The organism is Pseudomonas sp. Pseusp11 (assembly GCF_047304405.1).
In the GTDB taxonomy this organism is placed as follows: Bacteria; Pseudomonadota; Gammaproteobacteria; order Pseudomonadales; family Pseudomonadaceae; genus Aquipseudomonas.
Genome location: NZ_JBGLZF010000011.1, coordinates 111,816 through 168,133, shown reverse-complemented (window position 1 = coordinate 168,133; position 56,318 = coordinate 111,816). Strand labels below are relative to the sequence as shown.

The window sequence follows — 56,318 nt, the reverse complement described above, 5'->3', positions numbered from 1 at the left end:
GTCATTGAAGTCTCCTGCAGGGCAGCGGGCATTGTACGCAGAGCGCAGAGATGATCCATACCCCGTGGTGAGGGGGCTTGCCCCCGTTGGAGTGCGCAGCAGTCCCCAATCCAGCTAACGCGGTTTCCCTGATACAACGAGATTGCCTGTTTTTGGGCTGCTACGCAGCCCAACGGGGGCAAGCCCCCTCGCCACAATGTTTAGTGGTTGGCCATAAAAAAACGCCGCAGGCTGTAAGGCCGGCGGCGTTGTTTTTACGGCAACCGCTTACACGGTATGCAGGTACCAGTTGTACTCGAGGTCGGAGATGGAGTGTTCGAACTCCTCCAGCTCGCTCTCTTTGCAGGCGACGAAGATATCGATGTATTTCGGATCGATGTACTTGGCCATGACTTCGCTGTCGTCCAGCTCGCGCAGTGCATCGCGCAGGTTGTTCGGCAGGCTTTGCTCGTTCTGCTCGTAGCTGTTGCCTTCCACGGGCGCGCCCGGCTCGATCTTGTTGACCAGACCGTGGTGCACACCGGCCAGGACCGAGGCCATCAGCAGGTACGGGTTGGCATCGGCGCCCGCCACACGGTGTTCGATGCGCACGGCATCGGAGGAGCCGGTCGGTACGCGAATCGCCACGGTGCGGTTGTCCAGGCCCCAGCACGGCGAGTTCGGCACGTAGAACTGCGCGCCGAAACGACGGTAGGAGTTGACGTTCGGGCAGAGGAAAGCCATCTGCGCAGGCAGGGTCTCGAGCACACCGCCGATCGCGTGACGCAGTGCGGCGTTCTGCTCGGGATCCTCGCTGGCAAAAATGTTTTTGCCATCTTTATCAAGAATCGAGATGTGGACGTGCAGACCATTACCCGCCTGGCCTGGATACGGCTTGGCCATGAAGGTGGTGTCCATCTCATGGTCGTAGGCGATGTTTTTGATCAGACGCTTGAGCAGGACCGCGTAGTCGCAGGCCTTGATCGGGTCGGCCACGTGGTGCAGGTTCACTTCGAACTGCGCCGGGGCACTTTCCTTGACGATCGCATCGGCAGGGATGCCTTGCTCTTTCGCACCTTCCAGAATGTCCTGGAGGCAGTCGACGTATTCGTCGAGGTCGTCGATCAGGTAGACCTGGGTCGAATGCGGGCGTTTGCCGGAGATCGGCGAGCGTGGCGGTTGCGGGCGACCGTTCACGTTTTCCTGGTCGATCAGGTAGAACTCCAGTTCGAACGCGGCGCAGATGGTCAGCCCCATCTCATCGAACTTGGTCACCACTTGACGCAGGACTTCGCGCGGGTCGGCGAAGAAAGGTTCACCTTCGAGTTCGTGCATGGTCATTAACAGTTGCGCAGTCGGGCGCTTCTGCCAGGGCTCATTGCACAGGGTGTCGGGGATTGGATAGCAGATTCGGTCAGCATCGCCGATGTCCAGGCCCAGGCCGGTGCTTTCCACCGTCGAGCCATTGATATCCAGAGCAAATAGAGAGGCCGGCAGGTTGATGCCTTTCTCGTAAACCTTGTGGAGGCTGGTGCGTTCGATGCGCTTGCCGCGCACCACACCATTCATATCCGCAATCAGAAGGTCAACGTACAGAACCTCAGGATGTTCCTTAAGGAACGCGTTCGCTTCGTTAAGCTGAACGGCACGCGGGGGTACCGACATGATGCAACACCTTTGTTGTTAAAAATATCAATCATTGATCTTTTCAGATTCCAGTCAACCCGAACGGCATGCCGAAGTCAAGCGAGGCCTTTTTTGCCCTAAAAAAGCGCTCGCAAGGCTTTTTTGAGGCACTTTGGGGCGTATTTTTGTCTTCTGACGTCTTGGCGCCCGCGGGCTTGAGCGGGCCGTGTTGTATTTTTTACGGGGGTGTTGTGTAAAAAAATGAACAAGGCTAAGCTCGATTTAAACCCATAACAGCAATAATACCGGGGTGCTTCATGTCTCGCCTGCCGTTAATCGGCGTCACCGCCTGCTCAAAGCAGATCGGTCTGCATGCTTATCACATCAGTGGCGACAAATACGTACGCGCCGTGGCATCAGCTGCCAAAGGCCTGCCGTTGATTCTTCCATCCCTGGCAGATCAACTGGCGCCGTCCGATATTCTGGACGCTCTGGACGGCATTCTTTTTACAGGCTCTCCTTCTAATATAGAACCGTTTCACTACAACGGCCCGGCCAGCGCGCCAGGCACTGCTCATGATTCTGCACGCGATGCCACCACTCTCCCGCTGATCCGCGCCGCTGTCGAGGCTGGCGTTCCCGTGCTCGGTATCTGCCGCGGCTTCCAGGAAATGAATGTGGCGTTCGGTGGCAGCCTGCATCAGAAGGTCCACGAGGCCGGTCCCTTCATGGATCACCGTGAAGACGACAGCTTGTCGCTCGAAGGGCAGTACGCCCCCAGTCACCCGGTGCACGTCCAACCGGGTGGTGTACTTGCGGGGCTGGGCCTGGCGAGCGAGATTCAAGTCAACTCGATTCATGGTCAGGGCGTCGAGCGGCTGGCGCCGGGACTTCGTGTGGAAGCTGTGGCGCCCGATGGGCTGATCGAAGCGGTCTCTGTGATCGAAGGCAAGGCTTTTGCTTTAGGCGTGCAATGGCATCCCGAATGGCAGGTAAGCTTGAATCCTGACTACCTTGCGATTTTCCAGGCATTTGGCGATGCCTGCCGCAAGCGCGCACTACAACGCGACGCCGATGCGTCAAACAACGCCTGACTTATACAAGTCAGGAAACTCAAGCCTAAGAGGCATTTATGAGTAACAACCTCGACCAGCTCACCGATTGGTTGAAAGACCACAAGATCACAGAAGTCGAATGCATGATTGGCGACCTGACCGGCATCACCCGGGGCAAGATCTCGCCGACCAATAAGTTCATCGCCGAAAAAGGCATGCGCCTGCCCGAAAGCGTTCTGTTACAGACCGTGACCGGCGACTATGTCGAAGACGACATCTATTACGAACTGCTCGACCCGGCCGACATCGACATGGTCTGCCGCCCCGACCAGAACGCCGTGTTCCTGGTGCCCTGGGCCATCGAGCCCACTGCCATCGTGATCCACGACACCTACGACAAGCAGGGCAACCCGATCGAGCTGTCGCCGCGCAACGTGCTCAAGAAGGTACTGAAACTCTACGCCGACCACGGCTGGCAGCCGATCGTGGCGCCGGAGATGGAGTTCTACCTCACCAAGCGCAGCGATGACCCGGACTACCCGTTGCAACCGCCGATTGGCCGTTCCGGTCGTCCGGAAACCGGTCGCCAGTCGTTCTCCATTGAAGCGGCGAACGAATTCGACCCGTTGTTCGAAGACGTCTACGACTGGTGCGAATTGCAGGAGCTGGATCTCGACACGTTGATCCACGAGGACGGCACTGCGCAGATGGAAATCAACTTCCGTCACGGCGATGCCCTGTCCCTGGCCGACCAGATTCTGGTGTTCAAGCGCACCATGCGTGAGGCCGCCCTCAAGCACAACGTGGCGGCGACCTTCATGGCCAAGCCCATGACCGGCGAGCCGGGCAGTGCCATGCATTTGCACCAGAGCATCATCGACATCGAGACCGGCAAAAACGTCTTCTCCAATGAAGACGGGACCATGAGCCAACTGTTCCTCCATCACATCGGCGGTTTGCAGAAATTCATCCCTGAGTTGCTGCCTCTGTTCGCGCCCAACGTCAATTCGTTCCGCCGCTTCCTGCCGGATACCTCGGCACCGGTGAACGTGGAGTGGGGCGAAGAGAACCGCACTGTGGGCCTGCGGGTTCCGGATGCCGGGCCGCAGAACCGTCGGGTGGAAAACCGTCTGCCGGGTGCCGACGCCAACCCTTACCTGGCCATCGCCGCCAGCCTGTTGTGCGGCCTGATCGGCATGCTCGAAGGGCATAACCCGAGTGCCCCGGTGGTGGGGCGTGGTTACGAGCGGCGCAATCTGCGCCTGCCGTTAACCATCGAAGACGCGCTGGATCGCATGGAAAACAGCAAGACCATCGAAAAGTATCTGGGCAAGAAATTCATCACAGGCTACGTCGCGGTCAAGCGGGCCGAGCATGAAAACTTCAAGCGCGTGATCAGTTCGTGGGAGCGGGAGTTCCTGCTCTTCGCCGTCTGATGCGCCGGGCGCGACAAGGGGCGTGATTGCCCTCTGACGTCGCGCCGTCACTGCAATCCAAGGAGAATTCGCATGACCAGCAACAACCCGCAAACCCGTGCATGGCAAACCCTGAGCAATGATCACCACCTGGCCCCGTTCAGCGACTTCAAGCAGTTGAAGGAGAAAGGCCCGCGGATCATCACCAATGCCAAGGGTGTTTACCTCTGGGACAGCGAAGGCAACAAGATCCTCGACGGCATGGCCGGTCTGTGGTGCGTCGCGATCGGCTATGGTCGCGATGAACTGGCCGATGCCGCCGCCAAGCAAATGCGCGAACTGCCTTATTACAACCTGTTCTTCCAGACCGCTCACCCGCCGGTGCTGGAGCTGGCCAAGGTCATCGCTGAAATCGCGCCTGAAGGCATGAATCATGTGTTCTTCACCGGTTCCGGTTCCGAAGGCAACGACACCATGCTGCGGATGGTTCGCCACTACTGGGCGATCAAGGGCCAGCCGAAGAAGAAAGTCATCATCAGCCGCAAGAACGGCTATCACGGCTCCACCGTGGCCGGCGCGAGCCTGGGTGGCATGACGTACATGCACGAACAGGGCGATTTGCCGATCCCGGGCATCGTCCACATCGCCCAACCGTATTGGTTCGGTGAAGGCGGTGACATGACGCCACAAGAGTTCGGTATCTGGGCGGCCAATCAGCTGGAAGAGAAGATTCTGGAAATCGGCGTCGACAACGTCGGTGCCTTTATTGCCGAGCCGATCCAGGGTGCCGGCGGCGTGATCATTCCGCCAGACAGCTACTGGCCGCGCATCAAGGAAATCCTCGCCAAGTACGACATCCTGTTCGTGGCCGACGAGGTGATCTGCGGTTTCGGTCGTACCGGTGAGTGGTTCGGTACCGATTTCTACGACCTCAAGCCTCACATGATGACCATCGCCAAAGGCCTGACGTCCGGCTACATCCCGATGGGTGGCCTGATCGTGCACGACGATGTGGTCGAGGTGCTCAACGAAGGTGGTGATTTCAACCACGGTTTCACCTATTCCGGGCACCCGGTGGCCGCGGCGGTGGCGCTGGAAAACATCCGCATCCTGCGCGATGAGAAAATTGTCGAGCATGTGCGAGCAGAGACGGCACCTTATTTGCAGAAGCGTCTACGGGAACTGAACGATCACCCGTTGGTGGGGGAAGTGCGTGGGGTCGGTCTGTTGGGGGCTATCGAGCTGGTTCAGGACAAGGCCACTCGCAAGCGTTACGAAGGCAAGGGCGTCGGCATGATCTGCCGGCAGTTCTGCTTCGACAACGGCCTGATCATGCGTGCGGTCGGCGACACCATGATCATTGCTCCGCCACTGGTGATTACACCGGCTGAAATCGACGAGTTGGTGACCAAGGCGCGCAAGTGCCTGGACCTGACCCTGAGTGCGTTGCAGGGCTAAGTGCTAGGCTCTGAGCGAGGTGCAATGTCTGCACTTCGCTCAGTGCAAACAAAGGATGGGTCTTTCCTTGAAAGCCTGCCTTGGATCTTGCCAGACTAACGGTTGTTCGGATGCCCTGTAACAGGCTGCTGAGCACGTGGTTAAAAAGAAAAACTGGAGCATTACCCATGAAGGCATTAGGTATGAAGATAACTGGCAAGACCCTCCTCGCCATGTCCCTGATGGGCGTGATGGCGGGCGCCGTTCAGGCCGACGATAAAGTGCTGCACGTGTACAACTGGTCCGATTACATCGCACCGGACACCATCGCGAACTTCGAAAAAGAGTCCGGGATCAAGGTGGTGTACGACGTATTCGACAGCAACGAAACCCTGGAAGCCAAGTTGCTGGCAGGCAAGTCCGGTTACGACGTTGTCGTACCGTCGAACAACTTCCTCGCCAAGCAAATCAAGGCCGGTGTTTACCGGGAGCTGGACAAGTCCAAGCTGTCCAACTACGGCAACCTGAACAAATCACTGCTTAAAGCGGTTTCCGTCAGTGACCCGGACAACAAACACGCCTTCCCTTACATGTGGGGCTCGATCGGGATCGGTTACAACCCCGAGAAGGTCAAGGCAGCACTGGGCGTCGACACGATCGATTCCTGGGACACCCTGCTCAAGCCTGAAAACATTGCCAAGCTCAAGGGCTGCGGTGTGAGCTTCCTGGATTCGCCTACCGAAATGCTGCCGGTCGCCCTGCATTACCTGGGTCTGCCAACCGACAGCCAGAAGAAAGAAGACATCAAGAAAGCCGAGGAACTGTTCCTCAAGATTCGTCCTTCGATCACCTACTTCCACTCGTCCAAGTACATCTCGGACCTGGCCAACGGCAACATCTGCGTAGCCGTCGGCTATTCGGGTGACGTCCAGCAAGCCAAGTCCCGTGCTGCCGAAGCCGGTGACAAGGTGAAAGTCAGCTACGCCATTCCAAAAGAAGGCGCTGGCAGCTTCTACGACATGGTCGCAATCCCCAAGGATGCGGAAAACGTCGAGGGGGCCTACAAGTTCATGAACTACCTGCTGCAACCGAAAGTAATGGCTGACATCACTAACGCCGTGCGTTTCCCTAACGGTAATGCTGAAGCCACCCAGTATGTGAGCAAGGACATCACTTCGGATCCGGGCATCTATCCGACTCCTGAAGTACAAGCCAAGCTGTATGCGATCGCTGATTTGCCAGCCGCAACCCAGCGTGAACTGACCCGCAGCTGGACCAAGATCAAATCCGGTAAATAAGTAATAAACCTTGTAGCAGCTGCCGAAGGCTGCGTTGAGGTCCGAAGGACCTCCGCTTTTCGACAGCACAACTGCTTCGCAGTTGAACGCAGCCTGCGGCAGCTGCTACAGGATCTTCATAAAGTTTGCTGGAACGGTTTTTCGAGGGTAAGTTGCGCGCCGGTTTTGTTGTCAGGCAGCCATGGCTGTCATGTAACGCGGGGCAACTTGGGCCCAACTAATTTTAGAGGACCTCCACTTGCCTGTTTTTTCTTTTTTGCGCAATGCCCTGCTGGTCGGCGCCGGGCTGACGCTTGCCGTCAGTGCCCAGGCCACCGGCACGGTGCATATTTATAACTGGTCGGACTACATCGGTGAGACCACCCTGGCCGACTTTCAGAAAGACGCCGGTATCAAGCCGATTTACGACGTATTCGATTCCAACGAAACCCTGGAAGGCAAATTGCTGGCCGGGCGTACCGGTTACGACGTGGTCGTGCCGTCCAACCATTTCCTTGGCAAGCAGATCAAGGCCGGCGCTTTCCAGAAGCTCGACAAGTCTAAGCTAGGCAACTATTCCAACCTCGACCCGGTATTGCTCAAGCGCCTGGAGCAGAACGATCCGGGTAACCAATATGCCGTGCCGTATCTGTGGGGCACCAACGGCATCGGTTACAACGTCGACAAGATCAAGGCTGTGCTGGGCCTCGACAAGATCGATTCCTGGGATGTGGTGTTCGAGCCGCAGAACCTCAAGAAGCTGCACAGCTGCGGCGTCGCGTTCCTCGATTCCGCCGATGAAATGATGCCCACGGTCCTTAACTACATGGGCCTGAACGCCAACAGCACCAACCCCGAAGACTACAAGAAGGCCGAGGCCAAGTTGCTGGCGGTGCGGCCTTATGTGACGTACTTCCACTCATCAAAATACATCGCGGACCTGGCCAACGGCGATATCTGCATCGCGATCGGTTTTTCCGGCGACATGTTCCAGGCCAAAGCCCGCGCGGCTGAAGCCGGCAAAGGCATGAACATCGCCTACTCGATTCCAAAAGAGGGCGGCGCGCTCTGGTTCGACATGCTGGCGATCCCCAAGGATGCGGCCAACGTCAAGGAAGCCCACGCCTTCATCAACTATTTGCTCAAGCCTGAGGTGATCGCCAAGGTCAGCGATGCCGTGGGCTACGCCAACCCAAACCCCGGGTCGGACAAACTGATGGAACAATCCATACGCACTGACGCGTCGGTTTATCCGCCGCAAGCGGTCCTCGACAAGATGTACGTGTCCATCGAGTTACCGCCGAACATTCAACGTTTGATGACGCGCAGCTGGACCAAGGTCAAGTCGGGCAAATAGCGTCAAACTATCCAGGTTCGCCACATTGAGCGAACTGCAAATTCTGTTGGGAGTTTCGTAAATGGCAGTTGCCTCCGGCGCCTATAAGAAAGCCCTCGAGGGCGACCAATCACCTAAACAGGTGTTGGTCAAAATCGACCGGGTCACCAAAAAGTTCGACGAGACGATTGCCGTGGACGACGTGTCCCTGGAAATCAAGAAAGGCGAAATCTTCGCCTTGCTCGGCGGCTCGGGTTCGGGCAAATCCACCTTGCTGCGCATGCTCGCAGGTTTCGAACGGCCCACGGAGGGGCGCATTTTCCTCGATGGCGTAGACATCACTGACATGCCGCCGTACGAGCGGCCGATCAACATGATGTTCCAGTCCTACGCCTTGTTCCCGCACATGACCGTGGCGCAGAACATCGCTTTCGGCCTCAAGCAGGACAAGATCCCGACGGCCGAGGTCGATGCCCGCGTGGCCGAGATGCTCAAGCTGGTGCAGATGAGCGAGTACGCCAAGCGCAAACCGCATCAGTTGTCCGGTGGTCAGCGTCAGCGCGTGGCCCTGGCGCGTTCGTTGGCCAAGCGGCCGAAGCTGTTGTTGCTCGACGAACCGATGGGCGCGCTGGACAAGAAGCTGCGTTCGCAAATGCAGCTGGAACTGGTCGAGATCATCGAGCGCGTCGGCGTAACCTGCGTCATGGTGACCCACGACCAGGAAGAGGCCATGACCATGGCCGAGCGCATCGCGATCATGCACCTGGGCTGGATCGCCCAGATCGGCAGCCCGATCGACATCTACGAAACCCCGACCAGCCGCCTGGTCTGCGAATTCATCGGCAACGTCAACATCTTCGAAGGTGAAGTGGTGGACGACGCCGAGGGCCATGCACTGATCACCTGCAAGGATCTGGACCGCAACATTTACGTGGGTCACGGCATCAGCACCTCGGTGCAGGACAAGTCCGTTACCTATGCGATCCGTCCGGAAAAACTGCTGGTGACGGCCGAAATGCCGACCTGCGAACACAACTGGTCCAGCGGCAAGGTGCACGACATCGCCTACCTCGGCGGCCATTCGGTGTTCTACGTCGAACTGCCGAGCGGCAAGCTGGTGCAGTCCTTCGTCGCCAACGCCGAGCGCCGTGGCCAGCGCCCGACCTGGGGTGACCAGGTTTACGTGTGGTGGGAAGACGACAGCGGCGTGGTACTTCGCTCATGAACATGCGCAAACTCAAACGCCGGCTCAATCGAATACTTCCCGGTGGCCGTCAGCTGGTCATCGGGGTTCCGTTCATCTGGCTGTTCATGTTCTTCATGCTGCCGTTCTTCATCGTCCTGAAGATCAGCTTCGCTGAAGCCGACGTGGCCATTCCGCCGTACACCGAGATCTACACCTTCGTTGACCAGAAACTGCAGGTGCTGCTCAACCTGGCCAACTACGCGATGCTGGGCGATGACGAGTTGTACATCGCCGCTTACCTAGGCTCGCTGAAGATGGCGCTGTTCAGCACCATCCTCTGCCTGCTGATCGGCTACCCGATGGCCTATGGCATTGCCACCGCCCGCAAAGAGCTGCAAACGGTGCTGGTGCTGCTGATCATGATGCCGACCTGGACCGCGATCCTGATCCGCGTGTACGCGTGGATGGGCATCCTCAGCAACAACGGGCTGCTCAATGGTTTTCTGATGAGCATGGGCTGGATCGACGAACCGCTGCAGATCCTCAATACCAACCTGGCGGTTTACATCGGGGTGGTTTACTCCTATCTGCCGTTCATGATCCTGCCGCTCTACGCCAACCTGGTGAAACACGATCACAGCCTGCTGGAAGCCGCATCGGACCTCGGTTCGAGCAACTTCAACAGCTTCTGGAAGATCACCGTGCCGCTGTCGAAAAACGGCATTATCGCAGGCTGCATGCTGGTGTTCATCCCGGTGGTGGGGGAGTTCGTGATCCCGGAACTGCTCGGCGGTCCGGAAACCCTGATGATCGGTAAAGTGCTCTGGCAAGAGTTCTTCAACAACCGCGACTGGCCGGTGGCGTCTGCCCTGGCGGTGGTGATGCTGGCAATCCTGATTGTGCCGATCATCCTGTTCAACCGTAGTCAGGCCAAGGAAATGGAGGGTAAAGAATGAAGCGCTTCCGTTTCTCGAACCTGATGCTGGTGCTGGGTCTGCTGTTCATCTACGCGCCGATGCTGATCCTGGTGATCTACTCGTTCAACGCCTCGAAACTGGTGACGGTGTGGGGCGGCTGGTCGGTCAAGTGGTACGTCGGCCTGCTCGACAACACGCAACTGATGGGCTCGGTGGTGCGCTCGCTGGAAATCGCTTGCTACACGGCGATAGCGGCGGTGGCATTGGGGACGCTGGCGGCGTTCGTGCTGACCCGCATCACCCGCTTCAAGGGCCGCACACTGTTTGGCGGCCTGGTCACCGCACCGCTGGTGATGCCGGAAGTGATCACCGGTCTGTCGCTGTTGCTGCTGTTCGTGGCCATGGCACAGATGATCGGCTGGCCGCAGGAGCGCGGCATCGTCACCATCTGGATCGCTCACACCACATTCTGTGCAGCGTATGTGGCGGTGGTGGTGTCGGCGCGCTTGCGAGAATTGGATTTGTCGATCGAAGAAGCCGCCATGGACCTCGGTGCGCGGCCATGGAAGGTGTTCTTCCTGATCACCATCCCGATGATCGCGCCGTCACTGGCGGCCGGCGGCATGATGTCGTTTGCCTTGTCGCTGGATGATTTGGTGTTGGCGAGCTTCGTGTCCGGGCCAGGCTCCACGACCCTGCCGATGGAAGTGTTCTCGGCGGTGCGCCTGGGCGTGAAGCCTGAGATCAATGCTGTGGCCAGCCTGATTCTGCTGGCGGTGTCGCTGGTGACCTTCCTGGTCTGGTTCTTCAGCCGTCGCGCCGAAGAAAGCCGCAAGCGTGCGATCCAGCAAGCCATCGAGGAAGCCGCTGCCGACTCCTGGAAACAACCGGACGTACGTCGGGCGCAGGCACCGGAAGCGGCGTAGGCTTTGCCCGGTTGGCTACGGAGTCATGGCCAACCGGGATTTAATGTGGGGGCGGGCTTGCTCGCGAAGACGGATTGACATTCAACATCCTTGTTGATTGTGATACCGCTTCGCGAGCAAGCCCGCTCCCACAGTTGTTTTAGGCAACCCAAGGTGATTGGCGGATGACCTCGACGAAATTCATTGGTTTGAACCCTGGTTGCTGATCCGCCAGGACATCGGTCTTCACGTTGCCGAACGTGGTCTGAGGGCGATGACGCAAGCCATCGGCAAAGGCGCAGATGATGCACTCCTTGAATCCTTCCCCCCGTGGATGCGCATGCACCACCGCTTCACGCTGCGCCGTCGAAAACGCCGCATAGTCGATGCCCAACACATCCATCTCAACCCCAGCGGTCACCAGCGCCACGGTCGGGCGCAGGTGTTGCGGTACACCCGGTGTGGTGTGCAGGGCAATCGACAACCACACTTGTTCGACATCGTCGTCAGACAAACCATAGGGTTTGAGGAAGGCTCTGGCAGCGTTGGCACTGTCGACTTCGAAACGTTCGTCATCGCTGCGATGTCCTTCCACCAGGCCCAAATCATGAAACATCGCACCGACGTACAGCAGCTCCGGGTCGTAGGCCAACTGCTTGCGCTCACCACTCAGGGCACCGAACAGAAATACCCGGCGTGAGTGGTGATACAGCAGGTCGGACTCTGTGTCGCGAATATATTCAGTGGTGGTCTTGGCTAACGCGCTGTCGGGGATCTTGATGCCGGCGATGCTGCTGCTCATGGTGCTGTCCTCATGGCGAACGCCGTGGCGGCGCTGATGGGTTTAGTCTGTCTGCGCACCAGACACCGGACAATCGATCCATGGCCGCGATCCCGGCCAATCAGCCTACATATCGTGCCAAGCCTCGCTTGTCGGGCACGAATTGGCTAGGGTTGGCGCAGGTTCCCCGAAAGAATGCAGTCCTGTAGCAGCTGACATCCAGCCCAGTGCCATAAAAGGCGTTTCATGCCATGCACAAAACCGTCGCCATTGTCGTATTCCCAGGCGTCCAGTCGCTGGACGTCACTGGTCCCATGGATGTGTTTTCCGAGGCCAATCGTTTCCTGGCACAGGAAGATCACTATCGGCTGGAGGTGATCGGTGTCGAGCGCGGTGTGATGGCGTGCTCCAACGGGTTGTCGCTCAATGCCCATCGGCATTTCAGTGAAGCGCTGGAAGCGTATGACCTGCTATTGGTGGCGGGCGGCCCGCAGTTGCCGTTCCTGAATTTTGGCGCGGTGTTCGATGCCTGGTTGCGCGATGCGTGTGCGCGTGCGCAACGTTTCGGCTCGATTTGCAACGGTGCCTTCATGCTCGCCCGGGCCGGGTTGCTTGATGGGCGAACAGTCACCACCCATTGGAGCGACGCCGCGGCGCTGGCGCAGTTGTGTCCGTCGACTCGGGTCGAGGCTGATCGCTTGTACGTGCAGGACGGCGAGCTTTACACCTCGGCCGGGGTCACCGCGGGGATTGATCTGTCGCTGTATCTGCTGGCTCGGGATCATGGAGCGGACGTGGCACTCAGCGTGGCCAAGCGGTTGGTGGTGTTCACTCAGCGTTCGGGTGGGCAATCGCAGTTCAGCCCGTTCCTCACCCCCCACGTCGAACCGACTTCGGCGGTGGCGCTGGTCCAGTTCTACGTGTTGGCCAACCTCAATGGCGACCTGACCATTGCTGACCTGGCCAACGCCGCCAACATGAGCACACGCAACTTTTCCAGAGTGTTTGCCAGGGAGGCCAAAATCACCCCGGCGGAATTCGTCGAACAGGCGAGGGTGGACGCGGCGCGAGTGATGCTCGAAAGCACCAGTGCGCCGCTGAAAACCGTGGCGTACCAGTGCGGCTTTCGCGATGCCCAGCACATGCGCAGCGTGTTCAACCGCAGGCTGGGGGTGACGCCGCAGCAGTTCAGGTTGAATTTTTCGGTGATGGTTTAGCGGCAATTTGTGTTGCCTGTGAGGGCCTCTTCGCGAGCAAGCCCGCTCCCACATTGGACCGTGGCTGTTTGGGCAACTCGATCAACTGTGGGAGCGGGCTTGCTCGCGAAGAGGTCAGCCCGGCCAACAAATATTCCGACCTATTGTGCAGCCCGCGCCGGCAACAGCCTCAACGTGCTGCGAGTGTTGGCCGTCACTTCTTCCTCATTGAAATTCGCCTGGTAATAAACCCCTTCGATGTACGACTCGGCCTGGTCGGCATAGTGGCTGTCGAACGGCACGCCGCTCTGACCCACCGGGTTGATGGTCAGGCTGTGGGCCGGGTCGGCGAAGTCGATCAGTCGCCGGGTCGACGGGCCGTAGGTCACGGGCCACGGCGCCGGGCCGATCTTGGCCGAAAGGTTGTTCGGCACTTCGTGGGTGCCGGGTGCCGCGAACGGGCCAACGTTGAAAATCTGGTCCAGGGGCTTTTGCATCCCCAGCGGATGGCCATGGGTCAGGGTGTGCGCCTTGCCCCACTGCCATTGCGCGAAATCGGCGCCAAGGGTGGTTTTGAGGTGGGCCATGCTCGCTTGCCAGGCCACCTTGACCGTATCGGCGCGGGTTTCCTTGCCGGGAGTGTTGCGGTTGTCCCACCACGGCGAATCGGCGGAGGCCGCCAGACGCGGTAGCGCGGCATCGATCACCCGGGTCGGGAGCAGCGTTTCGAAGAAGTCATTGCCCAGTTCATCGCGCAGCGCCGCGTCGGCGAGGTTGAACAGGAACTGGTTGAACAGGGTGGCGCTGATGGAGTCGAGTGGGTAATCGCCGCACCACTGCGCCAGTTGCTCCACCAGTTTGAGTTCGGCCGGATCGCTCACCACTTCACGCAGTACCGGCAGCAAAGGCGCCAGCAAGCGTGGGCCGTAGGCCGTGGTGGTGCCCAGTTGCAGCTTCTGGTTGGCCGCGTTGTCCCACTTCACGTTCTTGTCGCTGAGCTGGCGATTGAGCTGCTGCCCGCGATCGGCCAGGTTGTAGTAGCCGGGAATCTCCATGCCGGTCGGCGACACGGGTTGGAAGTTGGCCGAGACGATGTAGCCCCGCGCCGGGTTCTCTTCCTGCGGGTTGGCACTGAACGGGTAAAAACCGTCCTTGTCCGCCTGAGGGGTGCTGCCATCGAGGATGAAACCGGGCTTCACCCCGGCCGGACGCTTGGGCAGCAGCGCCGAGGCCCACCAGCCGATGTCGCCCTTGGCGTTGGCGTAGACGATGTTCAACCCTGGAGCCTGAACCTTGGCTGCTGCGGCGCGGGCCTTGGCCAGGGTGTCAGCCCGGTTGAGCTGGTAGAAGCCGTCAAGGATCGGATTCGGGGTTTCGAGGAACGCCCACCACATGGCAACCGGCGTCTTGCCGGCGGCAGTGCCGAGCGCATCGTTGACGATCGGGCCATGGGGCGACTGGCGCAGCGTCAATGTGACCGGTGACTGACCTTTCACTGCGATCTGTTGTTCGGTGGTGACCATGTCCACCCACTTGCCGCGATACCAGACCTGGTTCGGGTTGTCCGGGTTGACCTTCTCGGCGATCAGGTCCAGATCGTCGTTCTGGAACATCGTCAGGCTCCAGCCGAAGTCCAGGTTGTGGCCGAGAAATGCAAACGGCACCAGCGCCTGATGGTAGCCATACAGCTCGAAGCCTGGCGCCGACAGGTGCGCCTCGTACCACACTGACGGCACCGAGAAGCGTATGTGCGGGTCACCGGCAAGCAGCGGCTTGCCGCTTTTGCTGCGGTTGCCGGAAATCACCCAGGCGTTGCTGCCTTCGAATTGCGGCAGGCCGTGGTCGGCCAGCGCCTGTTCACTCAGGCGGGCGAGGGCGTTCAGATCCTTCCAGTCACTGGCGGCGAGTGTCGGCGCAGGGTTGGCGTGACCTTTGACCAGCACGCCCTTGGGCTGCCAGTCGAGATCGAAGATGTTCAGGTACTCGCTGCCCAGTTGGTCGCGCACGTAAGTCAGCAGGGGTTCGGTGCGAAACGCTGCGGCAAAGCTGTAGGCCATGTAGCCGGCGATGCTGATGCTGTCTTCGGCGGTGAAAGGGCGCTTGGGGATCCCCAGTACATCGAACTCTACTGGCGCGGCGTGGCTGTCCTGATATTGATTGATACCGTCGAGATAGGCTTGCAGGGCCTTCCACGCCGGCGACTGACGATCCAGCGCGGCTACGTAACTGTCAGCACGTTCGCGGATGCGCAGGCTGCGAAACAGTTTGTCGGTGTCGAGCAGTTTCGGGCCGAGGACTTCGGCCAGCTCACCACGGGCCAGGCGCCGCATCGCTTCCATCTGGAACAGCCGGTCCTGGGCGTGCACGTAGCCGAGGGCGCGGTAGAGGTCGGTTTCGTTTTCGGCGCGGATATGCGGCACGCCGCGCTCGTCGTAGCGCACGGTCACCGAACCTTGCAGGTGTTGCAACGCCACCTGGCCCTGGCGCGTCGGTTGTTTGCTGTACACATACCAGCCGCCCCCGGCGACGAGTACGACGATCAGCAAGGCAAGTACGGTCAGGACGCGTTTCATGGTGACTCCTTGTTCTTTCGGGGGTTGCCACCCGTGCGGGCTGCAAACGTGTAGCACAGACCTCCTGTGCCGGGCATCGCGGTCCTGGAAAAGTCAGGAATGCCTTACTTCGCCTCTGCGGGCCACGGGCAGTAGCAACCCACCGCCAGCGTGTGGGTGGCGTTCACCGCCCTGCCTGCGTTCAGTGCTTGCAGAATGGGCTCGATAAAACTGTTGCTCGAATTGCAGGTCAGGCCTTCGCTGTACGGACCGAAATACGCCAACTGGCCGTTGCGGTCCCAGATCGCTACCGCCGGGCTGGCAGGGATCTGTTCGGAGCCAGGCAGGACCGTGAGGGTTTTCAGGCGGCTCAAGGTGCCGGGCAACTGACCGTGGCTGCCGGGCTTTTGTACCGTATAGAACTCGACGCCCTGCGGTACATATTGCTCAACCAGTTCGCTCAGGTGTTGTTGGTTGCCGACATTGCACGGGCAGGCCGGGTCCCAGAAGTGCACCAGGCGAATGGCCCCGGGGCCGGCGAGTTCGTCGGGCAGGCGCAACGGGTCGCCGGAGAACACGGCGGTGTGCGAACTGAAGGCTCGCAGGTAGCGTCCCTGAAACCAGTCGTAAGCGGCCCACATTACACTGGCACACACAAGGGCGAGCAGGCTGGCAAGCAGTGTGGTGCGATAGGCCGGGCGCATGGGTTTCAATCCTCGAAGGTCGGCTAGCTTGCCATGCTTGCCGCGACAGATGAATATCACAGGCCCATAAAGTCTGTTTCGCGCTCTGGAATAGCCCATGTCTGCCACTTTCGACCCCGATCATTTGCGTGCCAGCCTGCGGCCATTGGCCGAGTGGCAGCCGCTGTCGACGGAGGCCATGGCCTATCAGCGTTTTTACGGGCTGGATTTTCCACAGCGGCCCCTGCGCCGTGGCTTGGGGCGTTTCGAGATCGATGGCTATGAAGTGGTCAGCCAGCTCTGGTGGCCCGAGCGGGCGAAGGCGACGCTGTTTCTATTTCACGGCTTCTACGATCACACCGGGCTCTACCGGCATGTGATCGAGTGGGCGCTGGACCAGGGGTTTGCGGTAATCGCCTGTGACCTGCCGGGGCATGGCTTGTCCAGTGGCGAACGGGCGAGTATCAAGGACTTCGCCGAGTACCAGAACGCCCTGCAAGGCCTGCTGGCCGAGGCGCAGTCGTTGGGCCTTCCGCAGCCCTGGCACTTGTGCGGACAAAGCACCGGCGGGGCGATTGTGATCGACCATGTACTCAATCAAGGTGCGAGCAGCCCGGCCCAGGGGCAAGTGATTCTGCTGTCGCCCTTGGTGCGGCCGCGAGCCTGGGGTTGGTCGCGGCTCAGTTATTACCTGCTCAAGCCGTTTGTCAAAGGCATCGCCCGGCGCTTCAGCGAGAATTCCAACGACCCTGACTTCCTCGCGTTCCTGCAAGCCGATCCGCTGCAGCCGCTACGCCTGCCGACGGCCTGGGTCGGTGCGCTGGGACGGTGGATCAAGCGTATCGAAGCGGCACCGAGCAGCCCGCGGCGGCCGCTGATCGTGCAGGGGCAGGCGGACATGACCGTGGATTGGGAGCACAACCTTGAAGTGTTACGAGGCAAGTTCGATCGGCCCCAGGTGTTGATGCTGCCTGAGGCGCGGCATCATCTGGCGAATGAGTCGCCGGGGTTGCGGCAGGAGTATTTCGGGTTTTTGACCAAGCGGATGAGTCGTCAGAATCGATAAGGCTGCGATCTTTTTCGGCGCGATACTTATTTCAAGGCTGCAGGCTCGACGTGCTTTGCCCCACCGCCAACCCCGCCCGAATCGCCGCCAATGCCGCTTGGTAATAAGCCTTGCCTTCAGAGGACTCGGCAAAGGTCGAAAACTCTTCCAGTTCGTCATCCGACAGGTCGCGATAGACATACAGCAGCGTGTTGTTCAGGTCGGCGCCGATCTGCTCCATCAGGCGCTGGCGCTGACCGTTCAACATGCCCTGAGCCTGGCCGCCGCCGAGCAGGCCGGGGATCATCGAACTCAGGCTGTCGGCCGCCACGCCTGCGATCGCCAGGCTGACTTCAGCGCCGGCCTCGCGGGCGGGCAGGGCCTGGGCCAGGTGGCCGATGATCAACTGACGGGTATCGCTGGCCTGCATTTTCGGCAAACCCTTGGCGTTTTTCGCCAATTGATCGCGACGGGTCGCCATCAGTTCGGCGGCGACGATTTTCTTGCCTAAGGGAGATTGAAAGAAAGTCAGCGCAGGTTTCGGATCGGCGAGTTTTTTGCGCAGTTGCGCTTCGGCGCGCTGGTCCACGGCCTTGGGGGCGAACCGCTGATTGCTGTTGTTGACCAGGGCCTGGAACACCGCCGGCGGCAAGCTGTTCTGATAACGCTGCTGAGCGGCCGAGAGGGCATCGTTGAAATGCGCGCGTTGTTCTGGCCAACCGGCGACCTTGTACAACTGGTCGTGGCCGTCCGCCCAGGCGGGCAAAACGCAGAACATCAACAGTGAGAAAAGCAAGCGACGCATAGGGACTCCTGTCAGCAGGCGACTATTCTCCGTGCGGCATTCGTACTTGTCGAGAATTCGTATCAGGTTGAGTACCTTATCCGACCAATCCTCCGCTGCGTGGCTCTGTCGGATTTGCGGGCACAGGAATACTATGCGCGCCATGCACATACCCTCTGATCACCCACTGCTGTTACGTATCGTCGACGACCTGGCCGAACACGGCTGGTCGCAGCAGAATATTTTCCTGCCCCTGGACCTGACCCGGGCGCTGGCGGCCGAGTGTCGCCAACGTGCCGCCGAGGGTGAGCTCGCCCCGGCCGCCGTGGGGCGCGGGGCGTTTTCGGAGATTCGCGAGGGCATTCGCGGCGACCATATCCAGTGGCTCGAACCCGGCCAGGCCGAGGCCTGCGACAGCTACCTGGGGTTGATGGACAGCCTGCGTGAAGCAATGAATCGCGGTTTGTTCCTGGGCCTGGAAGATTTCGAAAGCCATTTCGCCCTGTACCCGCCCGGTGCTTTCTACCTCAAGCATGTCGACCGTTTCCGAGACGACGACCGGCGCATGGTCTCGGCGGTGATCTACCTCAATGACGCCTGGCTGCCCGAGCATGGTGGTCAGTTGCGCATGTATCTGGACAAAGGCGTCGAACACGATGTGGTGCCCACCGGCGGATGCCTGGTGGTGTTTCTGTCGGGCGACGTTCCCCACGAAGTCCTGCCCGCAACCCGGGAACGTCTGTCGTTGACAGGCTGGTTCCGCCGTCGTGGTAACGAGCCGTTCTAATCATGCAAAAAATTCTGGTAAGCCGCTGCTTACTCGGTCACCGCGTCCGTTACGACGGCGGGGCCAGCGGGCCGTTCGATCTGCTGGAGCAGTGGATTGCCGAAGGCCGGGTGGTACCGTTGTGCCCGGAAGTCGCCGGCGGGTTGCCGACACCCAGGGCTGCAGCGGAAATTCCCGGCGGGCAGGGCGGTGAGGTGCTTGATGGCCTTGCATCGGTCATCACCACCGAGGGCGAGGACGTCAGTGCCGAGTTTCTTTCGGGTGCTTGGCAGGCGCTGGAACTGGTGCAACAGCACGGCATCCGGGTTGCCGTGCTCAAGGCCAACAGCCCGTCTTGCGGGAATCTGCTGACCTATGACGGGACATTCAGTGGCGTGAAGGTCAGCGGTGAGGGCGTGACCGCCGCGCTGCTCAAGCGCCATGGCGTGCAAGTCTTCAGCGAGCTGGAGTTGCCGCAAGCCGCACAGGCCCTGGCAACCCTGAAGTAACGGCCCACAGGGTGACTCATTCGCCCGAAATCAAGGTTTCGGCGCCACACCCGCATCCGCCCCAAACCACTTCTGCTCCAGCGCCTCCAGCCGGCCATCGGCCTTGATTCGCTGCAAGGCGTTTTCCAGGCTGGCATGGAACGCCGGGTTACCCTTCTGAAACGGAATCGCCAGGCTCACCGCCGGGGCGGCTTTCGGCTTTTCCTCGGTCAGCGACTGCACCAACAGGATTGATCGCGGTTGCTCTTCTTTCTGCGCGATCAATTGCGCGTTGGTGTGAATGTAAGGTTCGCTGAAGTCGAAACGATCCTTCAGGTCCGGGGTCAGTGCTATGTGATTGATGGCAACGTCGTATTTGCCGCTTTCGACGCCGGTCAACAGGTCGTCGGAATCGGTGACGACGAAGTCGGCCCGTACATCCAGCTCATTGGCCAGCAATTGACCCAGCTCGACCTCGAACCCAGTCAATTTGCCGTCGTCCTTGAAATTGAAGGGCGGTGTATTAGCCTCAAGGGCAATGCGCAATTCGCCGCGGTCGTTTACATCGTCAATCAGTTCGGCATGAGCCAAAGGGCTCAAAAGGGGTAGCAGGCAGATCAGGCCAGGCAAAAAGCGCATGGTCACTCCTTTGAATTCATTTATCGCGACGCGCTGTTCAGGCTCGCTTTGCTATGGTTATGAGTGCCTTCGACAACGAATGGCCGTTAAGTTGTTCACGGCTGAGCGAATTTTACGGAAAAACTGGAGAAGAGAATGAAAAGCTTTATGTCACGAGCAGCATTGGCTGGTGTGCTGATGGGTGTTTCGGTGCTGGCCAGTGCCGCCACCCCGGCTCCGAAGGGGGCAGAAGTGTTCATCGTATCTCCTGAGGACGGAGCCACGGTCGCGCAAACCTTTACCGTGAATTTCGGCGTCAAGGAAATCGCGCTGGCACCAGCAGGCGATGTCACCAAAAATACTGGCCATCACCATTTGCTGATCGATGTCGACAAACTACCAGCCGCCGGTGCTCCGATTCCAAACGATGCCAATCATATGCACTTCGGCAAAGCTCAGACTCACGCTGAAATCAAACTGGCTCCGGGTAAGCACACCTTGCAGCTCGAACTGGGCGACAGCGGTCACATGCCGTTCGATCCGCCGATCGTGTCGAAGAAAATCACCGTGACGGTGAAGTAACTTTTCCGCAGCCATGAAAAAGCGGCCATGAAAAAGCCGCTATGAAAAAGGGAGCTCCGAGGAGCTCCCTTTTTTGTCGCTCAAGTCGCGATCAGAACAGCACGCGGCAACGAATGGTGCCGTTGATGTGCTGCAGCTTCTCTTGCGCCATTTCCGAGTAATCGGCATCGACGTCGATCACGACGTAGCCGACTTTCTCGTTGGTCTGCAGGAACTGACCGGAAATGTTGATGCCGTTTTCGGCGAAGACCTTGTTGATCTCGCTCATCACACCCGGAATGTTCTCGTGGATGTGCAGCAGACGGTGCTTGCCAGGGTGAGCCGGCAGGGCCACTTCCGGGAAGTTCACGGACGATACCGACGTACCGTTGTCGCTGTACTTGACCAGTTTTTCTGCTACTTCCAGACCGATGTTGGCCTGTGCTTCAGCGGTAGAACCACCGATGTGCGGGGTCAGGATCACGTTGTCCAGGCCACGCAGCGGGCTTTCGAACTCTTCTTCGTTGGAGCGTGGCTCCACCGGGAATACGTCGATGGCCGCGCCGATCAGGTGCTTGTCCTTGATCGCGTCCGCCAGGGCGTCCAATTCGACCACGGTGCCGCGCGCGGCATTGATCAGGATGCCGCCCTTCTTGATGGCGCGGATTTCCTTCTCGCCGATCATCCACTGGGTGGCAGCGGTTTCCGGAACGTGCAGGGTGACGATGTCGGACATGCCCAACAGCTCGTGCAGGTTGCCGACCTGGGTGGCGTTGCCCAGTGGCAGCTTGGTCACGGTGTCGTAGAAGTAAACCTGCATGCCCAGACCTTCAGCCAGGACCGACAGTTGAGTACCGATCGAGCCGTAACCGACGATACCCAGCTTTTTGCCACGGATTTCGAAGGAGTTGGCTGCGCTTTTGATCCAGCCGCCACGGTGGCAGGAAGCGTTCTTCTCAGGGATGCCGCGCAGCAACAGGATCGCCTCGGCCAGCACCAGTTCCGCAACGGAGCGAGTGTTGGAGTACGGCGCGTTGAATACTGCGATACCGCGTTCGCGAGCCGCGTTGAGGTCGACCTGGTTGGTACCGATGCAGAAACAGCCGACAGCCACCAGTTTCTTCGCGTGATCGAAGATCTCTTCGGTCAATTGAGTGCGGGAGCGAATGCCGATGAAGTGAGCATCAGCGATCTTTTCCTTCAGCTGGGCGTCCGGCAGAGAACCTGTGAGGTACTCGATGCTGGTGTAGCCCGCCGCCTTGAGGACGTCGACAGCCGATTGGTGGACGCCTTCGAGAAGAAGGAACTTGATCTTGCTCTTATCGAGAGAAGTCTTGCTCATCTGCGTAAACCTGTGTCCCGGAGAAAAAATGGCAGGGAAGGGAGCAGCCAGAGCTGACCCGGACGGCAGGAAAGCCGTCGCCGCAGAACAGCCTTTGGGCACTATCCTGCGGGGTCGGTATGCTAGCATATGCGACCTGCTAACACTCATTCTGCGACGTGAAGCGTACTCAGGATGACCATGAATTGTTCGAGAGTTCTGTCGATGACCAATCCTGCGCTGATTGATGAGCTGAAGACCCTGGTTGAGCCTGGCAAGGTCCTGACCGACGCCGACTCCCTGAACGCTTACGGCAAGGATTGGACCAAACATTTCGCCCCGGCCCCGACGGCCATTGTGTTTCCCAAGACTATTGAGCAGGTCCAGGCCATTGTCCGTTGGGCCAATGAACACAGGGTTGCGCTGGTGCCATCCGGCGGTCGTACCGGGCTTTCTGCCGCAGCAGTGGCGGCCAATGGCGAAGTGGTCGTGTCCTTCGACTACATGAACCAGATCCTCGATGTGAACCTGACCGATCGCACGGCCGTTTGTCAGCCGGGCGTGGTTACCGAACAATTACAGAACAAGGCTGAAGAGCACGGTTTGTACTATCCGGTGGACTTCGCTTCGGCAGGTTCCAGCCAGATTGGCGGCAATATCGGCACCAATGCCGGCGGGATCAAGGTGATTCGCTACGGCATGACCCGCAACTGGGTGGCCGGCATGAAAGTCGTCACCGGCAAGGGCGATCTGCTGGAGCTGAACAAAGACCTGATCAAGAACGCCACCGGCTACGACCTGCGTCAGCTGTTCATCGGCGCCGAAGGCACGCTGGGCTTTGTCGTCGAAGCCACCATGCGTCTGGACCGTGCGCCGAAAAACCTCACCGCGATGGTCCTCGGCACTGCCGATTTCGATTCGATCATGCCGGTATTGCACGCGTTCCAGGGCAAACTTGACCTGACAGCGTTCGAATTCTTCTCCGACAAAGCCCTGGCCAAGGTCATGGCGCGCGGCGATGTGCCGGCGCCGTTCGAATCCGACTGCCCGTTTTATGCGCTGCTGGAATTCGAAGCGACCACCGTCGATGTGGCCAACCACGCCCTGGAAACCTTCGAGCACTGCGTCGAGCAGGGCTGGGTGCTGGACGGCGTGATGAGCCAGAGCGATACCCAGTTGCAGAACCTCTGGAAGCTGCGCGAGTACATCTCCGAAACCATTTCCCACTGGACGCCGTACAAAAACGACATTTCGGTCACTGTGTCGAAAGTCCCAGCGTTCCTGAAGGAAATCGACGCGATCGTCGGCGAACACTACCCAGACTTCGAAATTGTCTGGTTCGGCCACATCGGCGACGGCAACCTGCACTTGAACATCCTCAAGCCGGATAACCTGAGCAAGGACGAGTTCTTCGCCAAATGCGCCACCGTCAACAAGTGGGTGTTCGAAACCGTCGAGAAGTACAACGGTTCGATTTCCGCCGAACATGGCGTGGGCATGACCAAGCGTGATTACTTGACCTACAGCCGCTCACCGGTTGAGATCGAGTACATGAAAGCCGTCAAAGCGGTGTTCGACCCGAATGGCATCATGAACCCGGGCAAGATTTTCGCTGTTTGATTCTTCGAACTTTAAGAGCACGAAGCAGGAGTCGGTCAATGAGCTATCAGCACCAGTATGTCGACGGAACGCGTATTCATTTCCCGCTGGGGAAAGTGGTGTGCATCGGCCGTAACTACGCCGAACACGCCAAGGAACTGGACAACCCGGTGCCCACCGAACCACTGCTGTTCATCAAGCCCGGCAGCTGCGTGGTGCCACTGGAAGGCAGCTTCAGCATTCCGACCGAGCGCGGTTCGGTGCATTACGAAGCAGAAATAGCGGTGCTGATCGGCAAGCCATTGTCGACCAAGCCGAGCCGCGAAGAAGTGCTGGATGCCATCTCCGGCTTCGCCCCGGCCCTGGACCTGACCCTGCGCGACAAGCAGGCCGAGCTTAAAGCCAAGGGCCTGCCGTGGGAAATCGCCAAGTGCTTCGACGGTGCGGCGGTGATTGCGCCATTCGTGGCCGGCAGCACGTTTGCTGATCTGACCGACATAGGCATCCGCCTGACCATCAATGACGAAGTCCGTCAGGATGGCAACAGCAAGGACATGCTCAATCCGATCGTGCCGATGATCCAGTACATGGCCGGCTGCTTCTCGCTGCAGGCCGGTGACGTGATCCTCACTGGCACGCCGGTGGGCGTTGGCCCGCTGAATGTCGGTGACGAACTGGTGCTCGAATTGCCGGGTGTCAGCCGCTTTACCAGTAGCGTTCTCTAAAAAGCAAAAGATCGCAGCCTGCCGCAGGCTGCGATCTTTTGATCTTGACTGCCCACACAGGGCAATCCGGCCATTTCCCGTTTTTTTCACATTTTGTCTGGATAATTCCGGGGCTTATGGCATCTGAGCCTGTCCCAATGTGCTATTACCCATAGCCTGAATTTCTGGAACGCATCCCTGAATGGCCATCGAATCGCTGCCCAAGCTGAAAACTGCCCGCCGCTCGCGCTTTGTCATGCGTTGGTATTCCTGGCTTTTACTGGTGGCGGTCGCTGCTTATGGCCTTGCGTTTGCGATGCATTGGGATGATCGCGGTGTGCTCTGGGTGAAGGAACGCTTCGAAAGCCCTGCCGAACGCAAAGAGAGTGTTTGGCTACCGGACTATCGGGCGGTGATCGACGCCAAACTGCTGCCGGGCATGGAGAAGGACGAAGCGTCGGACGTGTCTTACGACCCGCAGACCAAAACCCTGTTCTCCGTGATGGGCAAGAACCCGTTCCTGGTCGAGCTGACGTTGCAGGGCGACGTGTTGCGCAAAATGCCGCTGGTGGGTTGGAGCAACCCGGAAGGGGTGACGGTAATGGGCAATGGTTTGCTGGCGATTACCGATGAGCGCCAACACCTGCTCTCGATCGTCAAGGTCGATGCCGATACGCGCGAGCTGAACATCGCCAATTTCCCGAAATACGATCTTGGTCCCTCGAAAAACCAGAATAAAGGCTTCGAAGCCGTCGTCTGGGATGCCCGTCGCCAGCAACTGCTGCTGGGTGAAGAGCGTCCACCAGCGCTGTTCAGCTGGAAAAGCGATGGCAGCCAGATCCTCAAGGGTGACAAGCAAAAACTTTCCAGCGACGCACTGGATGTCCGTAACCTGTCGGCCCTGGCCATCGATCCGCGCACCGGCCACACCCTGGTGCTGTCCGCCGACTCTCACTTGTTGCTGGAACTGGACGAGAAGGGTGAGCAAGTCAGTTTCATGACCTTGCTCGGAGGGTTCAATGGTCTGAAGAAAACCATTCCCCGTGCCGAAGGCGTCACCATGGACGAAGCAGGCACGCTGTACATGGTGAGCGAGCCGAACCTGTTCTACCGCTTCGAAAAGCAACAGGTTCGGTAGTTGCGGTAGAAGGTCGCGGGCCATTAGGGTTTTAATTCAGGCAGCCGTGGTGTTTCATCCGCCCGTCCTGTTTCCGAGTTTGCCTGAATGCGTCGACTTGTCCGCCCCAAACCCCTGATGCTGATCCTGTCGGTCATTGCGCTGATCGTGCTGATTGCTGTCGGTCAGTACCAGCGCCTGTTCGAGCGCAGCTGGTTCAATGTGCAGGCGCTATGGCAGCCGATGAATGCCCAATCCATTGGCCTGGACCAGTATCAGGTGGCGATCGAGGCGCGAGTCATTGACGGTCTGGACGACGATGTTTCAGCGCTGACCTTCGATCCCGTGCGCAAAAGTCTGTTCACGGTCTCTCACAAAAACGCCGAGCTGATCGAGTTGTCCCTGGAAGGCAAAATCCTGCGGCGTGTGGCGCTGGTCGGGTTCGGCGACCCGGAGGCAGTGGAGTTCATCAGCGCCGACACTTACGTGATCACCGATGAGCGCGAGCAACGGCTGATCAAGATTCATCTGCGCAAGGGCACGACGTTCCTCGATGCCGCGGACGCCGAGCAGATGACCCTCGGCGTGCACATGAGTGGCAACAAGGGTTTTGAAGGGTTGGCCTATGACTCGGTGGGCAAGCGCTTGTTCGTCGCCAAGGAGCGCGACCCGATGCTGATCTACGAAGTGCAGGGCTTTCCCCATTACAACCCGGAGAAATTCTACGCAGTGCATGTGGTGAACAATCCCAAGCGCGATGCCGGAATGTTCGTGCGAGACCTGTCGAGCCTGCAGTACAACGAGCGCAGCGGCCATTTGCTGGCGCTGTCCGATGAGTCGCGGTTGATTCTCGAGCTGGATGTGGACGGGCGACCGCTGAGCACCCTGTCACTGAGTAAGGGTCGTCAGGGATTGCACAAGCCAGAAGGCATTGCCATGGATGACGACGGCACCCTGTACCTCGTCAGCGAGCCGAACCTGTTCTATGTCTTCAAAAAACCGTCGCAACCCTGACCAACATCCCAAAACTAAATTGTAGGAGCGAGCAAGCTTCGCTCCTACAAATGGGTGTGGCATCAGGCCTTGAGGGTTTTCACGCCTTCGCTCGTGCCCAGCAGCAGCAAGTCCGCCGGGCGGGCCGCGAACAAACCGTTGGTGACCACGCCGACGATGGCGTTGATCTGTGCTTCCAGCTCCACCGGGTTGGTGATCTGCATGTTGTGCACGTCAAGGATGATGTTGCCGTTATCGGTCAGCACGCCTTCACGGTAAACCGGGTCGCCGCCCAGCTTCACCAGTTCGCGGGCCACGTGGCTGCGAGCCATCGGGATCACTTCCACCGGCAATGGGAACGCACCGAGCACCGGCACCAGCTTGCTGGCGTCGGCGATGCAGATGAAGGTCTTGGCCACGGCCGCCACGATCTTCTCGCGGGTCAGGGCTGCACCGCCGCCTTTGATCAGGTGCAGGTGCTCGTCGCTTTCATCGGCGCCGTCGACGTAGAACTCCAGATCGCTGACGGTATTGAGCTCATACACCGGAATGCCATGGCCCTTGAGGCGCGCGGCGGTGGCTTCGGAACTGGCCACTGCGCCGTCAAATGCGCCTTTGTGCTTGGCCAGGGCGTCGATGAAGCAATTGGCGGTAGAGCCGGTGCCGACCCCGACGATGCTCTTGTCATCGAGTTTCGGGAGGATGAAGTCGACGGCGGCCTGAGCCACTGCCTGTTTGAGTTGATCCTGGGTCATGCGGGCTCCGAGGTGCCGAAGAGGGGGACGAAAGGCCGGCATTATAGGCCTCGCGATGTGGAAGGTCATTGCCAGTGTGTCGAATGGAGACGAGGGGGGGGCTTGTCTGTGGCGAGGGAGCTTGCTCCCGCTCGGCTGCGCAGCAGTCGTAAAGCCTGCCAATGCAATGTGTTTGAAGAAACGGGTCGCTTGTTTTGGGGAGCGCTTCGCACTCCAGCGGGAGCAAGCTCCCTCGCCACAATGGCTAAAACCACCTGTTTAGTGTGGTCGCACGCCCAAAAGCCGGGTTAGACTCCTTGGCCCTGCCCAACCCGTTCAGTGATGCTTTCCGATGCTCGAACAGTACGTCAAAAAGATCCTCACCTCGCGCGTTTATGACGTTGCCGTAGAAACCCCATTGCAGACTGCTCGCCAGCTCTCCGAGCGGCTGGGCAACGAGATTTGGCTCAAGCGTGAAGACTTGCAGCCGGTGTTCTCGTTCAAGATTCGCGGCGCTTACAACAAGCTGACGCAACTGAGCGATGAAGAGCGAGCGCGTGGCGTGGTCACCGCTTCGGCGGGCAACCATGCGCAAGGCCTGGCCCTGGCAGCCAAAGTGCTGGGCGTGAAAGCGACCATCGTGATGCCCAAGACCACCCCGGAGATCAAGGTCGAAGGCGTGCGTTCGCGCGGCGGCAAAGTGGTACTGCACGGCGATTCGTTCCCGGAAGCCCTGGCCTACTCGCTGAAACTGGTCGACGAAAAAGGCTACGTCTACATTCACCCCTACGACGATCCCCACACCATTGCCGGGCAGGGCACGGTGGCCATGGAGATTCTGCGCCAGCACCCGGGGCGCCTGGATGCGATCTTCGTTCCGGTGGGCGGCGGCGGATTGATCGCCGGGATTGCGGCGTACGTGAAATACCTGCGTCCGGACATCAAGATCATCGGTGTCGAACCGGATGATTCCAACTGCCTGCAAGCCGCCATGGCGGCCGGCGAGCGCGTGGTGTTGCCGACCGTGGGCCTGTTTGCCGATGGCGTCGCGGTGGCGCAGATCGGCCAGCACACCTTCGATATCTGCAAAGACTACGTTGATGAAGTGATCACCGTCAGCACCGATGAAATCTGTGCGGCGATCAAGGATATCTACGACGATACCCGCTCGATCACTGAACCTGCCGGCGCCTTGGGCGTCGCCGGGATCAAGAAGTACGTCGAGCAACGTGGCGTCACCGGCCACACCTTCGTGGCCATTGATTCCGGCGCCAACGTCAATTTCGACCGCCTGCGACACGTCGCCGAGCGTGCCGAACTGGGCGAGGGCCGCGAAGCCATCATCGCCGTGACCATCCCCGAGAAACCGGGCAGTTTCAAGGCGTTCTGCGAAGCCATCGGCAAGCGCCAGATCACCGAATTCAACTACCGCTACAACACCGGCAGCGAAGCGCACATTTTTGTCGGCGTGCAGACCCATCCGGAAAACGACCCGCGCAGTGCGCTGCTCGCCAGCCTGACCGAGCAGGGTTTCCCGGTGCTCGACCTGACCGATAACGAACTGGCCAAGTTGCACATTCGCCACATGGTTGGCGGGCGTGCCGCCCAGGTGGTCGATGAGGTGGTGCTGCGCTTCGAGTTCCCGGAGCGTCCGGGTGCGTTGTTCAACTTCCTCAACAAGCTCGGTGGGCGCTGGAATATTTCGATGTTCCACTACCGCAACCACGGCGCGGCGGATGGCCGTGTGGTCGCGGGCCTGCAAGTGCCCCACGACGAGCGTCATCTGGTACCGGCGGCGCTGGAAGAAATCGGCTACCCGTACTGGGACGAAAGCGACAACCCGGCCTATCAGCTGTTTCTTGGCTGAGCGGCTACGCTGATGGGCAGCCTATAAGGAAATCGAACAATGGAAACGTTAATCGCCCTCAAAGTCGCGCATGGCGTGGCGACGGTGCTGCTGTTGATCAGCGCACTGGGGCTGGCAATCTGGGTCTGGCGCACTCGTCGTAACGGTGATACGACGGCGCCTGCGCGTACCTTGCAGCGACCGCAGGTGTTCATCTGGCTGTTGATGGGCCTGGCGCTGTTGAGCATGCCGTTCACCGGCTGGTGGATGGTGCATCTGGTGGGCTGGCCGTTGGGGCAGACCTGGTTGCTGGCGTCCAGTGTGCTGTACACCGTGGCGGTGCTGGGCTGGTTCTGGCTGCTGGTGCGGCTCAATCGGCTGCGCAAGGCGCCTTCGGCGGGCAATGGGAAGTTTACGTTGGCGTTGGCGTTGTTCAGTTTTGTCTGCTTGATCGCCATTGCGGGGTTGATGGGGGCCAAGCCGGTTTAAGGCTTGAAACCAGGGATGCCCCGAAAAGATCGCAGCCTTCGGCAGCTCCAGAGTTTGGCGTACACCTGTAGGAGCTGCCGAAGGCTGCGATCTTTTGATGTTCAATCGCGCAACGAAATTACCGGCCAGCCACGTTTCTCGGCCTCGGCCCGCAAGTTAGGGTCCGGATCGACCGCGATCGGATTCGTCACTTGCTCCAGCAACGCCAAGTCGTTCATCGAGTCGCTGTAGAAATAACTGTCTTCCAGGCTGTGGCCGGTTTCTTCCAGCCAACGATTCAACCGGGTCACCTTGCCTTCACGGAAGCACGGGATATCGGTGCTGCGCCCGCTGTAGCGGCCGTCGATCATTTCGCATTCGGTGGCGATCAGGGTTTCAACGCCTAAACGCGTGGCGATCGGCCCGGTCACAAAGCGGTTGGTGGCGGTGATGATGACCAGCTTGTCGCCGGCCTCACGGTGTTGGGCCAGCAGTTCGAGGCCTTTGGGCAGCACGAGCGGTTCGATGCAGTCGCGCATGTAATCCAGGTGCCATTGATCCAGTGTCGCCATTTCGGTGCGACCAAGGACTTCCAGGCAGAAGTTCAGGTAGGCGGCCTGATCCAGCTTGCCGGCCAGGTAGTCCTGATAGAACTCGTCGTTGCGTGCCTTGTAGGCGACGGCGTCGAGGAAACCGCGTTCGCACAGATAATCGCCCCAGGCGTGGTCACTGTCGCCGCCCAGAAGCGTGTTGTCCAAGTCGAATAAAGCCAGCCGCATTGCAGTTACTCGCTGAAAAGTCTGTAGAAAGGTCTCCAGAATACGGACTTTTCACAAGAGTGCACATAAGGTAGGTCGGCTCGTTGCTGCTTTCACAACCTTTGTGGAACAATGCGGCGACATGCGTTTGCGAGGTTGTTGCCGTGATCGACCCCGATGGTTTCCGCCCCAATGTCGGGATCATTCTGACGAATGATGCTGGCCAGGTGCTATGGGCTCGCCGAATCAATCAAGATGCCTGGCAGTTTCCACAGGGCGGGATCAACCCCCAGGAGACGCCGGAAGACGCCTTGTACCGCGAGTTGAACGAAGAAGTGGGCCTGGAGCGCGAAGATGTTGAAATTCTCGCCTGCACCCGGGGCTGGTTGCGTTATCGTTTGCCGCAACGTCTGGTCAGAACGCACAGCCAACCGCTGTGCATCGGCCAGAAACAGAAATGGTTTCTCCTGCGCCTGATCTCCAACGAGCAGCGGGTGCGGATGGATTTGACCGGTAAACCGGAGTTCGATGGCTGGCGCTGGGTCAGCTATTGGTATCCGTTGGGCCAGGTGGTGACATTCAAGCGCGAAGTGTATCGACGCGCTCTCAAAGAGCTTGCCCCGCGCCTTTTAGCGCGCGACTGACGACGGAGTTCGACCCCGAGCCATGCTCAATACGCTGCGCAAGATCGTCCAGGAAGTTAACTCCGCCAAGGATCTCAAGGCGGCGTTGGGGATTATTGTGTTGCGCGTCAAAGAGGCCATGGGCAGCCAGGTCTGCTCGGTCTACCTGCTTGATCCAGAGACCAACCGCTTCGTGCTGATGGCCACCGAGGGCTTGAACAAGCGCTCGATCGGCAAAGTCAGCATGGCACCCAACGAAGGTCTGGTCGGCCTGGTCGGCACGCGTGAAGAACCCCTGAACCTCGAAAACGCCGCGGATCACCCGCGCTACCGTTACTTCGCCGAGACCGGTGAAGAACGCTACGCGTCGTTCCTCGGGGCGCCGATCATTCACCACCGCCGCGTCGTCGGCGTGTTGGTCATTCAACAAAAGGAACGCCGCCAGTTCGATGAGGGTGAAGAAGCCTTCCTCGTGACCATGAGCGCGCAGCTCGCCGGCGTTATCGCCCACGCCGAGGCCACCGGTTCGATCCGTGGCCTGGGCCGTCAGGGCAAAGGCATTCAGGAAGCAAAGTTCGTCGGCGTACCGGGTTCGCCGGGCGCGGCGGTAGGCACCGCGGTCGTCATGCTGCCACCGGCCGATCTGGATGTGGTGCCGGACAAGACCATCACCGACATCGATGCAGAACTTGGGTTGTTCAAGACGGCCATCGAAGGCGTGCGCGCCGACATGCGTGCCTTGTCCGCCAAGCTGGCGACCCAGCTGCGGCCTGAAGAGCGGGCGCTGTTCGACGTCTACCTGATGATGCTCGATGATGCCTCGCTCGGCAGCGAAGTCACCACCGTGATCAAGACCGGTCAGTGGGCCCAGGGCGCATTGCGTCAGGTGGTTACCGATCACGTCAACCGTTTCGAACTAATGGACGACGCCTACCTGCGTGAGCGCGCCTCGGACGTCAAAGACCTCGGTCGCCGTTTGCTCGCCTACTTGCAGGAAGAGCGGCAGCAGACGCTGGTCTACCCCGACAACACCATTCTGGTCAGCGAAGAACTGACGCCGGCGATGCTCGGCGAGGTGCCGGAAGGCAAGCTGGTGGGCCTGGTGTCGGTACTTGGTTCCGGCAACTCCCACGTGGCGATCCTGGCGCGCGCCATGGGTATTCCGACGGTGATGGGCCTGGTCGACCTGCCGTACTCCAAGGTCGACGGCATCCAGATGATCGTCGACGGCTACCACGGCGAGGTCTACACCAACCCGAGTGACGTGCTGCGCAAGCAGTTCGCCGACGTGGTCGAGGAAGAGAAACAACTGGCCCTCGGGCTGGATGCATTGCGCGACCTGCCGTGCGTAACGGTCGATGGCCACCGCATGCCGCTGTGGGTCAACACCGGCCTGCTGGCGGACGTGGCGCGGGCGCAGAAGCGCGGTGCCGAGGGCGTGGGTCTGTACCGGACCGAAGTGCCGTTCATGATCAACCAGCGTTTCCCGAGTGAAAAGGAACAACTGGCGATCTATCGCGAGCAACTCGCCGCGTTCCATCCGCAACCAGTGACCATGCGCAGCCTGGACATTGGCGGTGACAAGGCGCTGTCGTACTTTCCGATCAAGGAAGACAACCCGTTCCTCGGCTGGCGCGGCATTCGCGTGACCCTCGACCACCCGGAAATCTTCCTGGTGCAGACCCGCGCAATGCTCAAGGCCAGCGAAGGCCTGAACAACCTACGCATTCTGTTGCCGATGATTTCCGGCACCCATGAACTGGAAGAAGCCTTGCACCTGATCCACCGGGCCTGGGGCGAAGTCCGCGACGAAGGCACCGACGTGCCGATGCCGCCGGTTGGCGTGATGATCGAGATTCCGGCGGCGGTGTACCAGACCAAGGAACTGGCGCGGCAAGTGGACTTCCTGTCGGTCGGCTCCAACGACCTGACCCAGTACCTGTTGGCCGTGGACCGAAACAACCCACGGGTGGCCGACCTCTACGACTACCTGCACCCGGCGGTGCTGCAAGCCCTGCAGAGCGTGGTGCGCGATGCGCATGCCGAAGGCAAACCGGTGAGTATCTGCGGCGAAATGGCCGGTGACCCGGCGGCGGCGGTGCTGTTGATGGCAATGGGCTTCGACAGCCTGTCGATGAACGCCACCAACTTGCCGAAAGTGAAGTGGATGCTGCGTCAGATCAACCTGAGTAAGGCCAAGGAGCTGCTGGCGGAGCTGATGACCATCGACAACCCGCAAGTTATCCACAGCTCACTGCAACTGGCGCTGAAGAACCTTGGGTTGGCGCGGATGATCAATCCGGCTTCGGTCAAGACCCTCTAGGTCCGCGGCGGCCCTTGTGGCGAGGGAGCTTGCTCCCGTTCGGCTGCGAAGCAGTCGTGATTCAGCCGATGCGATCTTTATGAAAGAACGCATCGGCCGGATCGGGAGCGCTTCGCGCTCCAGCGGGACGGTGCGGCGATCCGACAAGCTCCCTCGCCACAATTAATCGCCCGACTTCAAATCCTGATCTCTACCTCCCCCAAATGCCCCCCATACGGCCCGAAACTCCGCTCGACCATATGCCGCATCCCATTTGCCTGAACAATCAACGCCGTGCTCGCCCGCGTCCCATAAGCTTGGCTCTTGATAAACACGCTCGACAACAACGTCTCGGTGGCTTGCCCCACGCCAGTGTCCGGCAGCTCGGCAAGCGGCGCCGTCTGCGGATCGCTGAGCAAGGCCAATAGCGCCTGCGGCTGTGGATCGTCCAGTACTTCGCTCAGTGCTGCCTTGGCTTTGAGCACTTTTGGCCACGGTGTATCCAGCCCCGCGTTCGATAGCCCATAAACCCCAGGCTTGAGCCTGACCGCCTCGGTCTTCCGGGCATTGAAGTGCCACAACTCGTTGGCATTGCCGATTAGCAGGTTAAACCCGGCATATTCAGGCGAGCGTCGGACAACGTCGTTTAAATAGTCTTCAATCGGCATGTCGCCGATAAGAAATTGCGCCACCAGTTCGCCTCGAGACCTGGCGGCCGGCGGCTGAAGTGGATCGCGGATGTTGGTCAGCGCGGCGAAGCGCCCATGGGCGCCGACACCGAGCCACGTACCGCCGGCCTCAAGGTCACGACCGGCGTACACGTGCGCAGCTTGCGGCCATTGCGCCAAAGGCAGGCTGGGCCGGGCATAGAATTCGTCGCGGTTGGCCGCCACGATCAGCGGTTGGGCATGACCCGGCCGCCAGGCAAAGACAATCAGGCACATAAGGTGGTCCTTGTGTGTTTTTTGCTCACTCTACGCAGACATCGCTCATCGATCCATCGCCATCCGCAGTGGAGCCCGAGGCCATGCATCCGTTACCATGCCGCTCCTGTTTCGGGATGCTTGGGGATGTGGCCATGGAATTTCTGCTCTATCTGGCGCTGGGCGCCTGTGCGGGCGTGCTGGCCGGGCTGTTTGGGGTAGGCGGCGGGATTATCATCGTCCCGGTGCTGGTGTTCAGCTTCACCTTGCAGGGATTTGATGCGTCGATCCTGACGCATCTTGCAGTCGGCACTTCCCTGGCGACGATCATTTTTACGTCGGTCAATGCGGTTCGCGAGCATCATCGCCGTGGCGCCGTGCGTTGGCCGATTTTTGCCTGGATGACCCTCGGCATTCTGATCGGTGCCGGTTTCGGCGCGCTGACCGCCGAAGCGATCTCCGGGCCGAATCTGCAGAAGATCATCGGCGTATTCGCGTTGATCATCGCGGTTCAACTCGCTTTGGACTTCAAACCCAAGGCCAGCCGAGCGGTGCCTGGTAAAGTCGGCCTGACCGTGGCCGGCAGTGTGATTGGCTGGGCCTCGGCGATTTTCGGGATTGGCGGCGGTTCGTTGACCGTGCCATTCCTCACTTGGCGCAGCGTGCCGATGCAGCAAGCGGTGGCCACGTCGTCGGCCTGTGGCCTGCCCATCGCTTTGGCAAGTGCATTAAGTTTCATGATTCTGGGCTGGCACGATCCACTGCTGCCGGCCCATAGTCTCGGTTTTGTTTATTTGCCGGCGCTGCTGGGGATCGCTCTGACCAGCATGGTCTTCGCCCGTCTCGGTGCGCGATTGGCTCACAGGCTGTCGGCGCGTTTGCTGAAAAGACTGTTTGCCGCTTTGCTGTTTTGCGTCGGTTTGAGCTTCTTGCTCTGAGGCGTAACGCAATCCTGGCTTAATCCTGGCGTGACAGCGTCGCCCGGGAATTTTAAAGGTTTCAACTCTAACGAGGAGTCGCAATGCTGCCTTACCCGCAGATCGACCCGGTGGCCCTGGCCATCGGTCCGCTGAAAATCCACTGGTACGGCCTGATGTACCTGGTCGGCATCGGCGGCGCGTGGCTGCTGGCGTCCCGTCGGCTGAACCGCTTCGACCCGACCTGGACCAAGGAGAAACTCTCCGACATGGTGTTCTGGATGTCGATGGGCGTCATCGTCGGCGGCCGCCTGGGTTATGTGCTGTTTTATGATCTGAGCGCTTACCTGGCCAACCCGATGTTGATCTTCGAGGTGTGGAAGGGCGGCATGTCGTTCCACGGTGGCTTCATCGGTGTGATGCTCGCAGCGTTGTGGTTTGGTAAAAAGAACAACAAGTCGTTCTTCCAGCTGATGGACTTCGTCGCGCCGATGGTGCCGATCGGTCTGGGTGCCGGGCGCATCGGTAACTTCATCAACGCCGAGTTGTGGGGCAAGCCGACCGACGTGCCGTGGGCGATGATCTTCCCGCCGTTCAGCGACCCGGCGCAGTTGCCGCGTCATCCGTCGCAGCTGTACCAGTTTGCGCTGGAAGGTGTGGCGCTGTTCCTGATCCTCTGGCTGTTCTCGCGCAAGCCACGGCCGACCATGGCGGTGTCCGGGATGTTCGCGCTGTTCTACGGCATCTTCCGGTTCATCGTCGAATTCGTTCGCGTACCGGATGCGCAGCTGGGCTATCTGGCCTGGAACTGGCTGACCATGGGCCAGGTGCTGTGCGTACCGATGATCGTCGGCGGTCTATTCCTGATCTGGCTGGCTTATCGACGCGCCCCGGCGGCCCCCGCAGCTGCATAAGAAGCCGGCGCAAAAAATTCGAACCCCGGGGCGACGGCTCCGGGTTCAAGGACACAGGTAATTCATGAAGCAATATCTCGAACTGGTCGCCCATGTCATTAAGAACGGCACCAAACAGGCCAACCGCACCGGCGTGAACACCATCAGCTTTCCGGGTGCGATGCTGCGCTTCGATTTGCAGGAAGGTTTCCCGGCGATCACCACCCGCAAGATGGCGTTCAAGTCGGCCATCGGCGAGATGTGCGGTTTTCTGCGCGGGGTGAACAACGCCGCTGAATTCCGTGCACTGGGTTGCAAGGTCTGGGACCAGAACGCCAACGAAAACGCCCAGTGGCTGGCCAACCCGTTCCGTCAGGGCGAAGACGACCTCGGCGAGATCTACGGCGTGCAATGGCGCAAATGGCCGGCGTACAAGCAGATCCCGGTCAGCAACCAGGCCGCCATCGAGCAGACCCTGAGCCAGGGTTATCGGCAGATCGCCGAAGGCGAAGAAGACGGCCAGGCGTATGTGGTGCTGTACAAGGCGATCGACCAGATCCGCCAGTGCGTCGACACCATCATCAAGGACCCGGGCAGCCGTCGCATTCTGTTCCACGGCTGGAACGTTGCGCAGCTCGATGAGATGGCCCTGCCGCCGTGCCACTTGCTGTACCAGTTCCACCCGAATGTCGAGACCAGGGAAATCTCCCTGACCCTCTACATCCGCTCCAACGACTTGGGCCTGGGCACGCCGTTCAACCTCACCGAAGGCGCCGCGCTGCTGAGCCTGATCGGTCGCCTGACCGGTTACACGCCGCGCTGGTTCACCTATTTCATCGGTGATGCCCACGTCTACGAAAACCACCTGGACATGCTCAACGAACAGCTCAAGCGCGAGCCGTTCGCCATGCCGAAGCTGAAGATATCCGACCGTGTGCCAGAGTTTGCCAAGACCGGCATGTACCAGCCGGAATGGCTGGAGCTGATCGAACCGAGTGATTTCTCGCTCGAAGGCTACGAGCATCACGCGCCGATGACCGCGCCGATGGCGGTCTAAAGCGTCACGCCGATTCCCCTGTGGGAGCTGCCGAAGGCTGCGATCTTTTGATCTTGATCTTTAAGGATCAAAAGATCGCAGCCTTCGGCAGCTCCTACGGGGGGTGTGGTGTTTTTAGTGGCCGTGACTGCGGCCAACATGGGAATGCTCAACCTCCGTCGCCACAACCCCGCCACTCACCTCCAGCCGCTGCAAAATCCCGCACTGATCAATCTCCGGCCCTTCACCACAACGTTGGCGCAGGTCGAGCAGTTGTGTCTGCAAGGCCAGCAAGCCGTCGATTCGTGCCTTCACATGGTGGATATGTTCGTCGATCAACGCGTTGACGTTTTCGCATTGATCCTGCGGGCTGTCGCGCAGGGCCAGCAGGCTACGGATTTCCTCCAGGGTCATGTCGAGGGTGCGGCAGTTGCGGATGAAGGTCAGGCGCTCGGCGTGGGCCTGGGTGTAGACGCGGTAATTGCCGTCGCTGCGGGCCGGTTCCGGCAGCAGGTTTTCGCGCTCGTAGTAGCGGATGGTTTCCACGGCGCAGTCGGTGAGTTTCGCCAGTTCTCCTATTTTCATCGCGTCAATCTCCAAAAGGGTGCTTGACCCTATAGTGGCTACAGGGTCTTTACTTGGCAACAGGCACCTTCATGGACGCGACCAATGAGCGATTCTCTTCACACCCACAAACCCGAGGCTGATCACGATCACGATCACGATCACGATCACGATCACGATCACAGCCACAAGCTGCAGCCTGCGCCCCAGCATGGCCATGGTAGCCATGATCATGGCGGTCACGGCGATTCCTGCTGTTCCTCCAAAGCGGCGCCATCGCTGATCAAGTTGAGCGAGACACCGACCGCCGGCGCGCGGCAGAGCAGCTTCCGCATCGAGGCCATGGACTGCCCGACCGAGCAGACGCTGATCCAGAACAAACTCGGCAAGCTTGCGGGTGTGCAGCAACTGGAGTTCAACCTGATCAACCGGGTGTTGGGCGTAACCCATGACCTGCCGGGCACCGCGCCGATCATCGACGCGATCAAATCCCTCGGCATGCACGCCGAGCCACTGGAACAAGGCGTCGAAGCGCCAATACCTGTGACAGAGAAAAAACCTTGGTGGCCATTGGCGCTGTCCGGCGTTGGTGCGTTGACGGCTGAAGTTATCCACTTCACTAACGCTGCGCCCAATTGGGTGGTGGCGGTGATTGCGCTGATCTCGATCCTTAGCGGTGGCCTGGGTACCTATAAAAAGGGCTGGATCGCCCTGAAAAACCTCAACCTGAACATCAACGCGCTGATGAGCATCGCGGTGACCGGTGCGGTCCTGATCGGCCAATGGCCGGAAGCGGCGATGGTGATGTTCCTGTTCACCGTGGCCGAGCTGATCGAAGCCAGGTCTCTGGACCGGGCGCGCAACGCCATCGGTGGGCTGATGCAGATGACCCCGGAACAAGCCACGGTGCTGCAGGCCGACGGCCGTTGGGTCGCACAACCGGTGAAAAACATCGAGCTGGGTGCGCGGGTGCGAGTGCGTCCCGGCGAGCGGATCGGTCTGGATGGCGAAGTGGTGTCCGGCAGCTCGACCATCGATCAGGCACCGATTACCGGCGAGAGCCTGCCGGTAGAGAAAACCGTTGGCGACAAGGTGTTCGCCGGCACCATCAACCAGTCCGGTTCGCTGGAATATGTGGTGACTGCCGCAGCGAACAATTCGACCCTGGCGCGGATCATTCATGCCGTCGAACAGGCCCAAGGGGCGCGGGCGCCGACCCAGCGTTTCGTCGACAGCTTCTCGAAAATCTACACACCGGCAGTGTTCATCCTGGCCCTCGCCGTGGCGGTGATCCCGCCGCTGTTCATGGACGCGCTGTGGTTCGACTGGATCTACCGGGCGCTGGTGTTGCTGGTGGTCGCTTGCCCATGCGCTTTGGTGATTTCCACTCCGGTGACCATCGTCAGCGGCCTCGCGGCAGCGGCGCGCAAAGGGATTCTGGTCAAGGGCGGCGTCTACCTGGAGCACGGCTACAAACTCGATTACCTGGCCCTCGACAAGACCGGCACCCTCACGCATGGCAAACCGGTGCAGACCGACTATTTGTCCCTCGACCTGACCGCCGATCAAACAGCCCCTGCCATTGCGGCGGCACTGGCCGGTCGCTCGGATCACCCGGTGTCGCTGGCCATCGCCAACGCGGCAGTTGTGGATAACCAGCGCGCGCCGCTGACTGTGGATAACTTCGAAGCCTTGGCGGGGCGTGGAGTACGCGGTGAGATCAATGGTGAGCTCTATCACCTGGGCAACCATCGACTGGTGGAAGATCTGGGCCTGTGTTCTCCAGCGCTGGAAGAAAAACTGTTTGCGCTGGAGAAACAGGGCAAGTCGGTGGTGCTGTTGCTCGACAAGTCAGGTCCCCTGGCGCTGTTCGCCGTGGCAGACACCGTGAAAGCGTCCAGCCGCGAAGCGATCCAGCAATTGCATGAGCTGGGCGTCAAAACCCTGATGCTGACCGGCGACAACGTTCACACCGCCCAGGTCATCGCCGCCCATGTGGGCATTGATCAGGCGCAGGGCGATCTGTTGCCGACCGAGAAGCTGCAAGCCATCGAAACGCTGTATGCCCAGGGTTATCGCGTGGGAATGGTCGGCGACGGCATCAACGACGCCCCGGCGCTGGCGCGGGCCGAGATCGGTTTCGCCATGGCAGCGGCCGGTACCGATACCGCCATCGAAACCGCCGATGTCGCCCTGATGGACGATGATCTGCGCAAGATCCCTGCCTTCATCAGCCTGTCGCGGCAGACCTCTAACATCCTCAAACAGAACATTGCCCTGGCATTGGTCATCAAAGCGATCTTTCTTGGGGTAACCTTCGCCGGGATCGCCACCATGTGGATGGCGGTGTTCGCCGACATGGGCGTGAGCCTGTTGGTGGTGTTCAACGGTTTGCGCCTGTTGCGCAAATAGACGATGAGGGACGGGTGTGCTGAGTGCCGAGCTGAAGGCGTTTTACATGGTGGCCCGGCTGGGCAGCATTACCCTGGCGGCGAAAAAGCTCGGCCTGAGCCAACCGACGGTGACGACCCAGATTCGGCATCTGGAAAGCCAGTATTCGGTTGAGCTGTTCTACCGTGGCGGCCGCCGCCTCAGCGTCAGCGACGAAGGCGCGCGGCTGTTGCCGATGGTCAAGGCACTGTTGCAGCAGGAAGCCGATATCGAGTTCTTCCTGCGTAACAGTGGTCAGGTCCAGGGCACGTTGCGCATCGCCGCCACGGCGCCGTATTACATCCTCGATCTGGTGAAGACCTTTCGCGAGCGCTTGCCGCAGGTGGAGGTGTCGGTGGAAATCGGCAACTCCCAGCAGGTGCTCGAAGCGCTGGAGGATTACCGGGTCGATGTTGCCGCGTCCTCGCAGTTGCTCGACGATGCGCGGTTGATTCGCCGGGTGCTCGGCAGCGATCCGCTGGTGTTGGCGGTGCATCGCAATCATCCGCTGGCGGTGCATGATCATGTACCGCTCAGTGCGCTGGCGGGGCATACCTTGTTGATGCGCGAGTCGGGCTCGACCACTCGGCGCTTGACCGAAGAGTTGCTGGCCAGCGCAGGAGTGAGTTTCGGGCCGTTGCTGGAGATTGGTAGTCGCGAGTCGATTCGTGAAGCGGTGCTGCGCAACATCGGCATCAGCATCATCGCCCGGCAGGAAGTGCCGCACGATCCGCAATTGCGGGTGTTGACCCTCGAAAATGCGCCGCAGATTCCCGAATACCTGTACTGCCTCAAGGAACGAAAAGGCGCCCGGCTGCCGGCGGCGTTTCTCGGGTTGGCGCAGGAAATGGCCCCGGCGTAGATCCCTGTGGCGAGGGAGCTTGCTCCCGCTGGACTGCGCAGCAGGCCCATTTTCTGGGGCCGCTTCGCAGTCCAGCGGGAGCAAGCTCCCTCGCCACAGGTTATTCACTGTTCGTTCCATCCAACTAAAATCCCCGAATACCACTATCGGCCGTTTTTGCCTCGTTGCCACATGACAGACGCATTGCAAACCTAGGATGGCCCTCATCTGCTTGATGAGGCCTGTCCATGAACCACTCGATCGCAACTGCCCTGACCAACCCCGGCGCGCCGATGAAAGTGCGCGGCGTGCAGAAACGCTTCGGCGCGTTCACAGCGCTGGACAACGTTTCCCTCGACGTGGCGGCGGGTGAGCTGGTGTGTCTGCTGGGACCGTCGGGCTGTGGCAAAACCACCTTGCTGCGCTGCATTGCCGGCCTTGAGCGCCAGGACAGCGGCGAGTTGTACCTCGGCGATCGTGACGTTTCCCACCTGGCACCTCAGGCCCGGGACTACGGCATTCTCTTCCAGTCCTACGCGCTGTTTCCCAATCTCACCGTCGAAGCGAACATCGCCTACGGCCTCGCCAGTAGCGGTCGCGATGAAGTGCGCCAGCGCGTCGGTCAGATGCTGGAACTGGTCGGCCTGATTGGCAGTGAGAAAAAGTACCCCGGCCAGTTGTCTGGCGGTCAGCAGCAACGGGTGGCCCTGGCTCGGGCTTTGGCGCCAGCCCCTTCCTTGTTGTTGCTGGACGAACCGATGTCGGCGCTCGACGCCCGGGTTCGCGAGCATCTGTGCACCGAGTTGCGCCAACTACAGCGCAACCTCGGCATCACCACCCTGATGGTCACCCACAATCAGGACGAGGCCATGCTGATGGCCGACCGCATTGCCGTAATGAACAACGGCAAGGTCGAGCAATACGCCACGCCGCAGGACATCTACGACCGCCCGGCCACACCGTTTGTGGCGGAGTTCGTCGGTCAGGGCAACTGGCTGCCGTTCCGCCGTAGCAGCGACAGTCATGCCCAGGTCGGCGGGATGCACATGCGCCTGGCGGAAGGCAGTGCGAAAACCGCGTCGGGCCGTTTGTTTTGCCGCCCCGAAGCGATCAACGTCAACCCGCTGGTGCACGAAGAAAACCTGTTCCCGGCCAAGGTTCGCGAAATCACTTTCCTCGGCAATCGTTGCCGCATGAGCTTCGAACTCGATCAGCTGCCGGGCCATGCGCTACTGGCGGAACTGGCGCCGGAAGCCATGCCGCGACTCGGTGCGCAACAGATCATGGTCGCCTTGCCGCCGCGCAGCCTGCAGGTGTTTGCCTGATGAACGCGAACGTCGCGCTGCCGATACCGCACAAGCAGGTTCGGCAGACCTCCCGCGCCGAGATCGGCGACCGGTTGTTCGTGGTCGGCGGCAAGGTGCTGTTGCTGGTGTTGCTCGGCGTGGCGGTGTTGATGCCGTTGCTGGCGATCTTCTGGCGCGGGCTCAGTTCGGAGGCCGGGGAGGGCGGCGGTCTGGTGGCTGCTCGTGAATTGCTGACCAGTGCGAATTTCCATTGGTTGCTGGGTAACAGCCTGAAAGTTTCCCTCAGCGTGGCGGCGATTGTCGTACCGCTGGCCTACCTGTTTGCCTACGCCCTGCAACGTACGTTGATTCCCGGCAAAGGCATCTGGCGCGGCATGTCGCTGCTGCCGTTGATGGCGCCGTCGATGTTGCCGGGGATTGCGCTGGTTTATCTGTTCGGCAATCAGGGCCTGTTGCGCGGTCTGTTCTCGGACAACATCTACGGTTTCTGGGGCATTGTGCTCGGTGAGGTCATCTACACCTTCCCACACGCCTTGATGATTTTGCTGTCGGCGTTGTCCCTGGCGGATGCGCGACTATTCGATGCCGCCTCCAGCATGGGCGCCAGCCCGGCGAAAGCCTTTCGCAGCATCACTTGGCCGGCGACGCGTCAGGCGGTATTCGCGGCGTTCTGTCTGGTGTTCACCCTGACCATCACCGACTTCGGTGTGCCCGTGGTGGTCGGTGGCGACTATCAAGTGCTGGCGCTGGAAGCCTACAAAGCGGTGGTCGGCCAGCAACAATTCGGTCGCGGCGCACTGATCGGCATGGTCCTGCTGCTGCCGGCGCTGTTCAGCTTTGGTGTCGACGCCTGGCTGCGTCGGCGTCACGGCGACTCCATGAGCGGTCGGGCGCAAGTGTTTCAACCAGCGCCGTCGAAGCTGCGCGACGGTTGTTATCTGGCCATCGTGCTGCTGATCTGCGCGGTATTGCTGCTGGTGTTCGGCATGGCGGTGTACTCGTCGCTGGTGAAGTTCTGGCCGTACAACCTGTCGCTGTCGCTCAACCATTACCAGTTCAACGACACCGCGGGAGGCGGCTGGCTGGCCTACGGCAACAGCGTGAAGATGGCGCTGTGCACGGCGTTGATCGGCAGCGTGCTGATCTTCACCGGCGCGTACCTGATGGAAAAGACCCGTGGTCAGCGCGGCCTGAATCTGATGTTGCGCATGCTCAGTTTCGTACCGATGGCGGTGCCGGGCCTGGTGCTGGGGCTGGGTTACGTCTTCTTCTTCAACCTCAACGGCAATCCGTTGCATGTGTTCTACGGCAGCATGAGCCTGCTGGTGGTTTGCACCATTGCTCACTATTTGACCACCGCGCAAATGACCGCCACCACCGCGCTGCGCCAACTCGACGCCGAGTTCGAAGCCGCCGCGCTGTCGCTCAAGGCGCCGCTGTATCGGCACTACCTGCGGGTCACCGTGCCGATCTGCCTGCCGGCGCTGTTGGACATCGTGCGCTACCTGTTCGTCTCGGCCATGACCACCGTCTCGGCGGCGACCTTCCTCTACAGCTCCGACACCATTCTCGCGGCGGTGGCGGTGCTGAACATGGACGACGCCGGCAACGTCGGCGGCGCGGCGGCGATGTCGACCCTGATTCTGTTCACCTCGGCAGGCGTGTCCCTGCTGCTGGCCTGGGCCTCGCGCGGTTTATTGCGTCGCTCCCAGGCCTGGCGGCAGACCGCGCCCGGTCTTTGATTCACACCTTCAACTCACACAGGAATTGCACCATGTTCAAGCCCTTGGCCCTGGCCGCTGCTGTCCTCACCGCTTTCAGCCTGAACGCCTTCGCTGCGAAAACCGAGTTGACGGTGTACACCGCCCTCGAAGCCGAACAACTGAAGACCTACAAAGAAGCCTTCGAGAAGGCCAACCCGGACGTCGAGATCAAGTGGGTGCGCGACTCCACCGGCATCATCACCGCCAAGCTGCTGGCCGAAAAAGCCCGCCCGCAAGCCGACGCAGTGTGGGGCCTGGCGGCATCGAGCCTGGCGATCCTCGATCAACAGGGGATGCTGCAAAGCTATGCGCCGAAGGACCTGGGCAAGATCGGCGGCAACTACCGTGACGCCGCCAACCCACCGGCCTGGGTCGGCATGGACGTGTGGGCGGCAACCATTTGCTTCAACACCGTTGAAGCCGAAAAGCAGGGTTTGAGCAAGCCCGTGAGCTGGCAGGACCTGACCAAGCCTGAGTACAAAGGCAAGATCGTCATGCCCAACCCGGCCTCGTCCGGCACCGGTTTCCTCGACGTCAGCGCCTGGCTGCAAACCTTCGGCGAGAAGCAGGGCTGGCAGTACATGGACGACCTGCACCAGAACATCGGCCAGTACGTTCACTCCGGTTCCAAGCCGTGCAAACTCGCCGCTGCCGGTGAATTCCCGATCGGCATTTCCTTCGAATACCCGGCTGTTCAGTTGAAGCGCCAAGGCGCGCCGCTCGACATCATCCTGCCGAAAGAAGGCCTGGGCTGGGAGATCGAAGCGACCGCCGTGATCAAAGGCACACCGAATGAAGACGCGGCGAAGAAACTGGCCGACTTCTCCGCAAGCCCGGCGGCGATGGAACTTTATAAAGAGAACTTCGCGGTGCTCGCGCAACCGGGTATCGCCAAGCCGCAGACCGAATTGCCGGCGGACTATGAGCAGCGCTTGATCAAGAACGACTTTGCCTGGGCCTCGAAGAATCGCGACGAGATCCTCACCGAATGGCGCAAGCGCTATGACGGCAAGTCCGAGAAAGTGGCTGCCAAGTAACTGACTCACACCTTGTGGCGAGGGAGCTTGCTCCCGCTGGACTGCGCAGCAGGCCCCTTCTTTTCAGATAGAGAGGGGGGGCCGCTACGCGCCCCAGCGGGAGCAAGCTCCCTCGCCACAAAAAGCGGGATTATCTTCATGACACACCACAGCGACATGCTGATCGTCGGCGCCGGCATTCTCGGCCTGTCCCACGCCTATGCCGCCGCCAGGCGCGGCCTCAAGGTCAAAGTCTTCGATCGCAGCGCCACGCCATTGGGCGCTTCGGTACGCAACTTCGGCCAGGCACTGGTCACCGGCCAACCACCGGGACCAATGCTGGAACTGGCCAGAGCCAGTCGAGAAATCTGGGGCCAATGGGCAGAACTCGCTGGCCTGCACCTCAAGCGCAACGGCTCGTACCTGTTCGCGCGTACCGAAGCGGAAGAACACCTGCTGGAAGCCTTCTGCGCCGGGCGTGCCGTGGAGCACGGTTACCGTGTCGAGCTGTTGCGCGGCAACCCATTGCGGGATTTATACGGCGGTCAGTTCAGCCATCACCGCGCCGCGTTGCACGGCATGGACGACCAACAGCTGTATTCCCGCGAGGCGATTCCGGCATTGATCGACTATCTGCGCCGTGAGTTGGGCGTCGAGTTTCACTTCTCTGCCCTGGTACGCGACATCGAGCCGGGCCGCGTGCACAGCACTGCCGGCACCTTCAGCGCCGAGCAGATCATCGTTTGCTCCGGTCACGATTATCAAACCTTGCTGGCCGAGCCGATTGCCGAACTCAACCCGCAAATCTGCCGCCTGCAAATGCTCCGCGCCCGGCCACGGATCAACCTCAACCTGCAACACGCACTGCTCACCGGTCTGAGTTGCGTGCACTACGGCGCTTTCGCCGATTTGCCGGAAGCGGCCGCGGTACAGGCTCAGATTCTGCACGAGGCGCCTCATCTGCATGAAAACGGCATTCACCTGCTGATCAGCCCGACACCATACGGTGAGTTAATCATCGGCGACTCCCACCATTACGGCAGCGATCCGTCGCCGTTCAATGCCGAGCAGGTGGACGACTGGATGCTCGAACTGGCCGAACAAACCCTGGGTTGCAAGGTGCAAGTGGTCGAGCGCTGGCAGGGTGTTTACGGTTCACGCGGGCCGGGGCCGTTCTCCTTTCTGCGGCCGATGCCGGGGGTGAGCGTGGCGCTGATGCACACCGGTGTCGGCATGAGCGTCGGGCCGGCGCTGGCTGAGCGTAATGTCGCGACCTTATTGGGAGACGGTTGATGGACCGCCATCAGCAAGTGATCGTCGAGGTGTTCGGTCTGTACGAGCGGTTTGGCGACAACGACTACATCGGCGAACCGGTGTCGCAGATCGAGCACATGTCGCAAGCAGCCGAGCTGGCGATGGCCGAGGGCTTCGATGATGAAGTGGTGCTGGCGGCGTTCTTTCACGACATTGGGCATCTCTGTGCTGAGGGGGCCGAGAGCATGGGTGGCTTCGGCGCGGTCAGCCATGAGCGTTTGGGCGCTGATTATTTGCGTCGGGCCGGCTTCAGCGAACGCATGGCGCGGTTGGTGGAATATCACGTGCAGGCCAAGCGTTATCTGACGCTCAAAGAGCCTGGGTACTACGAGCGTTTGAGCGAAGCCAGTCGGCGGACGCTGGAGTATCAGGGCGGGGTGATGAGCGCCGCCGAGGCCGAAGCCTTCGAGCAGGACCCGTTGTGTGCCGTCAGTTTGCGGATGCGTCAGTGGGATGAGTTGGCCAAGCAGATGTGGGTGCCGGTGATTGATCTGGATGTGTTGAAGGAAAAGGCGTTGCGTGTGCTGCGTACTTAACTATCAATCACCTTTTCAGCCAGCACCTCAACCTGCTCCTGCCGCTCCGCCTGATTCAGCTTCGAATGAGGATTGAGCGACGACCACTGCGGATGCGCCCGGGCCTTGTTCAGCGCTTCCGGCAGTTTGCCTTCGCGCCAGGTTTTGTCCTGCGGTGTGGCGACCTGAATGCTGTCCATTGCCGCATGCCCACGCTGGTTCAGGGCTTGCAGCAATTGCCGCTGGCGCAAGGCCAACAGCCGCAGCACGCTGTCGTCGACGGTCAGTTCTCGCTGGCCCTTGATCTTGCCCAGCAGGCGGCTGCCGTAACTGCGGGCGGTTTGCAGGGCGCCGCCGGCGATCGCTCCGGCCAGTGCCGCCGCGCCGAGGGTCAGGCCGCCCACCAGCAAATCGACTCCGGCCCCAGCCGCCGCGCCAGCCGCGATACCGCCGCCGACCCGTACACCGAGCTGTTTCAGGGTTTCCGGGTTGAACAAGTCATCGCCCCAGCGGCCATCGAGCAGCGGCAAGTCACTGGCCGCCGCGTCCTGTGGGCGGAAGGCGTAGAGCTTGAGCAAGGCTTCGACGCAGCGTTGTTCGCGCTGACGCACCGCTTTGCGCAATTCACTGATCGCTTGCTGTTCCTGCTCCGCTTCGCTGGCGACACTGCGGCGGCAGGCGGCGCAATCGATCAATAAATCGGCAATCAGCTGCGCTGCACTCTGCTGACGGGCCAAGCGTTGGGCCTGCTGATCGGCGATCAGGCGCTCCAGTTGTCCGCGAGAGTTTTCCAGCAGTAGCGCGAGGCTTTCATAGAGTCGGCGTTCGCCATCTTCCGGCGGCGCGACGCTGTCGAACCGCACCAAGGCATGCAAGCCCAATCGCGCCAGGGCTTCACGCCAATCCGGTTCGCGATGCTGGGCGCTGCTGACAAAATTCAGCACTGGCAGTAGCGGTTTGCCGCAACTTGCCAGCACTTCCAGTTCGTCGCGGTACTTGGCCAACACCGGCTCCCGGGCGTCGATCACGTAGAGGCCGGCATCCGAGGCGAGCAATTGCCGCAACACCTTGGCTTCCTGTTCGAAGCGCTGCCGGGCTTCGCTGCCATCAAGGAAGCGTGCCAGCCGCGCCGGGCCGTCGAGGCGTTCGCCGGGTCGTTCCAGGCGCTCGAGGTAGTCGAGCAGGGCGATGGCATCTTCCAGGCCCGGCGTGTCAAACAGATCGAGCAGAGGCTCGCCGTCCACCGACAATCGCGCGCCTTCGACGTGGCGCGTGGTGCTGGGACGATGGGAGACTTCGCCGAAGCCGACATCCCGCGTCAGCGTTCGCAGCAACGAGGTTTTGCCGACGTTGGTGTGGCCGACCACGGCGAGTTTCAACGGCTGTTTCCAGGCATCAGTCATGACCCGTCTCCAGCCAGTTCAACGGTGCGCAATCGGCGAATGGCAAGTCCAGTTGTCGTAGCGCAACGTGCCAGTCGCCCAGGCGTTCGGCATCCAGCGCTTCGCCGGGCGGCGCTTGCAGCAGCCACACGCGGGTAGCCGTAGCACTGCGAGCCAGTTCGGCAATCAGCGCGAGGCTGCCACGGTCCGGCGAACGCCGTGGATCGCAGGCGATGGCCAGGCGGGCCGGGGGAAAGCGACTCAGCTGTTCAAGCAGTTTGTGCCGGGATTCGCGGCTGTCGAGGATGCCGGCGTCGTTGACGCTTTTCGGCAGCTGCGGTGGCCAGGGTCGTTGATCGTCCAGCTCGATGGCCACCAACAGTGCGCCATCGCTTTGCAGATCGCTGGCCGCGTTTTCAACCCGGTGAAGTTGCTCGGGCGCGGCATCGCTAATACCCAGGCGTTCGCTGGTGGGCATCAGCCGTTCGCGCAGTTGGGCGTAACCGGGCAGGTTCAAGTCCAGATGCAAGGCTGCCTGGCCGGTTTTCCAGCGCCACCGGCAGAACAATGCGAGCAGCAAACGCGGTAACACGCCGTACACCAGCAGCACGCCCACCAGCCACGCCGCCCAGGCCTGGCGGGCGCTTTCGATGTTCAGCGCGGCATCGCCGCTGGCGCGGATCATCTCCACGCTGGGCACACTGAAACCGAGCAAGGCCGGCAGGGCGCCGAGGGCCTGGGTCATGGCGACGAAGGTGTTGGCGCCGAGAATAGTGGTCTCCCAGACGAAGCCATAGCGCCGGGTCGCCATCAGCGTCAGCAGCATCACCAAGGCACTGAGCATCGCCAACAACCACAAGCCGTTGACCAGCACACCCAACGCCCACCGATTGAGTTTCTGCCGTTGCAGTAACAGCAGCAGGGCTGGCGCCAGTTGCGCGGCGTTGGCATCGCGGGCGAGTTTTTCACTGAGCCACAACCACAAGCGTCCGAGGGCGGCGCTCTGTTCGCCGGCGAACACCAGGCCCAGGGCCCAGCTCAATAGCAGAATCAGGTTCAGCCCCAGCAGGCTGCCCAAGGCCCAGAACACATTGACCGGGGTCTGGCCGTCGCCCAGCGCGGCAAACGCCAGGCCGGCGCCACTGATCACGGCCAGCACGGCGAGCACGATCAACGCCAGTCGCGCGCCTTGCAGCCAGTGTTTGAGGGCGCGGGTCTGCCCGTCGCGCTCGGCCAGCCACCGGGCGCGGCATTGAATGCGCGTCGGCAGGTCGCCGCCGGCGCTACGGGCGACTCGGTTGGCTTCCAGATCATCCAGGGGGCCGGCGTGTTCTTCACGCAGGCGGATGGTTTCGCTCAGCCAGAGGTTTTGCAGGGGCGTCAGTTCAGTCACGCGGCATCCCGTCGCTTAATTGAGCGATGAGCATAACCGCTGTGACGCTTATCGGGGTAAGGGAGGCTCTGGTATCCTCGCCGGCATGACTAAATCACTCCCCCTCAGCCTGATCGCAGCCCTCGGTGAAAACCGCGTGATCGGCGTCGACAACAGCATGCCCTGGCACTTGCCGGGGGACTTCAAATACTTCAAGGCCACCACCTTGGGCAAGCCGATCATCATGGGGCGCAAGACCTGGGATTCCCTCGGTCGTCCGCTGCCGGGCCGGTTGAACATCGTGGTCAGTCGCCAGGCGGATTTGCAGCTGGAAGGCGCGGAGGTTTATCCGTCACTGGAGGCGGCCGTGGTTCGCGCCGAGGAATGGGCGCTGGAGCAGGGCGTCGATGAGTTGATGCTGATTGGTGGCGCACAGTTATATGCACAAGGTCTGGAGCAGGCCGATCGGCTATACCTGACGCGCGTGGCGCTGAGCCCGGAAGGGGACGCGTGGTTTCCGGAGTTTGATTTGAACCAGTGGAAACTGGTTTCGGATGTTCCAAATCCGGCGGAAGGCGACAAGCCGGCGTACAGCTTCGAGGTTTGGGAGAAGGCCTGAAAGCATCGCGGGCAAGCCCGCGATAGCGATCTAACAGGCGCTAATCAGGCCTGAGCCAACGCCCCATGCTCATCCGCATCCAACAGCGCTTTATCCGTCTGCTGCATGAGCTGGCTGGTGATCGCCCCAGCGGTGATCGAGCCACTGACGTTCAACGCCGTACGACCCATGTCGATCAGCGGTTCAACGGAAATCAGCAACGCCACCAGTGACACCGGCAAGCCCATGGCCGGCAACACGATCAGCGCGGCGAAGGTCGCGCCGCCACCGACCCCGGCCACACCGGCCGAACTCAGCGTCACAATCGCCACCAACGTCGCGATCCACAACGGGTCCAGCGGATTGATGCCCACGGTTGGCGCCACCATCACCGCCAACATCGCCGGGTACAGACCGGCACAACCGTTCTGGCCAATGGTCGCGCCGAACGAGGCGGCAAAGCTGGCGATGGACTGTGGAATACCCAAACGGCTGGTCTGGGCTTCGATGCTCAGTGGAATGGTGGCAGCGCTGGAGCGGCTGGTGAAGGCGAATGTCAGCACCGGCCAGATCTTGCGGAAGAAGCGCAACGGGTTGATCCCGGCGGCCGACACCAGCACACCATGGATCACAAACATCAGGCCCAGGCCGATGTAGGACACCACCACGAAACTGCCGAGCTTGATGATGTCTTGCAGATTGGAGCCGGCGACCACTTTGGTCATCAGCGCCAACACGCCGTATGGGGTCAGCTTCATCACCAGGCGCACCAGACGCATCACCCAGGCTTGCAAGGTGTCGATGGCGTTGATCACTTTCTGACCTTTCTCGACATCATCCTTGAGCAATTGCAGCGCCGCGACCCCAAGGAATGCGGCGAAGATCACCACACTGATGATCGACGTCGGTTTGGCGCGAGCGAGGTCGGCGAACGGGTTCTGCGGGATGAACGACAACAACAGTTGCGGCACATTCAGGTCGGCGACCTTGCCCGCGTAGTCGGTCTGGATGGTTTGCAGGCGAGCCATTTCCTGAGTGCCGGCGACCAGGCCTTCAGCCGTGAGGCCGAACAGGTTGGTCAGGCCAATGCCGATCAGCGCCGCGATGGCGGTGGTGAACAGCAGCGTGCCGATGGTCAGGAAACTGATTTTGCCCAACGACGAAGCGTTGTGCAGACGGGCCACGGCACTGAGGATCGAGGCGAATACCAGCGGGATCACGATCATTTGCAGCAACTGCACATAACCGTTGCCCACCAGATCGAACCAGCCGATCGAGGCTTTCAGCACCGGGTTGCCCGCACCATAAATGGTGTGCAGGGCGACACCGAATACCACGCCCAGCACCAGCGCCAGCAGCACCTTCTTGGCCAGGCTCCAGGTGGTGTGACGGGTTTGCGCCAGGCCAATGAGCAAGGCGAGGAACACCAGCAGATTGAGGATCAGCGGCAGATTCATAGAGGCTCCAATAACTGTGTCAGCCGCATTCCGGGGCAGCTGCGAACCGGTAAGCCTAACAGCTTGATATGTAATGAATTAATATCAAAAACAGCGGTTGACTGTCGTTTTTGGAATAAGCCGGTGGCGTTATGGGGAATGCCGCTGACGGAATCAGGATGTAAGCGGTCGCGGGCAGGCGAGGACTGTCACACTTATTTGTTAGCGTCGATCTCTTTCAATCAGGGAGAAACGCCGATGAAGCTTGCACCGAAATTTCTTGCTGCTGCACTGGGATTGGGTTTGGGCCTGGGCCTTGCCGGGCAGGTTTTCGCCACCGATTTGCAGCACTGGCCGGCGGATCAGGCCAAGGCGCTGGACGCGATGATCGCGGCCAATGCCAACAAGGGTAACTTTGCGGTGTTCGACATGGACAACACCAGCTACCGCTACGACCTGGAAGAGTCGTTGCTGCCGTTCATGGAAAACAAGGGCCTGATCACTCGCGAGAGCCTCGACCCCTCCCTGAAACTGATGCCGTTCAAGGACACCGCCGACCACAAGGAAAGCCTGTTCAGCTACTACTATCGCCTCTGCGAAGTCGACGACATGGTTTGCTATCCATGGGTCGCCCAAGTGTTTTCCGGCTTTACGCTTCAGGAGCTCAAGGCCAACGTCGATGAGCTGATGGCGTCTGGCAAACCGGTGCCGAGCACTTATTACGATGGCGACGTGGTCAAGACCATCGACGTCAACCCGCCGAAAATCTTCACCGGTCAGAAAGAGCTCTACAACAAGCTGATGGAGAACGGCATCGAGGTCTACGTGATGACCGCTGCCTCCGAAGAGCTGGTGCGCATGGTCGCTGCCGATCCGAAGTACGGCTACAACGTCAAACCGCAGAACGTGATCGGCGTGACCACGCTGCTCAAGGACCGCAAGACTGGCGAGCTGACCACGGCGCGTAAGCAGATTACTGCCGGCAAGTATGACGAAAAGGCTAACCTGGGCCTGGAACTCACTCCGTACCTGTGGACCCCGGCCACTTGGATGGCCGGCAAGCAGGCGGCCATCCTGACCTACATCGATGAATGGAAGAAACCGGTCCTGGTGGGCGGCGATACCCCGAGCAGTGATGGTTACATGCTGTTCCACAGCGTCGACGTGGCCAAGGGCGGGATCCACTTGTGGGTCAACCGCAAAGACAAGTACATGACCCAGATTAACGGCATGATGGCCAAGCACGCAGCGGCTCAGGCCAAGGAAGGGTTGGCAGTGACGGCGGATAAGAACTGGGTGATCGTCAAGCCTGAAGAGATTCAGTAAACGCTGTGATGATCGTTCCCACGCTCTGCGTGGGAACGCAGCCCGTGACGCTCCGCGTCACTGGACGCAGAGCGTCCCTTGAGGCGATCCCACGCGGGAGCGTGGGAACGATCAAAAAAATGCCCCGCACTTGGCGGGGCATTTTTTTGTTCGACGGTTAAGTATTACAGCCCGTCGAGCATCGCTTTGTTACGCACGGCACCCTTGTCGGCGCTGGTCGCCAACAGTGCATAGGCTTTCAGAGCGGTGGTCACTTTACGTGGACGCTTTTCCACCGGCTTCCAGCCTTTCTTGTCCTGCTCGACCCGGCGCGCGGCCAGTTCTTCGTCGCTGACCAACAGGTTGATCGAGCGGTTCGGAATGTCGATCAGGACCTTGTCGCCGTCCTGCACCAGACCGATCGCGCCACCGGCAGCGGCTTCTGGCGAAGCGTGGCCGATGGACAGGCCCGAAGTGCCGCCGGAGAAACGGCCGTCGGTCAGCAGGGCGCAGGCTTTGCCCAGGCCTTTGGATTTCAGGTACGAGGTCGGGTAGAGCATTTCCTGCATGCCCGGGCCGCCTTTCGGACCTTCATAACGAATGATCACGATGTCGCCGGCCTTCACTTCGTCGGCGAGGATGCCGCGTACGGCGCTGTCCTGGCTTTCGAAGATCTTCGCGTTGCCTTCGAAGACGTGGATCGACTCGTCGACACCGGCGGTTTTCACCACACAGCCATCCAGCGCGATGTTGCCGTACAGAACGGCCAGGCCGCCCTCTTTCGAGTAAGCGTGTTCGACACTGCGGATGCAGCCGTTTTCACGGTCGTCGTCCAGGGTTTCCCAGCGGGTCGACTGGCTGAACGCGGTTTGCGTCGGGATGCCCGCAGGACCCGCCTTGAAGAAGTGATGCACCGCTTCGTCGTTGGTCTGGGTGATGTCCCACTTGGCGATACCTTCGGCCATGGTCTTGCTGTGTACGGTCGGCAGGTCGGTGTGCAACAGGCCGCCACGGGCCAGGGAGCCGAGGATGCTGAAGATCCCGCCGGCACGGTGCACGTCTTCCATGTGGTACTTCTGGATGTTCGGCGCGACCTTGCACAGTTGCGGTACATGGCGGGAGAGGCGGTCGATGTCGCGCAGGTCGAAATCGATCTCGGCTTCCTGGGCCGCGGCCAGCAAGTGCAGGATGGTATTGGTGGAACCGCCCATGGCGATGTCCAGGGTCATGGCGTTTTCGAACGCCTTGAAGTTGGCAATGTTGCGCGGCAACACCGACTCGTCGTTCTCGCCGTAATAACGCTTGCACAGCTCGACGATGGTGCGGCCAGCTTGCAGGAACAGCTGTTCGCGGTCGCTGTGGGTGGCCAGGGTCGAACCGTTGCCCGGCAATGCGAGACCAAGGGCTTCGGTCAGGCAGTTCATCGAGTTGGCGGTGAACATGCCGGAGCAGGAGCCGCAAGTAGGGCAGGCGCTACGCTCGTACTCGGCGACCTTCTCGTCAGAGGCGCTGGAGTCGGCGGCGATCACCATGGCGTCGACCAGGTCGAGACCGTGGCTGGCCAGTTTGGTCTTGCCGGCTTCCATCGGGCCGCCAGACACGAAGATCACCGGGATGTTCAGGCGCAAGGCGGCCATCAGCATGCCAGGGGTGATCTTGTCGCAGTTGGAGATGCAGACGATGGCGTCGGCGCAGTGGGCGTTGACCATGTACTCGACGGAGTCGGCGATGATCTCGCGGCTCGGCAGCGAATAGAGCATGCCGTCGTGGCCCATGGCGATGCCGTCATCCACGGCGATGGTGTTGAATTCTTTGGCTACGCCGCCGGCCCGTTCGATTTCACGAGCGACCAGTTGACCCAGATCCTTCAGGTGCACATGGCCCGGTACGAACTGGGTAAAGGAGTTGGCAATGGCGATGATCGGCTTCTTGAAGTCGTCATCTTTCATCCCCGTGGCGCGCCACAGTGCGCGAGCACCGGCCATGTTGCGACCGTGGGTGGATGTTTTCGAGCGGTAATCAGGCATGGAGCACTCCGGGCGGCAAATCAGGTATCAAAAGGGAAGTGAGCTTCTATTGACGTCTGGAACACTCAGAAATGGCCGTGTGTCCGGAAGTTGCCGATAACTTTGCGGGATCGCCGCGCGCTTCAGCTTGAGCTCATAAACCCGCCGGGGGATGACTGGCGATGAATCTCGCGATTCTACACCGCTGGCGTCAGGAGGGAATGCCGGAAAGTGCTGATCCAGCGCTGACGGCGCGTGTGGGATGACGACCGGCAGGATTATTCGACGCTTGGGCTGGCTCCCGGGCTTTTGGCTCGGCTATGGACACGACTGTTGAGCGCCAGCGCCACGCTGCTCAAGATGACGAAGCTGTATCCCAGCGTGGATTGCAGGTTGGCCGGGCTCAAGCTGATGAGCGCACTGATCAACCCGCCGCAGATGAAAATCACCGTGCTGCCGGCCGACGCGGAGGTTCCCGCATTTTCGGGGAATAGGCTCATGGCTTTGGACGTAGCGGCGGGCCGGGCGATGGTGGTGCCGGCAGTACAGATGAGCATCGGTACCAGGACAGTGATCGGGGACAGCGTAAAGTGGCTTGAGAGATAAAGCATGATCAGGCCGGACAGCAGGATCAGGCTCAGCCCGCTGATGACTTGATGACCGGGACTGATACGTTTACCCAGTAGCGTCGCCACCGTGCCGCCGACAATGTAGGCGCCGCCATATACCAGCAGGATCAGCGAGAAGTCATAGGCCGATAGCTGGAGTTGATCCATGAAAATCAGCGGCGAAATCACGATGAAGGAAAAATGGCAGGCGAATGCAAAGGCGGAAATCAGCCAATAGGACAGAAAGTCGACATCGCACAAGACCCGACGGTAGGGCTGGAAGATATTCGATAGCGCTCCGGTTGCCGCTGGCCGAGTGTTTTCGAGAGAAAAACAGGCCTTGAGCAGCACTATTCCAGCCAGTGCGGTAAACACCCCAAAGCTGCCCTGCCAGCCCAGCGTGGCTTGCAGGAACGTGCCGGCCAACGGTGAGACCGAGATGAAAACGCCGGTGGCAGTCACCATCAGGATCCGCAACCGGTCACGCTCCTCACCCTCGAACAGGTCCTGAATCAGTGCCTGCGACAGCACGAAACACCCGCAGCCGAGCGCCTGAACGACACGGAACAGCAGGAAGTGGACATAGTCCGTGGTCAGTGTGCAGCCCACCGCACCCAGCATCGAGATGGTTATTCCGGCGAGCAACAGCCCTTTGCGCCCGATCACATCCGACAGCGGCCCGATCAGCAGTTGAGAGGCCGCTATGCCGACGGCAAACAGACTGATCGACAGCGCAATATCGGCGGGCGTGCTGCGAAAGTGTTCGGCGAGCGCCGGGAAAGAGGGCAACAGGACATCCAGAGGGAACACGCCAAGCAGCACCATGGCCAACAACAGGCTGACCGCTCCCCGACGTTGTTTGACGGTTGCCGTGGATTGTCCTTCAGCCATCGATAAGCCCTGCCTTCATAAACAGTTGCTGGTTGGAGGGCAGGTCGAAGAAACCAGCCTTTTTTAACGCCTGAAGCGTTGCGCCAGCACCGGATCGCGCCCGTTGATGGGTGGCTTGGGGGTTGGTCA

General features: G+C 60.4%; 51 protein-coding genes (2 of these 51 cut by a window edge). 33 read left to right on the top strand and 18 right to left on the bottom strand.

Features of this window, described 5'->3' with window-relative positions; genetic code table 11:
- Nucleotides 1-5 carry the beginning of a TetR/AcrR family transcriptional regulator gene (locus ACCC96_RS11845; protein WP_018928629.1) on the bottom strand. The gene continues 631 nt to the left of window position 1, outside the view, so the window shows 5 of its 636 coding nt (coding positions 1-5); the start codon lies at nt 3-5; its stop codon lies off the left edge, out of view.
- A 262-nt stretch (nt 6-267) separates the two neighbouring features.
- Entirely contained in the window at nt 268-1,644 is a 1,377-nt protein-coding gene (locus tag ACCC96_RS11840; RefSeq protein WP_018928630.1) for a glutamine synthetase family protein, read from the bottom strand.
- A gap of 278 nt (nt 1,645-1,922) precedes the next feature.
- Between ACCC96_RS11840 and ACCC96_RS11835 the strand changes: the two genes are divergently transcribed.
- The 8 genes from ACCC96_RS11835 (at nt 1,923) to ACCC96_RS11800 (ending at nt 11,154) form a co-directional block, all read left to right on the top strand.
- Nucleotides 1,923-2,699: a gamma-glutamyl-gamma-aminobutyrate hydrolase family protein gene (locus ACCC96_RS11835; RefSeq protein ID WP_413695894.1), complete on the top strand. Its 777-nt coding sequence runs from the start codon at nt 1,923-1,925 to the stop codon at nt 2,697-2,699.
- 38 nt (nt 2,700-2,737) lie between these two features.
- Complete coding sequence (locus tag ACCC96_RS11830) at nt 2,738-4,096, top strand: glutamine synthetase family protein (RefSeq protein ID WP_018928632.1); 1,359 nt, start codon at nt 2,738-2,740, stop codon at nt 4,094-4,096.
- 72 nt (nt 4,097-4,168) lie between these two features.
- Nucleotides 4,169-5,533, top strand: coding sequence for an aspartate aminotransferase family protein (locus ACCC96_RS11825; RefSeq protein ID WP_018928633.1), 1,365 nt, complete (start codon nt 4,169-4,171; stop codon nt 5,531-5,533).
- Nucleotides 5,534-5,715: 182 nt separating this feature from the next.
- A complete protein-coding gene (locus tag ACCC96_RS11820) occupies nt 5,716-6,810 on the top strand; it encodes a polyamine ABC transporter substrate-binding protein (RefSeq protein WP_018928634.1) in 1,095 nt (364 codons plus the stop codon).
- A gap of 238 nt (nt 6,811-7,048) precedes the next feature.
- Nucleotides 7,049-8,146 carry a polyamine ABC transporter substrate-binding protein gene (locus ACCC96_RS11815; RefSeq protein ID WP_413695893.1) on the top strand — a complete coding sequence of 366 codons (1,098 nt, stop codon included), beginning with the start codon at nt 7,049-7,051 and terminating at the stop codon, nt 8,144-8,146.
- 61 nt (nt 8,147-8,207) lie between these two features.
- Complete coding sequence (locus ACCC96_RS11810; RefSeq protein ID WP_018928636.1) at nt 8,208-9,350, top strand: ABC transporter ATP-binding protein; 1,143 nt, start codon at nt 8,208-8,210, stop codon at nt 9,348-9,350.
- Nucleotides 9,347-10,267 carry an ABC transporter permease subunit gene (locus ACCC96_RS11805; protein ID WP_018928637.1) on the top strand — a complete coding sequence of 307 codons (921 nt, stop codon included), beginning with the start codon at nt 9,347-9,349 and terminating at the stop codon, nt 10,265-10,267. The genes ACCC96_RS11810 and ACCC96_RS11805 overlap by 4 nt, the downstream gene beginning before the upstream one ends.
- Nucleotides 10,264-11,154 carry an ABC transporter permease subunit gene (locus ACCC96_RS11800; RefSeq protein WP_018928638.1) on the top strand — a complete coding sequence of 297 codons (891 nt, stop codon included), beginning with the start codon at nt 10,264-10,266 and terminating at the stop codon, nt 11,152-11,154. The genes ACCC96_RS11805 and ACCC96_RS11800 overlap by 4 nt, the downstream gene beginning before the upstream one ends.
- A 139-nt stretch (nt 11,155-11,293) precedes the next feature.
- Here the strand turns inward: ACCC96_RS11800 and ACCC96_RS11795 are convergent, their stop codons facing one another.
- Complete coding sequence (locus ACCC96_RS11795; RefSeq protein ID WP_413695892.1) at nt 11,294-11,935, bottom strand: HD domain-containing protein; 642 nt, start codon at nt 11,933-11,935, stop codon at nt 11,294-11,296.
- A 230-nt stretch (nt 11,936-12,165) separates the two neighbouring features.
- On the opposite strand from ACCC96_RS11795, the gene ACCC96_RS11790 reads away from it, so the two are divergent.
- A complete protein-coding gene (locus tag ACCC96_RS11790) occupies nt 12,166-13,131 on the top strand; it encodes a GlxA family transcriptional regulator (protein ID WP_413695891.1) in 966 nt (321 codons plus the stop codon).
- 140 nt (nt 13,132-13,271) lie between these two features.
- Here ACCC96_RS11790 and ACCC96_RS11785 read toward each other — a convergent pair whose 3' ends face one another.
- Nucleotides 13,272-15,683, bottom strand: coding sequence for a penicillin acylase family protein (locus tag ACCC96_RS11785; RefSeq protein WP_413695890.1), 2,412 nt, complete (start codon nt 15,681-15,683; stop codon nt 13,272-13,274).
- 104 nt (nt 15,684-15,787) lie between these two features.
- Entirely contained in the window at nt 15,788-16,366 is a 579-nt protein-coding gene (locus tag ACCC96_RS11780; RefSeq protein WP_413695889.1) for a DUF6436 domain-containing protein, read from the bottom strand.
- Between the two features lie 97 nt (nt 16,367-16,463).
- Between ACCC96_RS11780 and ACCC96_RS11775 the strand changes: the two genes are divergently transcribed.
- Entirely contained in the window at nt 16,464-17,411 is a 948-nt protein-coding gene (locus ACCC96_RS11775) for an alpha/beta hydrolase (protein WP_413695888.1), read from the top strand.
- A gap of 31 nt (nt 17,412-17,442) precedes the next feature.
- On the opposite strand, the gene ACCC96_RS11770 is transcribed toward ACCC96_RS11775, so the two are convergent.
- Entirely contained in the window at nt 17,443-18,195 is a 753-nt protein-coding gene (locus ACCC96_RS11770; protein ID WP_413695887.1) for a DUF2059 domain-containing protein, read from the bottom strand.
- Between the two features lie 133 nt (nt 18,196-18,328).
- Here ACCC96_RS11770 and ACCC96_RS11765 point away from each other — a divergent pair, with 133 nt between their 5' ends.
- Nucleotides 18,329-18,961 carry a 2OG-Fe(II) oxygenase gene (locus ACCC96_RS11765; RefSeq protein ID WP_413695886.1) on the top strand — a complete coding sequence of 211 codons (633 nt, stop codon included), beginning with the start codon at nt 18,329-18,331 and terminating at the stop codon, nt 18,959-18,961.
- A 2-nt stretch (nt 18,962-18,963) separates the two neighbouring features.
- The gene (locus ACCC96_RS11760) at nt 18,964-19,449 is read left to right on the top strand and encodes a DUF523 domain-containing protein (protein ID WP_019650183.1); all 486 of its coding nucleotides are present in this window, start codon (nt 18,964-18,966) and stop codon (nt 19,447-19,449) included.
- Between the two features lie 30 nt (nt 19,450-19,479).
- Here ACCC96_RS11760 and ACCC96_RS11755 read toward each other — a convergent pair whose 3' ends face one another.
- Nucleotides 19,480-20,067: a transporter substrate-binding domain-containing protein gene (locus ACCC96_RS11755; RefSeq protein ID WP_019650184.1), complete on the bottom strand. Its 588-nt coding sequence runs from the start codon at nt 20,065-20,067 to the stop codon at nt 19,480-19,482.
- A 135-nt stretch (nt 20,068-20,202) separates the two neighbouring features.
- On the opposite strand from ACCC96_RS11755, the gene ACCC96_RS11750 reads away from it, so the two are divergent.
- Nucleotides 20,203-20,628: a DUF4399 domain-containing protein gene (locus tag ACCC96_RS11750; protein ID WP_413695885.1), complete on the top strand. Its 426-nt coding sequence runs from the start codon at nt 20,203-20,205 to the stop codon at nt 20,626-20,628.
- 91 nt (nt 20,629-20,719) lie between these two features.
- Here ACCC96_RS11750 and serA read toward each other — a convergent pair whose 3' ends face one another.
- Nucleotides 20,720-21,949 carry a phosphoglycerate dehydrogenase gene (gene serA / locus ACCC96_RS11745; protein WP_018928647.1) on the bottom strand — a complete coding sequence of 410 codons (1,230 nt, stop codon included), beginning with the start codon at nt 21,947-21,949 and terminating at the stop codon, nt 20,720-20,722.
- A gap of 204 nt (nt 21,950-22,153) precedes the next feature.
- Between serA and ACCC96_RS11740 the strand changes: the two genes are divergently transcribed.
- From ACCC96_RS11740 to ACCC96_RS11725, 4 genes are all read left to right on the top strand, one after another.
- Nucleotides 22,154-23,548 (top strand): FAD-binding oxidoreductase, encoded by a 1,395-nt coding sequence (locus tag ACCC96_RS11740; RefSeq protein ID WP_019650186.1) that lies wholly within the window; start codon nt 22,154-22,156, stop codon nt 23,546-23,548.
- 38 nt (nt 23,549-23,586) lie between these two features.
- A complete protein-coding gene (locus tag ACCC96_RS11735) occupies nt 23,587-24,252 on the top strand; it encodes a fumarylacetoacetate hydrolase family protein (protein ID WP_413695884.1) in 666 nt (221 codons plus the stop codon).
- Nucleotides 24,253-24,433: 181 nt separating this feature from the next.
- Nucleotides 24,434-25,369: an SdiA-regulated domain-containing protein gene (locus ACCC96_RS11730; RefSeq protein WP_019650188.1), complete on the top strand. Its 936-nt coding sequence runs from the start codon at nt 24,434-24,436 to the stop codon at nt 25,367-25,369.
- 87 nt (nt 25,370-25,456) lie between these two features.
- On the top strand, nt 25,457-26,362 hold the full coding sequence (locus ACCC96_RS11725; protein ID WP_413695883.1) for an SdiA-regulated domain-containing protein: 906 nt from the start codon (nt 25,457-25,459) through the stop codon (nt 26,360-26,362).
- A 62-nt stretch (nt 26,363-26,424) separates the two neighbouring features.
- Here ACCC96_RS11725 and rpiA read toward each other — a convergent pair whose 3' ends face one another.
- Nucleotides 26,425-27,096 carry a ribose-5-phosphate isomerase RpiA gene (gene rpiA / locus ACCC96_RS11720; RefSeq protein ID WP_018928652.1) on the bottom strand — a complete coding sequence of 224 codons (672 nt, stop codon included), beginning with the start codon at nt 27,094-27,096 and terminating at the stop codon, nt 26,425-26,427.
- A gap of 331 nt (nt 27,097-27,427) precedes the next feature.
- Here rpiA and ilvA point away from each other — a divergent pair, with 331 nt between their 5' ends.
- On the top strand, nt 27,428-28,942 hold the full coding sequence (ilvA, locus tag ACCC96_RS11715) for a threonine ammonia-lyase, biosynthetic (protein WP_018928653.1): 1,515 nt from the start codon (nt 27,428-27,430) through the stop codon (nt 28,940-28,942).
- A 39-nt stretch (nt 28,943-28,981) separates the two neighbouring features.
- The gene (locus tag ACCC96_RS11710) at nt 28,982-29,410 is read left to right on the top strand and encodes a DUF2269 domain-containing protein (protein ID WP_413695882.1); all 429 of its coding nucleotides are present in this window, start codon (nt 28,982-28,984) and stop codon (nt 29,408-29,410) included.
- 101 nt (nt 29,411-29,511) lie between these two features.
- Here the strand turns inward: ACCC96_RS11710 and ACCC96_RS11705 are convergent, their stop codons facing one another.
- Nucleotides 29,512-30,168, bottom strand: a complete 657-nt coding sequence (locus ACCC96_RS11705; protein ID WP_018928655.1) for an HAD family hydrolase — start codon at nt 30,166-30,168, stop codon at nt 29,512-29,514.
- Between the two features lie 143 nt (nt 30,169-30,311).
- Between ACCC96_RS11705 and ACCC96_RS11700 the strand changes: the two genes are divergently transcribed.
- Both ACCC96_RS11700 and ptsP read left to right on the top strand, forming a co-directional pair.
- Entirely contained in the window at nt 30,312-30,791 is a 480-nt protein-coding gene (locus ACCC96_RS11700) for an RNA pyrophosphohydrolase (protein WP_007897732.1), read from the top strand.
- Between the two features lie 22 nt (nt 30,792-30,813).
- Nucleotides 30,814-33,093 (top strand): phosphoenolpyruvate--protein phosphotransferase, encoded by a 2,280-nt coding sequence (ptsP, locus tag ACCC96_RS11695; RefSeq protein ID WP_018928656.1) that lies wholly within the window; start codon nt 30,814-30,816, stop codon nt 33,091-33,093.
- A 176-nt stretch (nt 33,094-33,269) separates the two neighbouring features.
- On the opposite strand, the gene ACCC96_RS11690 is transcribed toward ptsP, so the two are convergent.
- Nucleotides 33,270-34,016, bottom strand: coding sequence for an NRDE family protein (locus tag ACCC96_RS11690; protein ID WP_413695881.1), 747 nt, complete (start codon nt 34,014-34,016; stop codon nt 33,270-33,272).
- Between the two features lie 134 nt (nt 34,017-34,150).
- Here ACCC96_RS11690 and ACCC96_RS11685 point away from each other — a divergent pair, with 134 nt between their 5' ends.
- The 3 genes from ACCC96_RS11685 (at nt 34,151) to ACCC96_RS11675 (ending at nt 36,862) form a co-directional block, all read left to right on the top strand.
- Nucleotides 34,151-34,933 (top strand): sulfite exporter TauE/SafE family protein, encoded by a 783-nt coding sequence (locus ACCC96_RS11685; protein ID WP_413695880.1) that lies wholly within the window; start codon nt 34,151-34,153, stop codon nt 34,931-34,933.
- Between the two features lie 83 nt (nt 34,934-35,016).
- Nucleotides 35,017-35,826: a prolipoprotein diacylglyceryl transferase gene (lgt, locus tag ACCC96_RS11680; RefSeq protein WP_019580577.1), complete on the top strand. Its 810-nt coding sequence runs from the start codon at nt 35,017-35,019 to the stop codon at nt 35,824-35,826.
- A gap of 64 nt (nt 35,827-35,890) precedes the next feature.
- Complete coding sequence (locus tag ACCC96_RS11675; RefSeq protein ID WP_413695879.1) at nt 35,891-36,862, top strand: thymidylate synthase; 972 nt, start codon at nt 35,891-35,893, stop codon at nt 36,860-36,862.
- A gap of 114 nt (nt 36,863-36,976) precedes the next feature.
- On the opposite strand, the gene cadR is transcribed toward ACCC96_RS11675, so the two are convergent.
- A complete protein-coding gene (gene cadR, locus ACCC96_RS11670; protein ID WP_413695878.1) occupies nt 36,977-37,426 on the bottom strand; it encodes a Cd(II)/Pb(II)-responsive transcriptional regulator in 450 nt (149 codons plus the stop codon).
- A gap of 84 nt (nt 37,427-37,510) precedes the next feature.
- On the opposite strand from cadR, the gene ACCC96_RS11665 reads away from it, so the two are divergent.
- From ACCC96_RS11665 to ACCC96_RS11635, 7 genes are all read left to right on the top strand, one after another.
- Nucleotides 37,511-39,817 (top strand): heavy metal translocating P-type ATPase, encoded by a 2,307-nt coding sequence (locus tag ACCC96_RS11665; RefSeq protein WP_413695877.1) that lies wholly within the window; start codon nt 37,511-37,513, stop codon nt 39,815-39,817.
- Nucleotides 39,818-39,833: 16 nt separating this feature from the next.
- Nucleotides 39,834-40,697, top strand: coding sequence for a LysR family transcriptional regulator (locus ACCC96_RS11660; protein ID WP_018928662.1), 864 nt, complete (start codon nt 39,834-39,836; stop codon nt 40,695-40,697).
- Between the two features lie 227 nt (nt 40,698-40,924).
- Nucleotides 40,925-42,001, top strand: coding sequence for a putative 2-aminoethylphosphonate ABC transporter ATP-binding protein (locus tag ACCC96_RS11655; RefSeq protein ID WP_413695876.1), 1,077 nt, complete (start codon nt 40,925-40,927; stop codon nt 41,999-42,001).
- On the top strand, nt 42,001-43,725 hold the full coding sequence (locus ACCC96_RS11650) for a putative 2-aminoethylphosphonate ABC transporter permease subunit (protein ID WP_413695875.1): 1,725 nt from the start codon (nt 42,001-42,003) through the stop codon (nt 43,723-43,725). The genes ACCC96_RS11655 and ACCC96_RS11650 overlap by 1 nt, the downstream gene beginning before the upstream one ends.
- 32 nt (nt 43,726-43,757) lie before the next feature.
- Nucleotides 43,758-44,783, top strand: a complete 1,026-nt coding sequence (locus ACCC96_RS11645) for a putative 2-aminoethylphosphonate ABC transporter substrate-binding protein (RefSeq protein WP_258671513.1) — start codon at nt 43,758-43,760, stop codon at nt 44,781-44,783.
- A gap of 138 nt (nt 44,784-44,921) precedes the next feature.
- The gene (locus tag ACCC96_RS11640; RefSeq protein WP_413695874.1) at nt 44,922-46,055 is read left to right on the top strand and encodes a TIGR03364 family FAD-dependent oxidoreductase; all 1,134 of its coding nucleotides are present in this window, start codon (nt 44,922-44,924) and stop codon (nt 46,053-46,055) included.
- A complete protein-coding gene (locus ACCC96_RS11635) occupies nt 46,055-46,612 on the top strand; it encodes a phosphonate degradation HD-domain oxygenase (protein ID WP_413695873.1) in 558 nt (185 codons plus the stop codon). The genes ACCC96_RS11640 and ACCC96_RS11635 overlap by 1 nt, the downstream gene beginning before the upstream one ends.
- Here the strand turns inward: ACCC96_RS11635 and ACCC96_RS11630 are convergent.
- Together ACCC96_RS11630 and ACCC96_RS11625 are read right to left on the bottom strand one after the other, a co-directional pair.
- Nucleotides 46,609-47,994 carry a GTPase/DUF3482 domain-containing protein gene (locus ACCC96_RS11630; RefSeq protein WP_413695872.1) on the bottom strand — a complete coding sequence of 462 codons (1,386 nt, stop codon included), beginning with the start codon at nt 47,992-47,994 and terminating at the stop codon, nt 46,609-46,611. The genes ACCC96_RS11635 and ACCC96_RS11630 overlap by 4 nt on opposite strands.
- Nucleotides 47,987-49,366: a DUF2868 domain-containing protein gene (locus ACCC96_RS11625; RefSeq protein WP_413695871.1), complete on the bottom strand. Its 1,380-nt coding sequence runs from the start codon at nt 49,364-49,366 to the stop codon at nt 47,987-47,989. The genes ACCC96_RS11630 and ACCC96_RS11625 overlap by 8 nt, the downstream gene beginning before the upstream one ends.
- Before the next feature lie 85 nt (nt 49,367-49,451).
- Between ACCC96_RS11625 and ACCC96_RS11620 the strand changes: the two genes are divergently transcribed.
- Nucleotides 49,452-49,964 (top strand): dihydrofolate reductase, encoded by a 513-nt coding sequence (locus tag ACCC96_RS11620; protein WP_413695870.1) that lies wholly within the window; start codon nt 49,452-49,454, stop codon nt 49,962-49,964.
- A gap of 44 nt (nt 49,965-50,008) precedes the next feature.
- Here ACCC96_RS11620 and ACCC96_RS11615 read toward each other — a convergent pair whose 3' ends face one another.
- A complete protein-coding gene (locus ACCC96_RS11615) occupies nt 50,009-51,400 on the bottom strand; it encodes an L-cystine transporter (RefSeq protein WP_413695869.1) in 1,392 nt (463 codons plus the stop codon).
- Nucleotides 51,401-51,637: 237 nt separating this feature from the next.
- Here ACCC96_RS11615 and ACCC96_RS11610 point away from each other — a divergent pair, with 237 nt between their 5' ends.
- Nucleotides 51,638-52,705: a haloacid dehalogenase-like hydrolase gene (locus ACCC96_RS11610; protein WP_413695868.1), complete on the top strand. Its 1,068-nt coding sequence runs from the start codon at nt 51,638-51,640 to the stop codon at nt 52,703-52,705.
- Between the two features lie 164 nt (nt 52,706-52,869).
- Here ACCC96_RS11610 and ilvD read toward each other — a convergent pair whose 3' ends face one another.
- The 3 genes from ilvD to ACCC96_RS11595 form a co-directional block, all read right to left on the bottom strand.
- Nucleotides 52,870-54,711: a dihydroxy-acid dehydratase gene (gene ilvD / locus ACCC96_RS11605; RefSeq protein WP_018928674.1), complete on the bottom strand. Its 1,842-nt coding sequence runs from the start codon at nt 54,709-54,711 to the stop codon at nt 52,870-52,872.
- Between the two features lie 257 nt (nt 54,712-54,968).
- A complete protein-coding gene (locus ACCC96_RS11600; RefSeq protein ID WP_413695867.1) occupies nt 54,969-56,189 on the bottom strand; it encodes an MFS transporter in 1,221 nt (406 codons plus the stop codon).
- Nucleotides 56,182-56,318, bottom strand: partial view of a diiron oxygenase gene (locus tag ACCC96_RS11595; protein ID WP_258671502.1) — the final stretch only. The gene runs 841 nt beyond the window's last position; the window shows 137 of its 978 coding nt (coding positions 842-978); its start codon lies off the right edge, out of view; its stop codon occupies nt 56,182-56,184. The genes ACCC96_RS11600 and ACCC96_RS11595 overlap by 8 nt, the downstream gene beginning before the upstream one ends.

What these genes read in the sequence shown, in the direction of transcription:
- ACCC96_RS11740 (WP_019650186.1), top strand. Translation starts at nt 22,154, where the DNA reads ATGACCAATCCTGCGCTGATTGATGAGCTGAAGACCCTGGTTGAGCCT.
- ACCC96_RS11610 (WP_413695868.1), top strand. Translation starts at nt 51,638, where the DNA reads ATGAAGCTTGCACCGAAATTTCTTGCTGCTGCACTGGGATTGGGTTTG.
- ACCC96_RS11800 (WP_018928638.1), top strand. Translation starts at nt 10,264, where the DNA reads ATGAAGCGCTTCCGTTTCTCGAACCTGATGCTGGTGCTGGGTCTGCTG.
- ACCC96_RS11765 (WP_413695886.1), top strand. Translation starts at nt 18,329, where the DNA reads ATGCGCGCCATGCACATACCCTCTGATCACCCACTGCTGTTACGTATC.
- ACCC96_RS11630 (WP_413695872.1), bottom strand. Translation starts at nt 47,994, where the DNA reads ATGACTGATGCCTGGAAACAGCCGTTGAAACTCGCCGTGGTCGGCCAC.
- cadR (WP_413695878.1), bottom strand. Translation starts at nt 37,426, where the DNA reads ATGAAAATAGGAGAACTGGCGAAACTCACCGACTGCGCCGTGGAAACC.
- ACCC96_RS11760 (WP_019650183.1), top strand. Translation starts at nt 18,964, where the DNA reads ATGCAAAAAATTCTGGTAAGCCGCTGCTTACTCGGTCACCGCGTCCGT.
- serA (WP_018928647.1), bottom strand. Translation starts at nt 21,949, where the DNA reads ATGAGCAAGACTTCTCTCGATAAGAGCAAGATCAAGTTCCTTCTTCTC.
- ACCC96_RS11620 (WP_413695870.1), top strand. Translation starts at nt 49,452, where the DNA reads ATGACTAAATCACTCCCCCTCAGCCTGATCGCAGCCCTCGGTGAAAAC.
- ACCC96_RS11675 (WP_413695879.1), top strand. Translation starts at nt 35,891, where the DNA reads ATGAAGCAATATCTCGAACTGGTCGCCCATGTCATTAAGAACGGCACC.
- ilvD (WP_018928674.1), bottom strand. Translation starts at nt 54,711, where the DNA reads ATGCCTGATTACCGCTCGAAAACATCCACCCACGGTCGCAACATGGCC.
- ACCC96_RS11825 (WP_018928633.1), top strand. Translation starts at nt 4,169, where the DNA reads ATGACCAGCAACAACCCGCAAACCCGTGCATGGCAAACCCTGAGCAAT.
- ACCC96_RS11650 (WP_413695875.1), top strand. Translation starts at nt 42,001, where the DNA reads ATGAACGCGAACGTCGCGCTGCCGATACCGCACAAGCAGGTTCGGCAG.
- ACCC96_RS11730 (WP_019650188.1), top strand. Translation starts at nt 24,434, where the DNA reads ATGGCCATCGAATCGCTGCCCAAGCTGAAAACTGCCCGCCGCTCGCGC.
- ACCC96_RS11805 (WP_018928637.1), top strand. Translation starts at nt 9,347, where the DNA reads ATGAACATGCGCAAACTCAAACGCCGGCTCAATCGAATACTTCCCGGT.
- ptsP (WP_018928656.1), top strand. Translation starts at nt 30,814, where the DNA reads ATGCTCAATACGCTGCGCAAGATCGTCCAGGAAGTTAACTCCGCCAAG.
- ACCC96_RS11735 (WP_413695884.1), top strand. Translation starts at nt 23,587, where the DNA reads ATGAGCTATCAGCACCAGTATGTCGACGGAACGCGTATTCATTTCCCG.
- ACCC96_RS11785 (WP_413695890.1), bottom strand. Translation starts at nt 15,683, where the DNA reads ATGAAACGCGTCCTGACCGTACTTGCCTTGCTGATCGTCGTACTCGTC.
- ACCC96_RS11830 (WP_018928632.1), top strand. Translation starts at nt 2,738, where the DNA reads ATGAGTAACAACCTCGACCAGCTCACCGATTGGTTGAAAGACCACAAG.
- ACCC96_RS11685 (WP_413695880.1), top strand. Translation starts at nt 34,151, where the DNA reads ATGGAATTTCTGCTCTATCTGGCGCTGGGCGCCTGTGCGGGCGTGCTG.
- ACCC96_RS11600 (WP_413695867.1), bottom strand. Translation starts at nt 56,189, where the DNA reads ATGGCTGAAGGACAATCCACGGCAACCGTCAAACAACGTCGGGGAGCG.
- ACCC96_RS11615 (WP_413695869.1), bottom strand. Translation starts at nt 51,400, where the DNA reads ATGAATCTGCCGCTGATCCTCAATCTGCTGGTGTTCCTCGCCTTGCTC.
- ACCC96_RS11775 (WP_413695888.1), top strand. Translation starts at nt 16,464, where the DNA reads ATGTCTGCCACTTTCGACCCCGATCATTTGCGTGCCAGCCTGCGGCCA.
- ACCC96_RS11795 (WP_413695892.1), bottom strand. Translation starts at nt 11,935, where the DNA reads ATGAGCAGCAGCATCGCCGGCATCAAGATCCCCGACAGCGCGTTAGCC.
- ilvA (WP_018928653.1), top strand. Translation starts at nt 27,428, where the DNA reads ATGCTCGAACAGTACGTCAAAAAGATCCTCACCTCGCGCGTTTATGAC.
- ACCC96_RS11835 (WP_413695894.1), top strand. Translation starts at nt 1,923, where the DNA reads ATGTCTCGCCTGCCGTTAATCGGCGTCACCGCCTGCTCAAAGCAGATC.
- ACCC96_RS11690 (WP_413695881.1), bottom strand. Translation starts at nt 34,016, where the DNA reads ATGTGCCTGATTGTCTTTGCCTGGCGGCCGGGTCATGCCCAACCGCTG.
- ACCC96_RS11820 (WP_018928634.1), top strand. Translation starts at nt 5,716, where the DNA reads ATGAAGATAACTGGCAAGACCCTCCTCGCCATGTCCCTGATGGGCGTG.
- ACCC96_RS11725 (WP_413695883.1), top strand. Translation starts at nt 25,457, where the DNA reads ATGCGTCGACTTGTCCGCCCCAAACCCCTGATGCTGATCCTGTCGGTC.
- ACCC96_RS11780 (WP_413695889.1), bottom strand. Translation starts at nt 16,366, where the DNA reads ATGCGCCCGGCCTATCGCACCACACTGCTTGCCAGCCTGCTCGCCCTT.
- rpiA (WP_018928652.1), bottom strand. Translation starts at nt 27,096, where the DNA reads ATGACCCAGGATCAACTCAAACAGGCAGTGGCTCAGGCCGCCGTCGAC.
- lgt (WP_019580577.1), top strand. Translation starts at nt 35,017, where the DNA reads ATGCTGCCTTACCCGCAGATCGACCCGGTGGCCCTGGCCATCGGTCCG.
- ACCC96_RS11840 (WP_018928630.1), bottom strand. Translation starts at nt 1,644, where the DNA reads ATGTCGGTACCCCCGCGTGCCGTTCAGCTTAACGAAGCGAACGCGTTC.
- ACCC96_RS11640 (WP_413695874.1), top strand. Translation starts at nt 44,922, where the DNA reads ATGACACACCACAGCGACATGCTGATCGTCGGCGCCGGCATTCTCGGC.
- ACCC96_RS11705 (WP_018928655.1), bottom strand. Translation starts at nt 30,168, where the DNA reads ATGCGGCTGGCTTTATTCGACTTGGACAACACGCTTCTGGGCGGCGAC.
- ACCC96_RS11750 (WP_413695885.1), top strand. Translation starts at nt 20,203, where the DNA reads ATGAAAAGCTTTATGTCACGAGCAGCATTGGCTGGTGTGCTGATGGGT.
- ACCC96_RS11710 (WP_413695882.1), top strand. Translation starts at nt 28,982, where the DNA reads ATGGAAACGTTAATCGCCCTCAAAGTCGCGCATGGCGTGGCGACGGTG.
- ACCC96_RS11665 (WP_413695877.1), top strand. Translation starts at nt 37,511, where the DNA reads ATGAGCGATTCTCTTCACACCCACAAACCCGAGGCTGATCACGATCAC.
- ACCC96_RS11645 (WP_258671513.1), top strand. Translation starts at nt 43,758, where the DNA reads ATGTTCAAGCCCTTGGCCCTGGCCGCTGCTGTCCTCACCGCTTTCAGC.
- ACCC96_RS11810 (WP_018928636.1), top strand. Translation starts at nt 8,208, where the DNA reads ATGGCAGTTGCCTCCGGCGCCTATAAGAAAGCCCTCGAGGGCGACCAA.
- ACCC96_RS11790 (WP_413695891.1), top strand. Translation starts at nt 12,166, where the DNA reads ATGCACAAAACCGTCGCCATTGTCGTATTCCCAGGCGTCCAGTCGCTG.
- ACCC96_RS11770 (WP_413695887.1), bottom strand. Translation starts at nt 18,195, where the DNA reads ATGCGTCGCTTGCTTTTCTCACTGTTGATGTTCTGCGTTTTGCCCGCC.
- ACCC96_RS11635 (WP_413695873.1), top strand. Translation starts at nt 46,055, where the DNA reads ATGGACCGCCATCAGCAAGTGATCGTCGAGGTGTTCGGTCTGTACGAG.
- ACCC96_RS11655 (WP_413695876.1), top strand. Translation starts at nt 40,925, where the DNA reads ATGAACCACTCGATCGCAACTGCCCTGACCAACCCCGGCGCGCCGATG.
- ACCC96_RS11755 (WP_019650184.1), bottom strand. Translation starts at nt 20,067, where the DNA reads ATGCGCTTTTTGCCTGGCCTGATCTGCCTGCTACCCCTTTTGAGCCCT.